Consider the following 57671-nt stretch of genomic DNA (forward strand, 5'->3'; position numbering starts at 1 on the left):
GTGCTGCACTGTGGGAGGACATCGGAAGTGGCTCTCCTCGCCGATCGTCAGGAACACCCGGCATGGTAGCCGTTCCGGCACCGCGCGTCACCGGGCCACCGGCCGTCTCATGCATTGCGCTGACCGAATCCGGCGACGCGGCCAACCATCAGCGAATAGCGCACGTCATGGCAACTGCACCGGTGCGGCAGAGGCAGACATAACACCAGGTAGCGGGTCCACCACCACTCCGACCAGGGACCAAGCAGGGACTGGCATGGTCGACTCGACTCGGTAACACGCTAGGCCCTACGAGTGGCCGGGGGCGCAGTGGACGAACCCGACCTGACCGGCGCGACCGTGTACGAGGCCGCCGACAAGTTCCCCTGGGCTGCGGTCGTTGGTACGCCCTGTCCGACTAGACCACCTACTTTTCAGCCCGTCGACTGCACACTCCGCCCCGCCTTCGTCCCGGCTTCCACGCTGCGCGACATGCCGGCCTAGACCGAAGTGGCGATTAGAACCTCACCGGTCCGGCGTAGAGCGCTCGGCGGAAACGTGGGACATGGACACAGATCGCGCGGAACTCGGCGTAACGCAGCACCCCAATGTGTTCGGCGGTGTCGGCGGCACGCAGGACGAGTTTGGCGAGCAAGGTGCCGGATCTCCGGAACCCAGCCCAGATCGAGTACCTCCAGTGGGTTCACACCGACCCGGAAGCGACAGCCAATTCGTAGAGACCCTGACAGGCACGAAACCACGACCGCTCACCATCTCACGGTGACCGCTCTCTAACCCTGCTCACGTACCCAGACAGGTCGAATGTCAAGCGGTGGCGGCCCTCGACGCTCGTCGCAAGCGCGCCGAAGCCGGGTTGCCGTGGAGCGCAGGAAACCCTAATCGCATGCTCTGCAGCTGAACCGCCATCGTCACAGTTCGGCGGAAGGACCCGAGTAGGTTGGCGACGAGGTCGATACGGTCGACGTGAGCGAACAGGGCTACATTGCCGACTCCTGCTGCATCGGCCACGGCGGGAGAGGCACCCGCTCCGAACCGGGTGTGCCGGTCCGGAGTGGTGTCCGGTCAGGAGCGGTCGAATGCTTCGGCGACCGTGAGACTGTCTTCGTACATGTGGTGCCGGGTGATCAGACCGTCCTCAACAGTGAGGTGCAGCGCGAACGTCATGACGAAACGTTTGCCGGTCGAGGCGACCACCTGCGAGCTTGTGCCCGTCACTGCGGCGTCGATCCCGTCGACCATGATGTGGTCGATGGACACGTGACTCTCGGCGGGTGGGCAGTGCTCGCTGAACGTGTGGAAGTGGTCGGCGACGTCGGCTCGGGTGGACCGGGGCCGGATCCAGGGCACGGCAGGATGGTTCTCGACCGGCCAGTCGACTCGCCAGTCGACGTTCTGTGCGTACAGTTCCGCGATGTGCCCGGGATTTCCCTGTCCGCTTCGGCGCAGAAGTTCTTCCACGACCGCCCTGGTTCCTGCCAGATTTCCTTTGGCTACTCCGGCGGTCGGTGCGTCGCCGAACTGATACTCCTGCCGGATCCGCCCATCTTCGTCCAGTCGGACGAAGATGAATCCGGTCCAGGCGATCTCCCCGCCGCGGGCGGGCACCATGTACGTGGTGAAGCGGATCGCGTCGTGGTGGCCGACGGCGTCCCCCGCGGCTCGGAAGACGAACCCGCTCTGCTCGACTAGTTGCCGGTGGGCCTCGGTGACCCGCGCCTGCAGGGCCGAGTGCCTTCGAAACTCGCCGGCGTCGGTGAACTGAGCCTGTCCTCAGCTCCTACCGGACCGCTGCGACGATCCGACGGTGGCGGTCTCTCACCTCCACTCAAACCACAGCGCCTCACGGCGCACGAAACCAGCGTTGAACGCGTTCGAGACCGCCTTCGACGGCCGCCTGGCCGCCGGACACAAATAATTTCCTTCAACCCGAGTTACACCGTTCGTTTGACAGACCCGATGGATGTCATTTTTTCTCATGGAGAAAGGCAGCGATGTCGCTGCGCGTCGGATAGTTCGGCAAGGGGGACGGTTTTTCCTGCAGGAAGGTGTCGATTACAGCGAAGGCTTTGTCGTTGTTGTCATCGAGGCCGTTCCACATGTGGTGTCCGACGTCGGGCACGAACTGGGTCCGCTCGATGGCGGGATTTTCGGCCAGAATGGTGGTGGCCCATTGCCGGACTTGGGAGGAGCACTGGGCGATCATCAGCATCGCGGGTGTGCCGGAGCGCTGTAGCCGTGTGGCGATCGACGGGGAGTCTTTGATCGTCTGCTGGATCTGCATGCTCGCGGCGGGACTGAAGGAGAAGTTTTCCGTGGAGTCCTCCTCCGGGATGCGGTTGGCGTCGCGGGCGCAGTAGGACGAGGCGGTGTCGCTGCCGAGATCAGCGGCGGTGAACGCGTTGTCGCCTTCGGCTTGCCCCACCAGTGTGGAGCCGGGGCTGAGGAGTCCGAGGCGCATGAGGCCGAACGCGACGGCGTACCTGGGGACGTGGGTGGACCGCGGCCCGCTCATGGCTGGGACAAGATCGCGTGCGCTCGGCTGTCCTTTGTGTCCGGCGAGCTGCGCGGTGGGGCCGTCCATCGGGCCGGGCTCGGCGATGATGGCCTTGTGCATCCGGGTCGCGGCAGGCGGGTCAGCCAGGGCACGGGTGAGGACGCCAGCGCCCGCGGAGAACCCGAGGACATCGACCGGCCCCTTGTCCAGGTGGTCGACGAACGCCGTGAAGTCCTGGACAGACCTGTCGATGTTGTACTGCTCAAGGGGAAGCAGGCCACTCCGGCCACCGCCGGCGTGTTCGTAGGCGTAGACGTCGTAACCGTGTCGCGCCAGGAGTTGCAGGAAGCGGTGGTCGAGCACGGCAATGCTGCGGACCGGCCCGCCGTGGAGGTACACCAGCGGCACGTCGCGCCGAGGGTTGCCGGGGGCGGGCGGGTAGTGGTACACCGCGACCTGACTTCCGGTCGACAACTCCCAGTGCCGCGTTGCCACGAACGGCAAAGCCGCGGGGTACTGCCGATCGGTCGGCACGCTCGGGACGCAGACCGTCCCGGTCAGCACCATGGCGACAAGCACCGGCAGGTAGGGCACGAGCCGACGTGTTCCCGAACGGCGGCGGGCCCGCCAGGTCGCGGCCGCCACCCCGATGGCGAGCGTCACCAGCCACGCCGCGAGGCCGGAGACCGCGCCATCGGTCAGAACGATCAGCGCCAGGAACAGGACGGCCAGCCCGGTGACGGCGGCCAGTGCGAGTCCGGCGCGTCCGGCGGCGCGTGCCAGCCGGGGGATGGTTCGTGACATGCGGGGTCCTTTGTCCGAGTTTCCAAACTTAGTTTCAAAACTAAGTTAGCATATCGGCTAGACTTGCTGCTGTGGCGAGGCCCAGAACCAACGACGACAGCGTGAAAGAGCGACTGGTGGAGGCGGCCACCGAACTGTTCGCGACCCGCCCGCTCGAGTCGATCACCGTCCGCGCGCTCGCCAGCGCGGCGGGAACGGCGACGGCGGCGGTGTACACGCTGTTCGGCAGCAAGGACGCGCTAATCGAGGAGGTGCGCACCAGGGCGGTCGCGGGACTGTTCGACGGCCTGTCCGCGGTGCCGGTCACCGACGATCCGCTCGCGGACCTCTACGCGCTCGCCGCCGCGTACCGGAAGTGGGGACGTACGCACCCGCACCTGTACATGGTGTTGTTCGGCGGGGTGAAGACCTTCGACCCGTCGGGCATGCCCGGGCCGCGCGACCCGATCCGGCTGCTGCTCGACGCGATCGACCGCGCCGTGGCGGCCATCGTCCTCGCTGGTGAAACGAAGTCGATCGCGCTCTCGTTCTGGGCGACCCTGCACGGAGTCGTAACGCTCGAACTGGCCGGAGCGCTCGACACCGCCGTCGGCGAGGTCGCCTTCCACGCGGCGATCCCGGCGGCACTTCGTGGCTGGGCACCAGCCATGCCATCCCCGGGACCACAGGCTCCATGACCTTGGCGAAATGAGTTCCATGATCTTCGACCGGCTCCGCCGCCGGTGGGCTCGAGCAGGCGTTGTTCAGCCAGGACGCCGAGACCCGGCCCGCGCTTCTTGAACGTCGACCACGACACCACGTTCGGTCCGGCGCTCTTGGCCGCTTGCAGGGTGGTTGCTGCCGCACGCAGAGTTGTCCGACGCACCGAAGGTCGCCGCTCACCGAATCCGGGTTATTCCGGATTGCACCCGGCCGTTATGCATCTCCCTGTCCCGATATCGTTGCGGCCAGGGTCGAGATTCCAAGACGACCTGCCGTTGTCGATCCACTCCGCCGCAAGCCAATGACACAGGAATTGTTGGAACGTCGAATCGGACTCGACGAGGTCCTTGGGGGCACCCGCCGCGAGTGCTTTGTCCTTGAATTCACTCCACGCCTGCCAGGCCGTCATGGCGCCGCTCAGACCTGGCGCGAAGGACGCAAACGCCGCGGCCTGCAGTTGACGTGGGGTGTTGATGGCTTCAAGCAATGGGTTGGTGGTGAGCAATGCTACTTGCCGTCCCGTATCCGTCGGAACGATCCTGATCGTGCCGCCCTCGTGCGCGTTCGGATGGCCAGGCGGAAGCCACTCGACCTTCCCGAAGAAGTCCGTCCTTCCGGTCGGCACGACCGGAAGTGCCAGACCGAGGACTTCGAGAGCGTTCACCCCTGGCATTTCGCCCGTGAGGTCGAAAGAGTTGACGGGGTCGCCGTTGACGTAGTCGTAGTTGTTCGCCGAGCCACCGGAGATAGGGTCGGTCTGCAGGAACCGGCCGAGGGCCGGGAGATAAGTGCGAGCGCCCATTTCCAGGGCCTGCTGGCTGCCGACGTGTTCGATCGGGACGGTGTGCTGACCGAGCCATCCGAAGTCCATGCCGCCCTCGGCGGTGGCCGGGATCGGGATGTCGCCGAACGCCCCGGTCACCGGGTCGATGTTCTGGCCGAACGGGTCGTACAGGTGGATGGTGCCGGTGCGGGCGGCGGTGCCGTCCGCGGTGAACAGGATGTCGCCGTGAATGTTGGGATAGGACCAGTTCGTGGCCTTGGCCTGGTCGTAGTTCTTGGTGAGCACCACACCGCCGGGCAGTTTCAGCACTCGTTGCCGCAGGTTCCCGGCACTGTCGAGGACGAGGTCGGGGCCGCCGGAGTCGGCGGCGTAGCCGTAGCGGGTGACCTGTGCGGGTTTGGCACCGTCCTTCACCGTGCGCGCCGTGATGCGGTCGGTGACGTCGCGGGTGTAGGTGACCGAGCGCCCCGCCGCGGTGGCGGTGGACACGTGGCGGCGGGTCGAGTCGTAACCGAGGGTGTCGGTTCCGACCTTGGTCGCGTTGCCGTAGACGTCGTAGGCGAAGGCGAGGGCGGTCCCGCCGCTGGTGGACAGGAGCCGGTCGGCGTTGTCGTAGCAGTAGCCGGTGCTGACCGCGGGCGCGCCACCCTTGCTGTCGGTGAAGCGGGTGCGGTTGGTGTTCGACCCCGCTCTCGGGTTGGGTCCGCAGCCACCGTCGCCGTCGTAGGCGTAGGTCAGCTGGTGGTGCGGCACGGTGGCCGCGACCAGGCGGCCGACCCCGTCGTAGGTGTAGGCGGAACGATAGGAGGTGTTCGGCGCGGCGGTGTCGGTGACGGTGTCATCGGTGATGCGTTGGTCGCGGGACCGGACGACCGTGTCCGTGACCGTGGAACCGGACACGGCCCAGGAGACGGAGGTCAGCGCGCCCGCGTCGTTGTGGTCGATCGCGAGCTTCGAGGTGTTGCCGTAACCCACGTTCCGCAGAACCCCGGCGTCGTACCCGGGCGTCGCGACGGCGATTCCGTCCAGGTCGAGGCGAGTCAGCCGGGACGCGTTGCTCCAGCGGTAGTTCAGGGTCGAGGTGACGCCTTTGACCGTGCTGGTCTCGCTGAGCTTGCGTCCGGCGATGTCGTACTTGCTGGTCGAAACCACGCCGTTCGCGTCGGTGTAGGACACGACCTGCCCGAGCAGGTCGATCACGCTGGTGGTGGATCCGCCGGCGTCGCTGATCTTCTTGACCAGCGGGTCGCCGCCCACCGCGTGGTCGTAGGTGATGGTCCGCAGCTGCTGCCCGTCCATCGCCGGGAACGCCTTCTTGGCAACCCGCCCGCGACTGTCGTAGGTGATACACAGCCACGGCTCACTGTTGACCCGGGTGGCGACAGTCTGACCGGCCGCGTTGTACACCTGCTCGGCCGTGTTGGCCGAGCCGTCCGCGTTCTTGGCCGCGGTGAGAGTCTTCGCCATGCCGCCCTGGTTGACCGCGGCGGATTTCGCGTCACACGGGTTGGCGCGGGTCTCACTCCCGTTGTAGTAGGTGGACGTTCCTCGTTTGCCGGGGTCGGCGAGGTCGCCGCCAGGCAGCGCTTCGGCCAGCCGCCGCAGATATCCGGTGCCAGGCTGTTCGAAAGTGTTGCGCTTGGTCAGGGCGAGTCCGCCGGGATCTGCGGTCGTCGACACCTGCAGCCCGAACACCGGGTCGATTCCGTGCTCCGGATCCGAGTACCCGGCCACCGTCTTCGTCGCCGGTGCGCGTTCGACGCCGCCTCCGGAGCTGCTGTCGGTGATCTTGCTGGTCTCATGCCCGTAGCGGGGTGCCAGGTTCGTACCTGGCACCGTCACCGGTGTCTGGGTCCCGGGTGGGGTCCAGGTGAAGTTCAAGGCCCCGGTGTCACCGGCGCGGTTGTAGTAGTCGACCCGGACCCGGTGCAGGCTGCCCGCCGTCGTGTTCCGGTAGCTGCCTGAGACGGCGGTGCCGGATTTGTCGGTCCAGCTGTCCACCACTAGGAAGTCGTCGATCCACAACCGCACGCCGTCGGTAGCGGTGAAGCCCACCTCGTAAGTACCGGCGGCCGGGAACCGCATCTCACCGGTGAACCGACCGGACCAGCCACCGGTGGTGGCCACGGGCCGTGTGCCGCCCCAGTTACCGACCAGGGAGCCGTCGCCGGTACCGACCCCTGTCTGCCACACGGCGGGCGGCCCGGCCAAGAACGGATTGTCATACAACTCCGCCTGCAGCCCTGCCATGCCCTCGTCATAGCCGAGGCGCCGGTGCGGCACCGTCGCCGCGCACGCCGGCGTCGGAACCTCGCCGGCGAAACACGACGCCGGGGCGGGCCCGTAACTGTCCGTCAATCGGTCGGCGTGATCGTAGACGTTGCTGATGCGCCTACCTTTCCCGTCGGCGCTCGCGACGGCCTTGTCCTTGGCGTTCCATTCCATCTTCGCGGTCACCCCGTCCGCATCGGTCACCGTCAGAGCACGACCGGCGTCGTCGTAGGTCACCGTGCGAGAGCGCTGGAAGTCCTCCACCCCGGACACTCCGACGAACGCTCGCCTGTTGTCGAGGTCGTGGCTGTACGTCCGCCCGGGTCGCGGACCCGCCGCCAGGCGGCCATCGGCGAACGGCGCCAGGATTCGCACCACTCGTGCGCGCGCCGGCTGCCACGGTCGTTCGACGAAGGCGCCGTAGTCGATCACTGTGCGTTCGGTGCCCCAGTTCTCGAGAGACGGTTGCCGTGCCACCCAGTCATAGGCCACACCGTCGCGGAACTCGGCCAGGGGGCCAATGCTGTCCTTGGCTTTCTGGCGCTCCTCGTCATTGCGTGCGTAGTCGAAGGCCTGTTTGGCCCGCAGTGCGTTCGCGTAGTTCATGTCCCAGATGTCTGCGCCCGGATTTTCGATGCGTCCCAGGGAGTCCAGCACGTACCAGAGCCGGGTTTCGGTGCCGTCCCAATACCGGATTCGACACAGCTGCTGCGCTGGGGCCGCGTCCGCGCCTTTCGGACGAGGCACACCGCCGTAACAACGGTCGCTGTTGTCGGTGTTGTAGAACAGCTCGTGCGCCCTGTCGGACACCGGATCCTTGATCTGCGTCAGCCGAGGGATCGAACCGCTGTACAGGTACTGCAAAGCGGCCGGTTTCTTGCTGTCCTGCACCGACGCCACGGTGGCCAGGGTGCCGTCGACGTTGAACACCGACATCGAGCCGGTCTGGGTCACTGAGATCCGGCCGCCCGCGTCGAAGGCGAGCACCCCGTCTTCACCCGCGGGCGGCTGGTAACCGCCGGTGGAGGCTTTGCCCCACGTGTGCTTTCCCCCGGCGTTGTCGGTGAGCACCACCGACCCGTCCAACATCTCGGCCTTGCTGTACCCGCTGCCCGCGAATCCCAGCGTCCAGCCCCCCGGCAACTGCGGCGGATCGGCCGAGTACAGCCATTCCGTCGGCACGATCTTGGGCGGCAGGCTGTGGCTGCGCTGATTGTCCGGGCCTGTGGTGCTCTTGGCCCACAACACCATCTGGGGGCGTTCCTTCGAACGGTGGTACAGCTCGATCTTGATCGGAACCCGCTGGCCCGCGGTCAACGCCACCTCCCGTTCCTGCCTGGGGCCCGGCTGGAGGAAATCGTTGCCGATCGCCGCGGGATTCGGGTTGTCATAGACCAGCTTGTCGCCCACCCACATCTTCGCGCCGTCCGCGTGTCCACCGGCGAAGCGGAAGTCCCCGGTGGCAGGGGCCCGGAAGTGGCCCTCCCAGCGGACGACGAACCAGTCCTTGTTCAACGCGGGCGGCATCGGATCCTCCCGCCACGGGAAGTTCTCCGGCACATCGCTCCACATGTTGCCCCAGTCCAGATTGACCTGAGGTTCGCTTCGCACCATCACCGGAACGTCGTCCGGCGCCCCGGTGTGCCGCGAATCGTTGAAATACGACGCTCGCACCCCTCGCGGCTCACCCTGGCGGGAGTTGTACGCGAACGTCACCCCGGCGGCCCCACCCACCGACTCGAACTTCGGCCCGGCGGCTTCGACATGGACATTGCCGTTGAACAGATTCACTGTCGCGGGCCCCAGCACGTCGGTCGGCGACGGTCCAGGATCACCCACCCGCTGATTGACCGTGAAGTGCCCCACCCATTTCGGCGGCGTCACCGTTTCCGGGCCGCCACCCGGTGTGGCCGTGCCAACCGTCCAGCTGTACTTGCCGCCGTCGTGCAACACATGCAGCGGAACCGTCCACTGCGGAGTGGATAGACATCCCGAATCCACCACACTGCCCGATCGGCCGTCGACCCCAGTCGACACCTTGAAGCAGTACAGGACGCCACTGCCCACCACGGCGACCTGCAATGTCGGCGTCTCGGTGGCGACCACGGCCTGGTCGACCGGACTGACCAGACTCGTCTCCGGCGCCGAACCGCCCCGTGCACGGGGCGCACCCCCGCTCGCCAACGGAGTGAAATCGGCCGCCGACTCCTGCATGACCGGCGCCTGCCCGGGAGTTGCCGCTTTCGCCGAATCATCCCTCGGCGCCAACGGCGGCATCATCGGCAGATCCCGTGGGACCTCGGCCGCCTCCGATCGCGGCGGAGCCACCACGGCCTGCGTCAGTGACGCGCACAACGCGACCAGGACCGCCAGCACGAGCGCTCGCGCGAGTGCCCTTCCCCCAGTAAACATCAGCACCCCAACGAGATCGTCGTCAAACGAGCGGACCGCAACCTGATCAGGGACGGTAGTGACAGTCGATGAAATCGGGATGAAACGATCAGTGACCGCTCAGATGGCTCGCGGCTGACGGATCAGTGGCGCCGGAGCAGGCCACCCATGCCACCACGGGAGGGCCCCTCCTCCCCCGTGACGCCACTCGAGGCCAGCGGCGCAGCCCGCGGCCTTCCCAATCCCTCCGTCGAGCCTTCCCGATCGCGGCACCGAAGAGTCCGTCCGTGATGGACTCGACCTCACCGGGACCGTCTTCCGGACCGCTCAGCGCCTGGGCCGCGACGACGACAGGACACTGGGTCGGCTGGGTGACCTTCGCCCTCGGTACCCCCGGCATGGGCGGCACCCCGCACAAGCAGTGGATCTTGTCGGACGCGTTGCCACAGCGCCCCTGGGCAGGTGATCTTTGCCGGCTCAGGTCATGCGCGGCAGGTCGTCACGAGGTTCGTTAGGCTGGCCTCGGCGGTGGAAGGAGAGGGCAGCGGGTGAACGACTACGAAGGTTCGGTTGGCGGAAGCCTCAGCGCGATGCTCGGCGGGATCGCCCGAACTTTGCAGGCCGAACACGATGTCGAGTCCACACTCGCCGCAATCGTGAAGGCGGCGGCCGACGACATCCCGGGTGCCGATTTCGCCGGAATCTCCCTGGTGGAACCCCGGCGCCGGATTCGCACCGTCGCACCGACCGACAACGTCGTCACCACGATCGACGAGGTGCAATACCGCACCGGTCAGGGACCGTGCCTCGACGCGATCGCCGAACACCACATCTTCCGCACCGGAGATCTCACCACGGAAACCCGCTGGCCAGCGTTCGCCCTTGAGGCCGCCGAGACCGGTGTTCGTTCGATGCTGTCCTTCCGGCTGTTCGTCACGGACAACACACTCGGTTCCCTGAATCTCTACTCCCGCGCTCGCGACGCGTTCACCGACCAAGACAACGATGAAGGCGGGCTCTTCGCGACCCACGCCGCCATCGCCCTTATCGGAGCACAGACCGAAGCCCGCCTGCATGTCGCCGTCGAAAACCGCGACATGATCGGCATGGCCAAGGGCATCCTCATGGAACGTCACGATATCGACGCCCTTCAAGCGTTTCGCCTCCTGGTGGAATCCTCACAGACCACCAATATCAAGCTGTACGAAGTCGCCCAGTGGCTCGTCGAGCACCGTCGCGAACTCTGATTGGAAGCCACGCGCTTATCGTCTGCACGTTCCGGCCCAGCCGGTGTGATGCGTATGGAGACCGGTCCCGTCGGCCGACTGCTTGACCGACGGGACCGCACTCGCACCCGCTGTCTCCAGCGTGTGGCCCGCGCCGATGCCGATATGTCTTTGTACCCCGCATTGTGCTGACAGAACCCGACTGTTGCCGTTTTCTGGCAACGACCAACATAGGGCCGCAGAGCACGCGATGTAACAGCCGCCGCGTGCATCCGCAGCGACTCGATTCTCATCAGCGCCTGTGATATCCGCCTGTGAAGGCCTTCCCCTGATCATCTCTACGAGGACAGGTGGTGACTGATTCCCGCTCTCCCGGCGACAACGCCTCCACACCGCAGACCCCGCACACCGGCCGAGACCGGACCGCCCGCCGAAGTGGACTACAAGGCCCTGTTCGAGCAGGCACAAGCCAAACTGAGCAAACCCGAGAATGCAGGCACCGCTGGTCCGCAAGAACATCGCCCGTGCCCGCCAGCAACCCGGATGCGACACCGGCGGAGGTCGTCCGCACCCTGGAACGGATGTACGTCAGCAGCCTGACGAGCACGGGCGCCGCGGTCGGAGCCACCGCGGCCGCTGGCGCTGTCGGCGGGCGAATTCTTCTCCTCACTCGAGCTGAGCACCGTGTACGTGCTCTCGCTCGCCGAGGTCACGGACTCCGGCTGGACGAGATCGAACGCCGGGCCATGCGACATCCACGGGCCCATGGTGCCAGGTAGCCACAGGTCTCTCCGCTCCGTTCACCAGCCTGGATGCAACTACCATGTGGCATCGCAGCAATCACAGGTCTCCTAGCGGCGGTTACGTCCTCTATGTCCGTTGGTCGCGGAGCGAGCGCTCAGACGTCCGCACATCTCCTCGGTCTCGTTCGGCAACTGGTCGAGCTTGCGTGGATGTCGCGGATCGGCGATGTCGTCGACCCCTGAACCCTGGTGGTCATGTGGCCCGGTCGACAGGACGGGCCGGTGTGACGTGCTGGCAATGAACGATCACGTCGAACCAGTCTCGCGGTGAGCCGCCCGTCATGTGGTGGACGCTGTCGGCGTCGGGGTCGTAGTCGCCTCCGATGACCCTGAACTTCGCAGTGCGAGACAGCCATTCGGCTACCGACTGTGGCCGATCCGCGTCGAGGTCCAGGAGGTAGCCGTCCAGCCCGGTTCCGCCGAGAACCGATTCGATCAGCTCGGGCGCGGAGCCCGGTACGTGGAGAGGGTCGGTTCTCGCATAGGTGGCCAGTTCGCCGTCGTGGAATGTCAGCCCGATTGAGAGGTAAGCGGGTCCAAGCCGCTCCCGCAAGTAGCTGCCCGCGTTGCGGGACACGTCCGAGGGGGTCGGAGGGAAGCCTCGGTAAAGGCCGTTGGAGGTGTGTGAGCTCGATGACCAGAACAAGGTCTTGCGACCGGTGTACCGTTGCCACCACTCGACGTTCTCAGCGAACGACTGCTCGAAGTAGGCCATGTTGAACGGGTCTTCGGGCCGGTCGTCGTGATCGTGCAGCTCGTAGAACTGAACGATCACGCGTGCTGTGTGCAGTGCCCACGTGTGGCCGACGAGACCAGCCGTCACCTCGGCCACCAGGTCGTGCGCCGCGCGAGCGCGTTCGACCCATTCCGTGCGGTTCGCCAGCTTCCGGAAATAGTCGGTGTGCGTCGCGAGATCGCCCTCCGGGCGCAGGTCGGCATAGTACGCCGCCAACACGTCGAGACGTGCGGGAGCGGCTTCGCGGAAGTGATCGAGGACCGTGTCGTACGCCGCTGCCCCGACCGCGTGCGGGCTCACTCCCGCCAGCCGGACCGGATCATCGGGATGGTTTTGGTTGAAGTCACGGACCCATTCGACCAGCCCGAGCATCTCCTCGGTGTCGGCGAAGGCCTCCGCGTCCGCGAGGATCGCCCGAGGGTCACCGGTACCGGCGCGCGCGAACGCGTCGAGCCGCGTAGCGAGTGTCCAGTCCTGGTCGAAAGCGACCACCCGGAATCCGGCCGCACCGACCAAGAGACGGGCGATGCGGTCCTGCATCGTGAATACCTCGTGCGCACCGCGCGTCCCGGCCCCATACCCCACGATCGAGGCCCGCCCGAGCATCCCGGCCAAGGGCCGAAGATCCTCCAACGGTGCCGACGGCCGAGTGGTCGTCAAGGGGTGCGCCACCTCCTCGATCCAGTCGATGACCTCCGCTCGCAGCCTCACCTCGGCCCCCTCTGAGGTGAGGCCCTCGTCGTCATGCGGTCCGACTTTCGAGACCTGCCCGACCGAGGCGACCTTGCCCGACTGCTCACCGATGTTCTCCAAGTCCATGACGATCATCCTGAAACATCAAGCAGAGTCGAGGTCAAGACACAGCTCTCGTTCGGTTGAGCGGCGGGACCGCCGTCATAGGCGTCGGATGGGTACGCCCACGGAGCGCAGTGCGGCCTCTACGAGCAACGTTCAGCCGTCCCCAGTTCTTCGAGGCTCGCCATTCGCGATGGTGATTGATCAAGCCCGTATCGGGTGCGATCGTCCGGCCGGTGCTGCAAGCTCGAAGCGGGTACCCGCGACGGTGCCGAAGCGGCGTTGCGCCTGCTCGCACTGCACCGCGGAGACGTCCACGCCGGTCGCGTCCACTCCCCGTGCGGCCAGTGCCGCGACCGCGTCCCAGCGCCCGCATCCCAGCTCAAGAGCGGAACGCGGGTCGCCGAGCAGTTCGGCCACGGGACCGTGCCCGGGATACCGAGTCCACCCCAAGGCCTGTTCGGGTGGATCGTCGTGGCCGGTGTCGGCCGCGCGCTCGGCGTAGCGGTTCCAGTAGCCCGCGGTCATCGGACGTGGTCACCGATCTCGGCGATACCGGCGAACTTCTCACCGGGGAACCATCGGATCAACGCCGGCGAAAGAGGCTCGGCGGCCTTGCGGGCCGGGACGGAGTGCTGAGCGGAACCAGGGGATTTGTTCACGGTGTGGGAGGGCACACGCGCCACGCTAGCCGCGCCATCTCCGTTTCATTTGTGAAGCGAAGATGAGACTGGGCCGTCTGGATTTGTCGCCGATAGGCTGCATCGGCCACTGGTGTCAGGGGAGGGGAACCGTGCCCTCCGCCCCTTTGCAGGGGGTGGGGGTGACGACCTGTCAGCGGACAGCCCGCATGGCCGCGGTCGTGTCCATAGTGGACGCCCAACGCAGTACTACACGGCATGCGGTGAGTGGCGCCGAAACGAATCCCCGCCTATGAAACAATCAGCGTCGAAAGCTGGCCCCAGGCCGGGTCACAGTCGAGTCCTCCCCGACAGGTTGAGAAACAGCGGGTTTTGACGATGCACAAGCATGCCGCGGCTCAGGCCGGCGCCCAGCACCGCAAGATGTCGGCACAACTGCCGTTTCGGTTGATCGTCACAGGGGGCGGGACGGGTGGGCATATCTATCCAGCGCTGACGACCATTCGTACGCTTCAGGCCAAGCTGGCCGATCAGGGCAAGCCCGTGGAGGTCCTCTGGGTCGGTACCGCGGCCGGTTTGGAGGCTCGCGTCACCGCCGCCGAGGGGATCCCGTTCGAGGCGGTCGCGACGGGCAAGATCAGGCGTGCGCGCAACCCGTTGAAGACTGAAGGTCGAGAACAACACACGATCACGAGCGGCGCCGGCAGGAGCGGCCGCGTCTCGCCGCAGCAGGTGTGCGCGAGCCGCCGCCGCTGCAGTGACGGTCTTTCCGGAACCGGCATCGCCAAGGACGAGAGGTGTCGGCGCCTCGCTGTCGCGAACATCGCGTTGCTTGCCGATCGGGTTGAATCGGTGCGTCGTGGTCCTACGGTCAACGTCACCGGCCCGGCCGTCCCCCTCGCGAGTTCCACGTCGACGTTCTCGACCTCACCTGGTTCGGCTGACGACCTGACCGGGCTGGGAGCTGCGGCCCGCCGGTCATCTCGATAGTCTCGGGTGATGCCATTGTCGAAGGAAGAACGCGAGCAGTTCCTGGCCGAGCCGCGGATCGGGGCGCTGTCCGTGGTCGAGAGCGACGATCGCGCGCCACTGGTCGTGCCGATCTGGTACCACTACACGCCCGGTGGCGAACTGTGGGTGAACACCGCGCCCGGCTCGCGCAAGGCTCGCGCGATCGAGGCGGCTGGGCGGTTCAGCCTGATGGTTCAGCGGACCGAGCCGACGATTCGCTATGTGGCGGTGGAGGGGCCGGTGGTCCGGACCGAGCCGGGCACCCGCGAGCTGTCGAGGCAGATGGCCGCGCGTTATCTGCCCGCGGACAAGGTCGACGGCTTCGTGGAGTTCGAGCTGAGCCAGCTCGGCGAGCATACGGCCATCTACCTCCGCCCCGAGCACTGGATCTCGTCCGACATGGGCTCATTCTGACCAAAGCACCTCCCGGCTGTCCTTGTCCGAGAGAAACGACGCCAGTTCCTCCCCTTCCACGGTGACAGCGGCCGCTCGACCCGAGAGAAGGGGCGGAACGGCGTCACTTCCACCGCGTCGCCGTCGGGCTTCCAGGTCGCCGACACCCGGCCGTCAACCAGCACGACCCGCTCGCCGGCGACCGAAAGCAGTCGGTGCTCGTCGTCGACGATCCGGCCGCGGGTCCGTCGAGTCGGAGAACGTCACCTCGCTGATGCCTGTGAACCTGTCGCGTCTGAGCCGTCGCGTTCGGCGGAGTCCCCGCGAGCGGTTACCGTCCAGCCGAACCGATGCGGATAAGGGCTACTATGACCTGGTCGCCAGTTCACCAAGCGGTCGAACTCCACGACCCGCCGCGGCTTCGAGATCTGCTCGACGCCGGTCACGACGTGGGCGTCACCACCGCCGCCCGCCACATGCGGGCCGCGCACCCAGGGCGCTTCCAGCTCGATCCCGCCGCGCCGTGAAACCGCAGGAGAATTCGGGATTCAGCCGGACCGGCAGGGACAGTCCCGAGTACTGGCATCGCAAGCCAAATTGGCCCCCGTTCGGTATTCTGAACTGGCCCGGCGTCGGGTTGCAGGATCGGTCGGCATCCTGTTGTGGTTCCACCTCCTGCTGTCGACGTGGGTCGGCACTCTGACTTGGCCCCACCTCGTTCGTGTGTGTCGTTGGTCGATCGGTGCGTGCGCCAGTGATGACGGCTTGGTGGCCAAGATCGTGGGATGAGCCCGGCAGCCATCGTGGCGACCGTCCGTGTTGCGTCGAGTCTCGACGGTGAACTGCCGTACCGGACCCGACCCGGCATCTCATAAGAGGCGGATGTCGTGGCGGGAGGAGACGTTCAGCTTGCGGCGGACCTTGACCACATACTCCTCGACCGTGCGGCGGGAAAGGAACAGGGCCTGGGCGATGTCGCGATTGGTGTGGCCGCCTGCCAGAAGGCGGGCGACATCCTGTTCACGCGGGGAGAGTTCGCTGCCGTAGCCGCGCCTCCCCCGGGGTGAGGGGGTGGCCACGCCGGTACTGCGGGTGCGGTGGCGGCAGCGGGCGGCGTCGACCGTGGCCCCCAGGGAGTCGTAGGACTGGGTCAGCGCTTCGAGCACCGTGGCGTCGGTAAGGGTTTCGCCCTCGGCCTGCTCGGCAAGTTGGGTGGCTCGGTAGGACAGGCCCAGGTTCCAGTGCAGGTCGATCGCTTCCCGGTAGAGCCGGTCGGCCTCGTCACGGTCGTCCGCGGCCGCGGCCAGTCGCGCGCGGCAGGCGGTCAGTCCCGCTTGGGCCAGTGGGGCGTCGACGCCTCTCAGACCAAGGGCTGTTTCCGCGACGAGCAGCCGCGCGGCGTCGACATCCCCGACTGCCAGGTAGTAGTCGACGGCCTGGGGCAGGATGTCGCCTGACCACACCCACGCGCCTTTGGACCGCAGCAGCGCCACGCCGCGTCTCACGTGTTCCTCCGCCGCAGCGGGTTTTCCCCGGCTGAGGAGCATTCCCGCCATTCCGCCGGCCGCCGATATGCCCACTGGGAAGACCTGCGCTGTCGGGTACGACCCCGCCGCCTGGAAGGCTTTCTCCGCCCGCACCCACTCACCGCGTGCCGCCGCCAGCCAACCGCGCGTGAGGTGCAGGTCCGTGGTCAGCAACAGGTCCGCGTAGGTTTCGATCAAGCGGTCGATGCGCTGCTCCAGGCCCGACCATCGCCCACTGAGCCAGTCGAGCCGCACCGCCGTGGCCTCGGCGGTGCCGACGACGTATGAGGAGGTGACTCGTTTGGCCAAGGCGATCCCGTCGCGCAGGAACTCGCGTGCTCGGGAATAGTGTCCGATCCACGAGCACGCGTCCGCCAGGTTGCAGTGTGCCCGAGCCAGGTGGTGGATCTCCTCAGGGTCTTGCACATCCGACGGAGATGGCAGTTGCGCGATGCGTTCCCAGGTGCTCGGGTCGCCGATGATGAGCCGCCCGCCGAGCGTCGTGGCCAGCAGTGCGGTGCGCAAGGCTTGGGTGGGCAGGTGGTCGATGATGCCCTCCACCCGGTCGAGCGAGGTCTGATGCTCAGCGACCGACGCCGTCCCCAGGTATGGTCCGGCCATGGCCGCCATGCCGCGCACAGTACGTTCCGGTTGGTCACCAAGCAGGTCGATGGCGTGGGTGATCTCCTCGGCACCGCGATCGACCGACCCGGTCTCACGTTGAAGCAGCAGCCCGAACCACAGATGCACCTGCCCTCGCACATCCGGGGCCAGGCGCGGGTCCGACAGCAGGCTTTCGACTCGCGCGGTAACCGCGCCGCCGGGTAGTCCCGTCAGGGCGTAGTCACACAGCTTGGTCGCCAACCGGTTCGTGGCTTCGGGACTGGTCTCCGCATCGACCAGCACCTCGAACAGCAGGTCGACCGCGGTGGACACGTCTTTCACGTCCTCCGCCGCCTTGGCGGCGAGTTCGCTGTACCGCAACCACTCGCCCTTCAGACCCGCCGCCTTGGCGTGCGCGGACAGGCGAGCGACAGGTGCGTGATCGAGGGCGGACAGCGCGGCTATCGCACGTTCGTGCAGTTCCCGCCGCAGCGGACCGGGAAGCGAAGCATACACCGCGCGCCTGGCGATGTTGTGCCGGAAACCGTACCTGTTGACCGCTTCCTCCACGAGCACACCGGATTCCACCGACGCGATCAGGTGTGCCGCTTTCGCCTCACCCGCCACGGCGCCCAGTACCTCGGGCGTCTCCGGGACGCCCAGCACCGCGGCGGCCTCGGTGATGATCCGCGCGGCGTCAGGCAGGGTTCCCAGCTGCTCCTTGATCGCGTCCGCCACCGCGGGCGGCACGTCGATCCCGTCGAGGACGCGCCGGGCGAGGTCACCTTCGGCGCGCACGTCCCGCACCGGGTCACCCAGCGCCCGCACCGTTTCCTCGACCACGAACGGGATCCCCGCCGTCTCGTGCAGGACGGCCTCGGCGAACCCCCGCGACGTCACGGCGGCCCCCACGAGGGCGTCGATCATGGTGCGCACCTCCGCCGTGCCGAAAGGGCGCAGGAGCAGGTTGACCCCGGTGACTCCGTGTGGGACATGGAAGGCGTGGCCGAGTGGCGCCCCCGACGGCAGGTCCTCGCGGCGGTAGGTCACTACGATCGACAAGTCCGGTGGCGGGTTCGCCATCACGAATCGCAACACCCGGCGGGTCTCTTCGTCCGCCCAGTGCAGATCCTCGAGCACGAGCACGGTCGGCCCCAGTGAACGGAGCAGATCGCGCAGGGCGCGGAAGACTCGGTGCCGCTCGGCGTCGGGATCGCCGAGGGCACGTGGCGCCGGCGGCAGACGGTCGGCGAGTTCGGGCAGATAGTCCCGCAGCGCACCGGTCACCGGACCGGGCTCGCCCAGCCGGGCATCGCACTGGCTGAGGCAGTCGAGGAGCACTCCGTACGGGAACGGCTCGGGCAACGGCAGGCACGAACCCATGACCACACGCGGGGCTCCCTCTCGGGCGGCTGCGGCGGCGAATTCGGAGACCAGTCTGGTCTTGCCCACTCCGGCCTGACCCTCCACGAAAACAGCCGACGGCGGGTTCCTCGCCGCGCCGAGCATCGCGGTGAGGTCCGTGTTCCGGCCGATCATCGGCAGCGAGCGGGATCGGACGGAGAGGGAATTCGCGCAGCCATCAACCATGCTCGCTCCTGTCCGTGATCCGCCCGCAGAGGATCCCGACATGGTAGGTCGGCGGACGCGGGTGCCATAACCCCGCGAGCTACCGCACTTGCGTCCACACAGGATCAGGTACCGATACGGGTCGCGACCACACTTGTTCCCCTGCCTCCCAGGACGAAGGGTGATTCCCCGAGCGGCTTGATGTCACAACCCCGCCCTACGGCCGTTCGAACGCACGATGGAGGAATCGATGCAACAGTGCAGAACGCGATGGATATCAACCCTGTTCACCGTCGCGGTCGCCGCCGCGGCAGTGGTGACGACCGCGGGCGTGGCCGTGGCACAGCAGGCGAAAGCGGCTGTCGTCCAAGCCGATCGGCATTACACCGGGCAGTACATCGTGGTGCTCGGGGGTGGCGCCCGTGCCGCGGCGGACGGCCACGCCGCGACACTCACCCAGCGCTACGGCGGCGAGGTGACCGACACGTACTCGGTCACGCTGAACGGGTTCTCGGTCCGAGACCTTACCGAGCGGCAGGCGCGGCGACTGGCCGCCGACCCGTCGGTCAAGGCAGTACACCAGGACGGCACGACCAGGGCCGCGGGTGAGCAGCCGAGTCCGCCGTCGTGGGGTCTGGACCAGATCGACCAGCGAACCGCCACCCTGGACAAGAAGTACACCTTCCCGAACTCGGGTGAGGGTGTGACCGCCTACGTCATCGATTCCGGGGTGCAGACCCAGCACCCCGAGTTCGAGGGCAGGGCGAGCCACGGCTACGACTTACTCGACAACGATACCGACGCCGGCGACTGCTACTGGCACGGCTCGCACGTGGCGGGGACGATCGCGGGCAAGACCGTCGGTGTGGCGAAGAAGGCCAAGGTCGTGGCCGTGCGCTCACTGGACTGTAAAGGGTCCGGCCCGGACTCGGCCACGGTCAGCGCCATGGAGTGGGTGGCCAAGAACGCCGTCAAGCCCGCGGTGGTGAACATGAGCCTGGGCATGGATGCGCTCGGCGTCGGGGACGAACAGGTCAAGGCCTTGGTGGCCAAGGGGATCGTCGTGGCCGTCTCCGCGGGCAACGACGGCAAGGACGCGTGCGCCGTCAGCCCGGCGCGCGTCCCGGAGGCGCTCACCGTCGGCTGGTTCAACAAGGACCGCACCCGCGGCGGGAACTACGGCCGCTGCATCGACCTCTTCGCACCGGGCGGCAACATCTACTCCAGTGACAACGCCGGATCGTTCCGTACCGCCAGCGGTACGTCCATGGCCTCCCCGCACGTCGCGGGCGGGGCTGCGCTGTATCTGGCCGCGAACCCCGGCGCGACCCCGCAGCAGGTCAGCGACGCGCTGGTGCGCAGCGCGACCCTAGACCTGATCACCAACCCCGGGACGGCCTCGCCGAACAAGCTGCTTTACGTCGGCGACCTGGGTGGCGGCCCGCCGCCCGAGTGCGGGGTCAAGAGCAACGATCAGGATGTGGCCATCCCCGACGCGGACGCCGCGGTGGGCAGCTCTGTGAGCCAGGATTCCTGCGATGGCAAGGCCTCGGCCACGCTGGCGGTGCGAGTGGACATCGACCACGGCTACACCGGAGACCTCGCCATCGACCTGGTCGGGCCGAGCGGGTCGTCCTATCCGCTCAAACGCGCGGGTGGCGTCGGCGAATCCGGCGGCGTGCACCAAAGCTTCACCGTCGACGCCTCGCGCGAGGACGCGAACGGCACGTGGCGGCTCTCGGTGCGCGACATCTACCGGTTCGACGTCGGCACGCTCACGGGCTGGTCGATCACATTCTGACCGAAGTGGACAGACAGCGCCGTCCACTCTCCCTCTCCATCCTCGCCCTCGAAGGAGAACGATGAGATCACCACGCTTCGCCGTAGCACTCACCCTGGCACTGGCCACGGCGACCCTGCCGATCATGCACACCGCGGACGCCGCGCCGACCGACGAGATCAGTATCGCGGCGACCCCGACCGACCAGCTCCGCGCGGGAGACGTGGGAACCCGGATCGTCAACGGGGAACGCACCACCGTCAAGGAATACCCGTTCGTCATCGCCGGTATGCGTGTCGGGGGCGGTGGCCCGCAGGGGCAGTCCTGCACCGCCTCCGTGGTCGGCAAACGCAAGATCCTGACCGCGGCGCACTGCATGGTCGACACTACTGGCGCCAAGAGCTACTTCTACGGCGACGACGACCTGAACACCCCGGGCGACGAGACGTTCCGCACGGCCGTCGCCTCGTACAAGACCCACCCCGGCTACACCGGCTCCGGCGGCTGGCGGACCGGCTACGACGTCGCGGTGGTCACCACCGTCGACGACCTCCCGGTGCCGGAAAGCCAGTGGGCCAAGGTGGCAGGCTCGGGAGACAGCGCGCTGACCCAGCCCGGCAAGTCCGGCACGTCCCTCGGCTACGGCAAGACGTCGGCGGGCGGCGGCTCCGGTGAACTACGCAAGACCACCTTGCCGGTCAACGACCCCAGCGGCTGCCAGGTCTTCGACATCCGGGTCAACGGCGACCTGATGGTGTGCACCGGCTACAACGACGGACGCACCGCCAACTGTTCCGGCGACAGCGGCGGGCCGTTCATCGTCGATGGCGTGATCGTCGGCGTCTCGTCGTGGGGCTCCAGCGCCTGCGACCGCTACAGCATCATGGCGCGCCTGACCAACGCGATGGGTGACTGGGCCCGCACCGAGATCGGCGGAACCCAGCCAGGCGACGGCAAGTTCGGCATGGCCTTGTCGCCGGCCTCCGGCAAGACCGAGGCCGGTAAGCACGTCTCCACCAGCATCACCACCACGGCGGGCGACCAGGGCCCGGAGAAGCTGGACCTGAGCGCGTCCGGCCTGCCCAACGGAACGACGGCCACTTTCCAGCCCTCGACGACTGTCAACTCCGGTGAGGTGGCCAAGCTGACCCTGCAGACCTCGGCGAGCACCCCGGCGGGTACCTACAAGGTCACCATCACGGCCAAGGGCGCTTCTGGTTCCAAGACCGCTGAGTTCACGCTCACGGTCGGTGACGGCGGCACCACCGATGGCCCGAAGCCGTCCACCTCGCCGAACTCCGGCACCGTCCCGCCCGGTGGCTACACCAACGCGACGATCACCGTCACCGGCGGCACGGGTCCCATCCGGCTCAGCGGCGCCGGCCTGCCCTACTCGCCGATGTTCTCACCGCGGACCGTCGTTTCCGGCGGCACTTCGCGAATGACGATCATGGGCCCGTACCAGCGTGGCACCTACAAGGTGACCATCACCGCGACGGACAGCACCGGCAAGACCGGGATTACGGAGTACACCCTCACGGTCCGATGATCCACGGACCGGCGGCTCCATGATCCGGAACCCCGCTCACCGGTAACCGTGGAGCCCGTGACCGCCCAAGCGGCCGCGGGCTCCACGGCCCTGTCCCAGACCCGCAGTGACCACGAAATTCTGGGAGAGGAGGCGTTCGCGGTGATCGGGTCGGCTTCGGTGGACTGCTGGCGGCGCCAGGCGACTACCTCGACGCGCTGGTCGCGAAGGTCCGTGACGGCCACGCCGTCCGTAACAAGGCCGCTCACATCGCCGTCGGTGTCGATCTGGACGGCGTGAAGCACATGCTGGGGATCTGGGTTCAGGCCACCGAAGGTGGCGACGTTCTGGGCCGGGGTCTGCGCCGAGTCACGCAACCGCGGAATCCGGGACGTGCTCATCGTGTGCTGCGACGCCCTCACCGGGTATCCCGAGGCCATCGAGGCGACCTGGTCGCAGACCACCGTGCAGACCTGCACGGTCCACCTGATCCGCGCGGCGATGCGGTTCGCGTCCTACACCGACAGCAGGAAGATCGCCGCCGCACTGCGCCGCCTGGTTGTGCATCGCCGCGAGTACCCGGTGACGGGCACGCAGCACGTCTCGCTGCGACTGTGCCCCCAGCAACGACAACAGCGCCCGGTGATCCGGATCGCACAACCGGGTCTCGGCGCCGGATCAGAACAACGTGTTGTCGGCAGGAGCGTGCGGCAGGCGGGTTTTCGCTTGTCGTAGCAGGTAGTTCCAGCCGGCTTCGATTTGAGCGGGTGGCCAGACTTGTTCGCGTTTGTGGCGGGTTTCGGTCTCGTCGGACCAGGTGGCGGGGCCGCCTGCGGCGGCAGCGAGCAGTTGGGTGCGGCAGGCTCGTTCGAGCAGGACGGCGTACATCACCGCGGTTTGGGGATCAGGCCCGACGGTGACCGCACCGTGGTGAGGGATGAGGATCGCGTCGGCGTCGCCGAGCCGGTGGGCGAGGGCCTGGCCGAGGCCGCCGGTGTCGATGAGCGCACCGGTGTCGGTGAACCGCGGCAGTTGCGGCTGGCAGAACGGGACGGCGTCATGGGAAATCGGCCGCAACGGAGTGTTCAGCGAGGCGAAGGCGGCCAGAGCGGGGGCGTGGGTATGCACGACGCAGGTCACGTCCGGGCGGGCGGCCATGATCTCGGTGTGAATGGGGAATTCCAGGTGCCGCCGTCCGGCGCCGGCCAGCACCGAGCCGGCCCGGTCCACCAGGACGACCTTGAAGGGGTCGATCTCGTCGAATCCCCACCCGGACGCCTTCATCCAGACGCCGTCGCCGTCGGGGTCGCGCACCGAGGCGTGTCCCCAGACCATGTCCGTCAATCCCGCGGCGGCCAGGGCGTGGCCGGCGGCGGCGACGGTGTGCCTTACATCGGTCATGACTGGCCTCCGCTCATCGAAGGGTGCGCGGGGTGGCGTGGTCGAGGAGCACGACGTCGGTACCCGGTGGGGCGAGCTTGGTGAGCAGCTGATGGTGCATCTGCTGGTGGGCGGGAGCGAGTCCGGCCTGGTGGATGGGAACGGCCACGGCCGGGCGGGTCGCCCGCACGTAGTCGACCGCCTCCGACAACCTCATCCACGGTCCGCCTGCCGGGATCAGCACGATGTCGGCGTTCCCGGGCGGCCGATCGAACGAGTCACCCGGGTGGAACAAGGCGTCGTCGAGCAAGTAGCCGAGGTTGCCGCCGCCGGGCAGGTCCGGATGGATCGGGGCGTGTGCGCCACCGGTTACCGTGACGGTGACTCCTTCGGCGTCCAGCGTGTCGCCCGGGGCGACCCGCCGGCGTGGGCAAGCCAGATCCGGAAACCGGTCGTCGGCGTCGGCGCCGTGCACAAGCCGTGCCCGCGGGTTGTGTGCCGCGAGGGCGGAGACGCGGCTGTCGTCGCAGTGATCGGGGTGGGTGTGGGTGAGCACGATCAGATCGAGGTCACGAAGCTCGTCGAAACCGTGGGAGTAGGTGCCGGGGTCGAACAGGATCCGGACCGGCCGGTCGCGGCCGGTGAGTTCGGCGAGCACGCAGGCGTGTCCGTAGTGCGTGAGGTCCACTGAGGTGTCTCCTTCAGGGTCGTCGGCGAGATCAGGGATTGACCACGGTCATCCACATCGGTTCGCCGCGGTTCTGCATCGCCCGCACGGCGGCGTCCGCTTCGCTCAGGACGTATCGCTGGGTGATCAGTTCGTCCGCGACCAGCGCCCCGGTCGTGAGCAGGCGGAGGATTCGCCGTGTGTCGTTGCGAGTGCACGAGCGGGTCCCGGTGAACCGCCAGCAGTTGACCATGAGGGCCGCCGGGGGGAACGGCAGTGGGGTCCGGTTGGCTCCCATGTGCACGAGAGTGCCGCCGTGGCGCAGCGCGGCCATGGCCTGGCCGGTGGCGGGGCCATCGGGCACGTAGTCGATCACAGCGTCCGCGCCACCCGGGATCTCGGTACGGAGACGCTGGGTGAGCTCCCCGGTGGTCGTCCAGTCCGGCGCGAGCTCTTCGAGCGCGACCGCCGTGGTGAGGACGGACCCGGCGAGCTCGCCGACGGCGGCCAGCCGCGCGGCACTGCGGCCGACGAGGACGAGCCTGGACACTCCGTGGTGCGCGGCCAGCTTCACCGTCGCGGTGCCCATCGCCCCGGTGGCCGCGGTGACCACGACGGTGGCGCCGGGTACGAGATCCGCGCAGTTGAGGGCACGCAGGGCATTGGCCAGGTCGTGCACCTTGGCGCCGACGTCGAACCCGACCCGATCGGGCAGCGGGTCGAGCAGCCAGTGCGGCACCCGGACGTATTCGGCCAGCGCTCCGTCGTGGTACTCCTCGTACAGCGGCAACGGCGCGTCGCTGAACGCGGCGTGGCCGATCATCGCCTGCTGCGCGCACATCATGTCGCGGTCGCTGCGGCAGTATTCACAGTCGCGGCAGTTGAGATTGGCGTGGACCCGGACCCGGTCCCCCACCGCGAAGCCGGGAACCTCGGCGCCGATCGCCGCGACAGTGCCGGCCGCCTCGTGCCCGAGCGTGGTCGGCAGATGCTTGAACGCGCCGCCACGCAGCAGCCGCATCATCCCGGGCGCGAGACCGGCGGAGCGAACGGCGACCAGCACGTCGCGAGGCCCCGTTTCCGGCACGGGAATCCGTTCCAGCACTATGTCGGAGCGGTCGCGGTGAGCGCGCGCGGCGAGCATGGTGTTCATCGGCCGCCTCCGACGATCTCGGCCAGCAGTTGCGGCGAATACGGCTCCGCGGTGCGCGCGGTATCGGCGACTTGGGGCAGCTCGCGGTGCGACAGCAGGCGGATGAACACGCCGTCCTGTTCACCGTGACCGGCGTGGGCGACCCCGAGTGGGATCCGCACGGCGTCACCGGGCCCGAGTTCCACGATCCCGCGTTGGGTCAGCAGCACCCGCCGTCCGCTGATCTGATACTGGATTTCGTCGGCGTCGAGCATGCGACGGTAGCGGCGCGGCTGATGTGCCGCCAGGTGCTCGGTGCCGAGCCGGAACTTCTCGGTGGCGTAGAGCCACGCGTGACCGGAATCGGGCCCGCACAGGACGGGGATCCGATCGGTTTCCTCGTGTACGCGGTCCAGCAGTTCCCGCTCGTCGACGGGGAAGACGGCGATGTCGTGGCCGTGCGCGCCCATGCACTGAGTGACCGCTTCGTTGATCGGGGCCGCCGCCCAGCCGGGGAACGGCGGCGTGACGGCACGCGACTCGCCCGTGTGGCCGCCGAGTTCCTCGGCCGGGGCGGGCAGATAGAACAGTAGGTGACTTTCGCCGCGCCCGTAGTTGTCGTGGGCGACGCCGCGCGGGATACGGGAGAACTCACCCGGCCGGTGCTCGATCACGCCGAGCTCGGTCATCAGGGTGCGTTCACCGGCGATCTGGTAGGAGATCTCGTCCACGTCACAGTTGCGGTGGTAGAACGGCTGCCGGTTGTTCATCGTCTGCCATTCGACCCGCGCCTGATCGTTCTCGTAGAGCCCGCGCGGCGGGGCGAAGGGCTGGTCCCGGTACTCCTGCGGGAAGTGCACCACGGCCAGCGGTGGTCGCGGCCGCGGTGGCTTCATCGGCAGCGTCGGTGGATGCGGCGGGGCGAGCAGCAGGTGCTCGTCCCGCCCGACGCTGCGCAGCGGCCGGTCGGAATCCATGACCATGACGTCTTCGACGACGCGCACGGGAACCTCTTTCTCCTGCGGATGCCGGGCTCAGGTGGCCGGCAGTGCTTCGTAGTACCGGGCGGCGCCGGGATGCAGGGGTATCGGGGCCCGGCCCATCGCGACCGGGTCCAGCGGATAGGTGATCGGGCTTCGTTCGGGCGGCAGGTGGCGATACTGCCGTTCGATGACCTGCCTGGTCTCCCCGAGGATCCACGCCACCGCGTAGGCCACGTCCTCGGCGAGCTCGGTGGTGGCCAGCACCAGGAAATCAGAGAAGTCGAGGGTGCGCAGAGCCGGGCAACCGGGGAAGTACCCGGCTTCCACGGTCGCGGCGGGCCACCCGAAATCGTCCTCCAGCGACCGCAGCACGGCGGGCTCGATCTCCAGGAAACGGTATCCGCGCGCCAGCTCCTGCCAAGCGGGCAGCATCACCGCCTCCTGCACGATCATGTCGGCACGTCCGGCCAGCGCGTGCCCGAGGGATTCGAACGGGCGCTCATCCTCGAGGAAGTACCCACCCCAGCCGAGGACGTCGACTCCGGAGCGTTCCAGGACGGCACGCGCGGAAAGGCCGACGTGGTGGACACCGTCGTGAACCGAGGTGGCCACCCGCAGCCGCGGGGCCCGCTCGCGCAGCTGCGCGAAGCTATTCACGCCCAGCCGCTGGTCCACCGCGACGACCAGCCGATCACGCTGTGGGACGACACCGATCGCGCGCAATTGCGGGAAGGAATCGCCCTGGTAGACGCCACGCCCGTCGAGAGCGGCCGTGGCGAACGCCGCCGGGGTGGTCAGGGCGAGGTCCACCGCCCCGGTGCCGACCGCGCGGATCGCGTCGGCGAAACCGCGGCTGTTCCAGATCGCGATCCGGGTGCCCGCACCGGCGCGGTCGGTCAGTTCCTGGCAGATCCAGCCGCAGACGCGGTGCAGGTTCGCCGCGCCCCAGTCACCGCGCAGGTGCAGGGTCAGTGCCCGATCGAGGTGCGGTTCGAGCGGCCGCGCCGCGCTCACCGGTGGCCCCCGTCCGCACCGTCGGTCTCGGCGCGGACGTGGTTGCGGATCGTGCCCAGCCCGTCGACCTCGACGCTGACCAGGTCACCGTCGTTGAGGAACAGCTGCGGCTCACGCCGGTAGCCGACGCCTCCTGGAGTGCCGGTCAGGATCAGGTCACCGGGCGCGAGGGCGGTGAAGGTGGAGATGACCGAGATCAGCCGGGGCACGTCGAAGATCAGCATCGACAGGTCCGATTCCTGGACTTTCCGTCCGTTCAGGACGGTGCGGATACCCGCCCCGGACAGGTCCAGCCCGTCCGGCTCGACCAGGAAAGGACCGACCGGGGTACTGGCGTCCCAGGCTTTGCCCTGCATCCACTGGTGGGTCTTGTACTGGAAGTCCCGCATGGTGACGTCGTTGGCCACGGTGTAGCCGAGCACGTGCGACAACGCGTCGGCCTCGGCGATGCGGCGGCCCGGGCGGCCGATCACCACGACCAGTTCGCCCTCGTAGTCGACCTGCCGCGCCTCGGGAGGAAGCACGATGTCGTCGTACCCGCCCAGCAGGCTGTCGGCGAACTTGGGGAACAACACCGGATACGAGGGCAGCTCCCGCTGCGTCTCGGTGACGTGCGCCCGGTAGTTGAGTCCTACGCAGAACACCTTGGCCGGGCGGGGCACCACCGGCAGCAACCGGACGCTGCCCACCTCGACCGCCGCGCCGTGGTCGCGTTCGGCGTCCCGCAGGACCTCGGGACTGGTTCGCGGACCGATCTCGGTCAGTCCGCGCAGCGGCACCAGTGTGTGCTCGCGGACCTCACCGACCCGGCGGGTGCCACGGTCGTCGTAACTCGCGTAACGCATGGTCAGTTCCCTTCGCTGGTGTGCCGCCACGACGCCAGCTGCCCGCCCCAGAGATTGACCGTACGGGGCGTCGGCTTCCACCGGCGGGGCGTATAGGCGACCCGGTCGTCGTGGAACTTCTCCATCTCGGCCGACAGTTCGATGTGGTTGCCCGCCGGGTCGTCGAAGAAGACGAACAGGTTGTTGCCGGGACCGTGGCGTCCTGGTCCCCAGGTGACGTCGACCGCTTCGTCGGTCAGGCGGTCGCACCAGGTCTTGAAGTCCTCCCACCGGGCGAGGTCGAAGGAGTAGTGGTCGATGTCGCCGCCGCGGCCCACGTCGACCGCGGCGAGGGTGTGGTGGTCGCGATCGCTGCGCAGCCAGGCGAACCCACCGTCGTCGAGCTGATCGGATACGCGGAATCCCACGGTATCGACGAAGAACGCCACCATGGCGGACACGTCATCGGTGCCAAGGGTGATGTGCTGGTACTTGACCGGGCGACGGCCGGTGTCTCCCGCGCCTTCGCCGTGCCGGGCCACCGCGGTGTGGAAGTGCACGGGCGTGCCGTGGGGATCGGCGACGGTGATACCGCGGGCGTCGCCGGGCGCGCCGTCGAGGTAGGACCGGTCGAGTTCGGCCACCGGATGCCCCGCCGTACTCAGTCTCTCGGCGATTCCGTCGATTCCGTTCTCGTCGCGTACCTCGAACCCGTAGTGCGTCAGGCCCTGACCGCCCTCGGTCAGCTCCAAGACATGGTGGCCGGTGCCCCAGCCCAGCCGTACCCGGTCACGTGCCGTCGGCTCGTCCGCTACCAGCCCGAGGATCCGCTGGTAGAAATCCACCGCTGCGGCCAGGTCGGGTACCCGGAGCCCGAGGTGCGAGACCGCCGTCCGGGTCAGGGTGCCCGTCGCGCCTCGTTCGTGCGGCGGCACGCGCTGCGATTCATCCATGATTCAACGCCTTCTCTGTCGGTGTCCGGAGGGTTTCGGCCTCGGGAAGCCAAGACCGGACGCGATGGGTGATCTCGGCGGTGTGCCCGGGAGACCAGTTCGCGGCCACGACGCGATCGGGCCGGATGAGCAGGAACCGGCGCGTGTGCTCTCGGCACTCGGCGGCCAGGGCACCGTCGACGTCGAGCAGGACCCGTCGCGGGGTGCGTGGCATGTGCTCGGTCAGCGTCACTTGCGCCTCGCACGCCCGCAGCGCGCGCCGCAAGGGCTCGACGGCCGCCCATTCGGAACCGGTGGTGTCCACGCCGAGGATGGACCAGCCGGGGCCGAGGACGTCGTCGAGACGTCGCGCGCGGTGCTCATCGGAGTCGAACACCAGCGGCTGCCCGATCGCCACCCCCACCTCGGCCGGACGGTCGGTGGGAGCGATCATGCCCTCGGTGTAGCGCTGAGATGGGCGGTAGCGCATCTGCTGCAGGTAGTCGCGGCCCGCGTCGGTGGCCAGCGCGCGCCGGATCGCCCGGTCCCGGACCGCGGCCAGGCTCGGCGAGGTCGTCATCACCAGTCTGCCGAGGCGTTCGGAGGAGCGGACGCTGGCCAGCGCGTGCGGGTACCGCTCACGCTGGTAGGTGGCCAGGCAGTCTCGGCGCAATCCGCCGGTGAGCACCTCGGCCAGCTTCCAGCTCAGGTTGGCCGCGTCGCGGATGCCCGAGTTGAGTCCCTGACCGGCGAACGGGGGCATCATGTGCGCCGCGTCGCCGAGCAGGAACACCCGCCCGAGCGTCCACCGATCCGCGACCACCGCGTGGAATCGGTAGTTCACCGCCCGCTCGACCTGCTCGGGGGTGATCGTCCGGTACGGGGACAGCAGCCGCCGGATGAGCTCGAAGGAGGGTTCCCGTTCCGGGACGCCCTCGCCGTCGAAAAGGCGGAACTCGTAGCGGCATCGCCCCTCCAGTCCCGGCACGATCACGTGCGGGCGGGCCGGATCACCGTGGTGCATGGCGAATCGTTCGGTATGCGGATCCGCCACCGTGTCCACGACCAGCCACACGTCGGGATAGCTGCGTCCGGTCATCTCCAGGCCGAGCCGCTCTCGCACCGTGGAGCGGCCGCCATCGCAGCCGAGCAGGTACCGCGCGCGGATCACCTTCGGTCCCGCCGCGGTCTCCGCGTGGACAACCACCTGCTCGGAGTCCTGCTCGAACTCGGTGACCCGGCTGCCGAACCGGAGCCGCGCGGCGGAGGAGGCCGCGACCGAGGCGGCCAGCACGCGCTCCAGATCCGGCTGTGCGAACGGGTTCTTGAACGGGTAGCCGAGCCGATAGGGCGCTGGTCCGCGAGCGTGGAACAACTCCGCGCCCGCGCTGTCGTAGTACCGCGTGCCGGTGCCGGGCACGACCACCGACATCACCTGATCGAGGATGCCTGCGCCCTGATAGACGCGCAGTGCCTCGTCATCGATGCTGATCGCCTTCGGATCGGCGCTGGTGCTTTCGTTGCGCTCGAGCACCACCGTCTCGACGCCGTGAGCCGCGAGCAGCGAAGCCACCGTCAGGCCGACCGGCCCGGCACCACAGATGACCACGTCCGTACGTTCGGCTGGTCGCATCGGCTCCCCTGGATTCCGTCGTGGGCGGTCAGTGGCCCCACCTTAAGATCGCAATCCTGTTTTATGAAAGCAGTGTCCTGCCATGCAGGACTATGGCTAATCTCGCACGATGACCACACGACCTGACCCTCGCGATTCCGGAACCCCCTACCGGGACCGCAACTCCACCGCGGACCGGGTGCTCGACATCCTGGGTCTGTTCAGCGCCGAGCGCCCCGTCTGGAGCGGGGCGGACATCGCCGCCAGCCTCGACGTGGCCCGGTCGACCGCCTACCGCTATCTGCAGAGCCTCTCGGCGACCGGGTTCGTCGAAGAGACCCCGGGTGGATTCCGCCTCGGCCCGCGGATCTTCGCGTTGGCCCGGCTCGCTCGCGTCGGCCTTGGCCTGTCCGATCTGGCCGTCCCGGTCATGCGAGGGCTGGCCGAGCACGTGAACGAAACGGTTCTGCTCACTCGCCGGTCCGGGCGTTCGGTGGTCTGCCTGGACCTGGTGGAGGTCTCCCGACCGGTACGGCTGTCCTACGAACGGGGTCACATCCTGCCGATCAACGCCGGCGCCGCGGCCGAAGTGCTGCTCGCCTGGGAGGACCCGGACGAGGTGACAGCGGTGCTGAACCAGGCCCCGCTGGAACGGTTCACCCACAAGACCCTGGTCGATCCCGCCGCCCTGCGCACTCGCCTGGAACGGATCCGCAACCGCGGGATCGCGGTGTCGCTGGGCGAACTCGACGACCACATCCTCGGTGTCGCCGCCCCGATCCGCGGCGCGAACGGCTCGGTTCGCGCCGCCATCAGCATCGCGGCGCTGGCCGCCCGGATTCCGCAAGCCCAGCTACCGGAGGTCGAGGCCGCGGTCGCGGCGGCGGCCGCGGAAGTGACCCGGCGGCTGTGCGTTCGCGACAGCTGATCGGTACGGCATCCTTCAAAGTCCTGCATTTCAGGACGGGACTGTTGCCACACAGGACAGCCGCCCTACAGTCCCGGACGCGTCCCACCGCCGCCGGCCGCGGTCCACCGCCCGGTCCGGCTGACAGGAGAGAAGTCACCATGCGCCTGGCCAATCACGAACACCGCGCGACCCTGGTCGTCGGCCCGCCCTGCGCGGAGCGGGGGCTGGACGTAGCCCGCCTCAGCGGCGACCGTTTCGGCAGCGACCCGGCCGCCCTCTACCCCCGATGGGACGAGTTCACCGCTTGGGCGGCGAACCTCGACCCGGCCGCCGCCACGGCGGACGCCATCCCGCTGGAACGCACCCGGCTGGGCCCTCCCTCGCCGTGGCCGCGCCAGGTGTTCGCCATCGGCTTGAACTACCGTTCGCACGCCGAGGAATCCGGGTTCGACGCACCCACCGGATTACCACCGGTGTTCACCAAGTACCCCTCCAGCTTCACCGGGCCCGACACGACCGTCCCGCTCCCCTCTGGCGGGAACGTGGACTGGGAGATCGAACTCGTCGTGGTGATCGGCCGCGGGGGGCACGGCATCACCGTGGACGCGGCCTGGTCGCACGTCGCCGGCCTCACCGCCGGGCAGGACCTGTCCGAACGTCTCACGCAGCTGCGTGGTCCCGCGCCCCAGTTCGGCCTTGGCAAATCCTTTCCCGGATTCTCGCCACAGGGGCCGTGGCTGGTCACCCCCGACGAGTTCGCCGATCCCGACGACCTCGAGCTGGGCTGCGTCCTCGACGGCGAACAGGTCCAGAAGGGCCGCACCCGAGACCTCATCTTCCCGGTGCCCGCGCTGATTTCCGCGCTGTCGGACACCGTCACCCTCCAGCCGGGCGATGTGGTGTTCACCGGCACACCGGCGGGAGTCGGGGTCGGACGACGGCCGCAGCGCTTCATCCAGCCCGGTCAGCGGTTGCGCGGCTGGGTGGAGGGGATCGGCGAACTGCACCAGGTCTTCCAGGACGCCACCGACCAGCATTAGGAGTCTCCATGGCACTGCACGGACTCGCCTCGGTTTCCCTCGGGGTCCCCAACGTCGCCGAGACACTCGGCTTCTACACCGAATTCGGTCTCGAACCTCGCGGAGACGGGATCTTCGCCACCCGCGACGGCGGCGAGCAACTGCGTGTCTCCCACGCCCCGACCCGCCGGCTGCTGGAGATGACCGTCGCCGCGGACGACCACGACGACCTGGGCGCGATCTCCTCCCGCCTGGCCGCCCTTGACCGGTCGCCGCGTCTCGACGCGGACGCCTTGCGCACCACCGAACCGGTCACCGGAACCCCGGTGACCGTGGCGATCCGGCCGCGCATCGTCGTCGAGCCGCCCGTACCGGGTCCGGTGTACAACGGCCCCGGCCGCATCGACCGCCACGGTCGCGCCCCCGTGCTCGGCCGCACCGACCCCGTCCGGCCCCGCAAGCTCGGGCACGTCGTCCTCGGCAGCACCGATTTGCCAACGACCCGCCGCTTCTTCACCGACGGGCTCGGCTTCAAGATCAGCGACTACATGGGTGACCGGGCCGTGTTCCTGCGCTGCTCGATCGAGCACCACAACGTGCTCGTCATGGCCGCTCCGGTGAACTTCCTGCACCACACCAGCTGGCAGGTCGACGACGTGGACGAAGTCGGCCGAGGCGCGCACGCGATGCTGCGGCACCGTCCCGAACGCCACACCTGGGGCCTGGGTCGCCACTACGCGGGCGCGAACTTCTTCTGGTACCTCAAGGACCCGGCCGGCACGTTCGCCGAGTACTACTCCGACATGGACACCGTTGGGGACGACGAACTGTGGTCCCCGAAAGTCCTCGAAGGACTCCAGGGCCTCTACGCCTGGGGGCCGCCCCCGCCGCCGTCGTTCCTCGAACCGGACGACCTGGCCGAGCTGATGACCGGGGCGCACTCACCGGTGGCCTGAGCGGTTCCGCACCGCATCCCCACATCGCGGCAACGGCCGCGAACACCACGCTCACGCGGTGGGAAGGACCCGAAAGCATGACCGAAGCCATCCCCGTCCTGGTGGCAGGCGGCGGCCCCGTCGGACTGGCCGTCGCGCTGGAACTCGCCCACCAAGGCATCCGGTCCGTGGTCATCGAACCGCGCGAGGAGGTGTCTTGGCTGCGTCCACGAGCCAAGACCACCTCCGCCCGCACCATGGAACTGTTCCGCCGGTGGGGACTGGCCGAGCAGGTCCGGGCGCGGGCGGCGCTCCCGGTCGGCTGGTCCGATCGGGCCGTGTTCACCACCGGGCTCCTGGGCCGCGAGATCACCCACATCGACCACTGCTTCGGGCTGGACCTCACCGGTGACCACCGTGCCGCCGAACCCGGCCAGCAGATCCCGCAACCGGCCGTCGAGCAGGTCCTGCGCGACACGATCAGCGGCTCGCCGCTGGTGACCCTGCGAACCGGATGGCGCGTGGTGGACCTGACCGAGGACGAGCACGGTGTCACCGCCGCCGTGATCGACCCGCACGGCCAGGCACAGCGGATCCGGGCCGAGTTCCTCGTCGGAGCCGACGGCGCGACGAGCACCGTACGCGCGGCCATCGGAGCGCGGTACGAAGGCAGCGCCGACGAGCGACCCAACTACAACATCGTCTTCCGTTCCCCCGGGCTGGCCGACCGGGTGCCCCACGGTCCCGCCGTGCACTACTGGGTACTGCACCCGACCCATCCGGGCATGCTCGGCAGACTCGACCTCGCCGACACCTGGTGGTGCATCGCCCAGAACCTTCCCCAGCAGGCCGGAGACGCCGATCCGCTCGGCGTCGTGCGCGGCCTCGTCGGAGCCGACATCCCCGCCGAGATCCTCGCCACCGACCCATGGAAAGCCAAGCTCCTGCTCGCCGACCGCTACCACAGCGACCGGGTCTTCCTCGCCGGCGACGCCGCGCACCTCAACCCGCCGTGGGGCGGTCATGGCTTCAACACCGGCATCGGCGACGCCGTCAACCTCGGCTGGAAACTCGCCGCCGTGCTGCGCGGCTGGGCACCGCGCTCGCTGCTGCCCAGCTATCAGGACGAACGCAGGCCGATCGCCGCGCGGACCATCGCCGAGGCGGCGCGGAACATGAGCATCCTCGCCCCGGAACTGAGCGACGCCCGGCTCACCGGCACCGACGCGGAATTCGCCGCGGTGCGCGCCCGAGTGGCCGAAGCGGTACACCGCGACAAAAGCGGCGAGTTCCACAGCCTGGACCTGGTACTCGACTACACCTACCAAGGGTCACCGCTGGTGGGCGCCCGATCCGGAGCCCGGCTTCCGCACCACTGGCTCGGCCCCGGCGAGTCACTCTACGACCTCCTCGGACCCGGCTTCACCCTGCTCGGCCCCGCACAGCACCCCCTGATCGGCCCCTTCACCGACGCCGCCGCCGAACACCGGATCCCGCTGCACGTCGTGGCCCGCTCCGGACACCGCCTCACCCTCATCCGGCCCGACCAGCACGTCGCCTGGACCGACACCGAACCCGGAACCCCACGCGAAGTCCTGCGGCGGGCAACCGGATATCCCCGCTGACCGACCACTGGCGCCCACACCCAACGACGAGAGAGGGCACGCCAATGACCGCCACCCGCCCCCCGAAACAACACAGCGGCACCGTACTCGGCCTCGGCTGCCTCGTACTGTTCGTCGACGGCTACGACCTGTTCTCCCTCGGCACCATCGCCCCCAGCCTTCTGCGCGACCCCGCCTGGGGCGCCACCCCCGCGACCCTCGGACTGCTCGGCAGCCTCACCGCGCTCGGCATGCCGTTCGGCTCGATCATCGCCGGCCGGGCCGCGGATCGCCGCGGCCCACGCCTGCCGCTGCTCATCGCCATCACCGGGATCTCAGTGGCCATGCTCGGCGCCGGACTCGCTCCAGGACTCGCCGGACTCGGCATCGCCCGGTTCGTCACCGGAATGGGCGTCGGCGCTCTCGCGCCGCTGGTCGGCACCATGGTCGCCAACGCCGCACCCGCACACCGACGCACCCTTCACCTCGCCGCGGCCATGGGCTCCATCGGCGCCGGCGGCACCCTCTCGGCCCTGCTGGGCCGGCTGCTGCTCCCCCACGCACACTTCCAGGTCGTGTTCCTGCTCGGCGCCCTGCCCATCCTGCTGCTCCCGCTCATCAGAGCCTGGGCACCCGCCCATCCCCCGATCACCTCCGACACCCGGCGGCCACTGCGCCGGCTGTTCACCCCCGCCACCCGCCGCAGCACCATCCTGCTGTGGATCGCGGCCTTCTCCAGCATGACTCTCGTCTACAGCACCACCTCCTGGCTGCCGACCGTCCTGATGAACAACGGCTACGCCCTCACCTCCTCCCTCGAGTTCTCCATCGCCTTCACCGTCGGCGCGAGCATCGGCGGTCTCGCGGTCTCGATCTACGCCGACCGCGGGCACCTACGACTTGTCACCACCGGCACCTTCCTGCTCGCCGCCGCCGCGCTGTTCACCCTCAGCACCCAGCAACCCCGCCCCCTGCTCCTGCTGGTCTCCGCACTGGCGGGACTCGGTGCTCTCGGCGGCCAGAACATGCTCATCGCCTGCCTCAGCGCCCTGTACCCGCCCGCACTGCGCGGCACATCCCTCGGCTACGGCCTCGGAATCGGCAGACTTGGTGCCATCGCCGGCCCCGCGTACCTCGCCCTCGTCACCACCCTCATCGCCTCACCCCGCGCGGGGTTCTACGCCTTCATGGTCCCCGCCCTGATCGGCGCCGCGGCCCTGTACCTGGTGCCAAAGAACTTCGCCACCACCAGCGAACCGACCCGCGATCGTCTCCGGAACGAACCCGAACCCACGACCTCCGACGACAGCCCGATCAGCACCCAGAGCCGCGAATGACCGACCACGCGGACCTGATGACCGATGCGAGCATCACCGGCCCGCTTCAAACGGCGGCGGGATGAGGCCCGTGGGCAGCGTCGCGGGAATCCCCGCGGAACTGACGAGTTTCGTGGGCAGGGGCACCGAGTTCCAGGACGCCGCCAGTGCCCTGAAGTCCGAGCGCCTGGTAACGCTGACCGGACCGGGCGGTGTCGGCAAGAGCAGGCTGGCCGTCCGGCTCGCCCGGGCACCGGGCCCCGGATTCCCCGACGGCGTCACGTATGTGTCGCTGGCGGAGCTGGGTGACCCGGCGCTGCTGGCCGGCACGGTCGCCGGCGCGCTGGAACTGGCCGACCAGTCCGCGCGGCCCCAGCTCGAGGTCCTCCTCGAAGGGCTGCGGACCCGTCGCCTGCTGCTGGTCCTGGACAACTGCGAGCACCTGATCGACGCCTGCGCCGAGCTTGTCGACGCCGTCGTCCGGCACTGCCCCAGTGTCGTCGTGCTGGCGACCAGCAGGCAATCCCTCCAGCTCGCCGGTGAGCTGGTCCTGGTCGTGCCACCGATGCCCGTCCCGGATCCCGGTGTCACCAGCCCGGACCTGACCAGGGTCGACGCGGTGCGCTTGTTCACCGACCGCGCCGCGGCGGTACTGCCCTCGTTCCGGATCACCGAGGCCAACGCCGCCGACGTCGCCCGGCTGTGCCGGCAACTGGACGGCCTGCCGCTGGCGCTCGAGCTCGCCGCCGTCCGCCTGCGCGCGCTCTCGCTCCGGCAAATCATCGAGCGCCTCGACGAACGCTACGCGCTCCTGACCGCCCGCGGCCCCCGATTCGGCCCGGACCGACACGAAACCCTGCGCGCCCTGATCGACTGGAGCCACGAGCTGTGCGGTGAACAGGAACAGCTGCTCTGGGCACGGGTGTCGGTGTTCGCCGACGGCTTCGACCTCGACGCCGCCGAAGCGGTCTGCACCGGCAACGGGATCCCCGCCGAACACACCCTCACCCTCATCGAGGGCCTCCTGGACAAATCCATCCTGCTACGCCAGGAACGCCACGGCGTGGTCTGGTACCGGCTCCTGGAAACGATCCGCCAATACGGACACGAGAAACTCGCCGCCACCGGCGAGTCGGGCCGGATCCGGCACCGCCACCGCGACTGGTACCTCGAACTCACAAGCCGGTGCCAACGAGCCTGGCTCGGTCCAGACCAACTGCGGTGGAGCCAGCGGCTCCACCGCGAGCACGCCAACCTCCGCACAGCACTGGACTACTGCTGCGAAAACCCCGACGACGCCGTCCTCGGCATGCTCATGGCCCTGCAGATCAAAGAATTCTGGCTGATCCGCGCCCTCACCACCGAAGGACGCCGGCACCTGGGCAAACTTCTCCAGGCCGCCCGCCCGGACGCCCCAGGGCGAGCGCTCGCCTTGCTGACCTGCGCGTACCTGGCCCTCATCCAAGGCGACCGGCCCGCCTACGAACGCACCCTCGCCGACGCTGTCGCCGCCGCGGAACGCGAGGACAACACCTCCGCGCGTGCCTACATCCTCCTCGTCCGCGGCTACGACGCCCTGATCACGAACCACATGGCCGAGGCCGCCGACCACTTCGCCCGGTCCGCCGCCCTGCAACGCACCCTCGGTGACCTCAGCGGAGAACTCTGGGCCCGCTTCAACCACGGCGCCACCACCGCGATCTCCGGCCACCCCGATCACGGCCGCCGCATCCTGACCGGCTGCATCGCCGAGTACACAACACGCGGCGAAATCTTCTGGCGATCCTGGGCCTTGTGGTCCCTCGGAGCCGTCGAGTACCTCACCGGCAACCTCGACAGCGCCCTCACCGCCTGCCGAGAAACCCTGCGATTCGAACAACAAGTACAGGACTCATCCATCGTCGCGTTCGTCCTCACCGTCACCGCCGGCATCGCCGCCCGTGACGGACACCACCGGCGCGCTGCCAGACTGTTCGGCTTCGCCACCAGCATGTGGGCGGCCATCGGTGTATCTCCCGCCCGTTATGCCGCCTTCACCGGCCCGATCAACCACGACACCGCCACTGTCGTCGACGCACTCGGCACCGACACCACCACCGCCGAATTCACCGACGGCCGCGCCATGCCTCCGCAGACAGCGATCCAGCTCGCCCTCGCCGACGAGCCCGCCGGTATCTCCCGCCGGACACCCGCCCGCACACCACTCACCAAACGGGAAATCCAAGTCGCCGAACTCGTCGCCCACGGCCTGACCAACCGTCAGATCGCCGACACCCTCCACATCACCCCGCGCACCGCAGGCGCCCACCTCGACCACATCATGACCAAACTCGCCGTCAACAACCGCGTCCAGATCGCCGCCTGGATCACCGATACGACCCATACCCAGTAGAACTCACACGGGCCCTGCCACCGGTCACGCCTGACCCATCAGGTGACGCGGTGGCGGCACCATGTCACGTCAGAGACGACGCCGTCGGTGCCGTCGAATGGGTCGCGAGTGCCGGCGCCCAGGTGCGCGACCGGGTACCGGCGATGACACTGGACGGCAAGCGCTCGTCCGATGCCGCTTCCGTCGACGGGCAGTTCCGATCGCCCACCGATTCGTTTTTCCGATCGCCGCGCCAGTAGCGCCAATACTCCCTGCGCAAACCTCTGAACTGCGCTTTTTCGGTTCTGTCGTTCGGTTCTCGTTCACCTCGACGCCATCGCGGACTGCTGGTATTCCCCTGTCCCGATCCCCTGTGCCGAGGAGGCTGAAACGCGTGAGCCGGATCCAGATCGAGGCGGCGACCAAACGGTTCGGCCCGGTCACCGCCGTCGACGCGGTGAGCCTCGACGTCGCCGACGGTGACTTCCTCGTACTACTCGGGCCGAGTGGCTGCGGGAAGTCCACCCTGCTGCGCGCCGTCGCCGGGCTCGCCCCGCTCGACGGCGGCAGGATTCTGCTCGGCGACGCGGAGATCACCAACACTCCGCCCCGCGAACGCGACCTGGCCATGGTGTTCCAGAGTTACGCGCTCTACCCGCACCTTTCGGTCGAGCGCAACATCGGGTTCCCGTTGCGGGCCCGCCGCCGGCCGCGAGCCGACATCCGGCGCAAGGTCGAGGAGGTCGCCGAGCTGCTCGACCTCGGCACGCTGCTCGACCGCCGCCCGAAAGAACTTTCCGGAGGCCAACGGCAACGAGTCGCGCTCGGCCGAGCACTCGTACGCGACCCCGGGGCCTTCCTGATGGACGAGCCACTGTCCAATCTGGACGCCAAACTGCGGACGGCGACCCGATCCGAACTCACCCAGCTGCACCGCACGCTCGGCTCGACCTTCGTCTACGTCACCCATGATCAGGTGGAGGCGATGACGATGGCCACCCGGATCGCCCTGCTGAACCAAGGACGTCTGGAACAACTGGGCACGCCGGAGCAGGTGTACGACGAACCAGCGTCGGTATTCGTCGCCGGCTTCCTCGGCTCGCCCGCGATGAACCTGCTCGACGCCGAGGTTGTCGGCCGTGGCGGCGAACTCCACGCGGTGGCACCGGGAATCGACGTTCCACTCGGTGTCAGCGGTGCTGCGCCCAGACGGGAGGTCGTGCTCGGCATCCGGCCCGAACACCTTGCCCGCACCACGGACACCGCCGCGCTGCACGCTGTCGTGCGGTTCGTGGAAAACCTCGGCAGCGAAGAGGTCGTCCACTGCACGGCCGGTGACGCGAAGATCTGCCTCCGCGGGCCGCGCCCCCTCGACTTCGCCGCCGGCGACCACGTCGGCCTGACCGTCGCTCCGGAGCGTGTACATCTGTTCGACCGCCACTCCGGCCGACGCCTCGTCTGGCAGCCCCGTCCCGCTCCTCTCGAGGCCACCCCCGTCTGACCCCCCTGACCCAAGGAGCAATTTTCCCATGCAGAAGAACCGTTTCCAGGCCGGTGTCGCGCTGAGCGTGGCCCTGGCACTCGGCGCGGCCGGCTGCGGCCTCGGCGACACCGCATCCACCCAGGCCGCCCCGGTGACGAGAGTGCCGGAGCTTCAGCCCGGGCAGCAGGTGTCGATCGTGTTCGAGAGCTACAACTTCGGCCAAGCGGGCGCCTGGACGGACACGTTCACCGAGCTGATCGCGAAGTTCCAGCAGGCGCACCCGAACATCAAAGTGACCGCGCAGAAGCCACAGGGCACCAGCCCGAACCCGGCCACCGACACCGTGTCGAGCGTCCAAAGCCAGACCGCGGCCGGACACCCTCCGGACGTGGCGCAGCTCGGCTTCAGCGACCTCGACTTCACCGTGGACCAGCTCGGCGCCAAACCGCTCGACGATCTCGTCGGAAAGGAGGCCGTGCAGGCCAACTTCACCGGCACGACCCACGCGTACGCGCCGACCGCCCGCGCGCTCGGCGACTGGGACGGCAAGACCTACGGTGTGCCGTTCGTGTTCTCCACACCGGTGCTCTACTACAACGCCTCCCTGTTCCAGCAGGCCGGCCTCGACCCAGCCAAGCCGCCGTCCACCTGGGACGAGGTGCGGACCGCGGCCGACGCGATCAAGAAGACCACCGGCAAGGGCGGCGTCTATCTGGATTGCCTGACCAAGGAAGCCAAGGACTGGTGCTTCCAGAGTCTCGTCCGCTCGAACGGTGGGCAGGTCCTCGCAGCGGACCGAAAATCGCTCAGCTACGCCGACCAGCCGGCGGTCGATGTCGTGAAGATGGCACAGAACCTCGTCGACACCGGTACCAGCCCGAAACTCGCACAAAAGCAGGGCTATGAGGCCTTCGCACGTGGCGACATCGGCATGATCCTCGAGACCAGTGCGGTGCAGGCGACGTTCGTCAAGGGCGCCAAAGGCAAGTGGGACCTGCGATCGGCACCGATGCCCGCGTTCACCGGAAAACCGGTCGTGCCGACCAACTCCGGTGCCTCGCTGTTCGTCTTCGCCACCGACCCGGCCAAGCAGCGCGCCGGCTGGGAATTGATCAAGTTCCTCACCAGCGAGCAGGCATACGGCACGATCGCGACGAAGATCGGCTACCTGCCGCTGCGCTCCGGGCTCGCCGACGACCCCGCCGGCCTCCGGGACTGGGTCCAGCAGAACCCGCTGGTGAAACCGAACCTAGCGCAACTGAAGAACATGGAGCCGTGGGTCTCCTTCCCTGGCACCAGCTACCTGCAGATCCGGGACGGGATGATGGAGGCGGTCGAGGAAGCCGTGTATCAGGGCGCCGACCCGCGAGCGTCGCTCGACGCGGCGAAAGCGCAGGCCACCCCGCTGCTGCCGGGCGGTGGCAAGTGAGCCGGCCGGAGCTGACCCTGATCCAGCTCAGCGACCCGCACATCCTCGCCGGCCAGAGCGAACGGTTGCACGGGCACATCGCCACGGGCACGGTGCTCGAGTCCGCTTTGGACACGGTGACACGGTCAGGCGCCGAGGTGCACGGGCTCCTGCTCACCGGAGACCTCACCGACGACGGCTCCCCGGCGGCCTACCGCCGGCTGCGGGCCACGGTGGAACGGCTCGGCGTCCCGGTCGTCTACGCGATGGGCAACCACGACGATCGTGCCGCCTTTCGCAGTGAGCTGCTCGGTGAATCGGGTTCCGGACCGTGCCACGCGGTGTACGAGATCGGCGGCGTACGGATCGTCGTACTCGACAGCACCCGGCCAGGCAGACACGACGGGCACTTGGACGAGGGCCAGCTCGAGTGGTTGCGTGCCGAACTGAGCGAACCCGCGCCGCGCGGCACCGTCCTCGTCGTGCACCATCCGCCGTTGCCCTCACCGGTACCGACCGTGCATCTTCTACGCCTGCGGGATGCCGGGCGGCTCGCCGAGAGCATGGCGGGCAGCGATGTCCGGCTGGTGGTCACCGGACACGCGCACCACACCGGATGTGGCGCCCTGGCCGGGATTCCGGTCTGGGTCTCGCCCGCCCTCGCCTACCGCGTCGAGGCGCTACCGCCCCGCGCGCGGCTGGTCGGTTCCGCGGCGAGCGGCCTGAGCCGGATCGACCTGATCGACGGAGCCTTCGTCGCCACAGCGGTCGAACTCGGTGCCGCCGTGACGGTCTACGACGAGGACGAGGCCGCGCGAGTGCGTTTCGTCGCCGAGCACACCTCACAGGTCGGGTGAGCCGCTTGTTCGCGGAGATACCCGTTCCGGCCGCCGCGCTGCCGGTCCCTAGCTCCCCCCGGCCGTCGCTGACCCGCCGGATCGCTCGCGCCGCCCCGCCGTACCTTTACCTCGCGCCCGCGCTCGCGCTGCTGGTGGTGTGGACTTACCGGCCACTGGCGCAGACAGCGCAGCTGTCGTTCCACTCCTGGAACCTTCTGCCCACGACCCCGATCACCCCGGTCGGCTGGGCCAACTACGAACGGCTGCTGGACCTGCCGGAGCTTGGCCAGTCGGTGACCCGCACGGTGGTGGTGATCCTCGGGCTGCTTCCGTTCTCGATCGGTATCCCGGTGCTGGCAGGACTGCTGACGCGCCAGGTACGTGGCCGGGCCCGTGTGGTCTACCAGGCTCTGGTCTTCGCGCCGATGCTCGTCGCACCGGTGGCGAGCGCGGCGGTCTGGCGCTGGCTGCTCGACCCTGGCGGTGGTGCGGTAGACCGGATCTTCGGCATCGACGTCAACTGGCTGCACGAAACCGGGCCTGCGCAACTGTCGATCATCGGAATCACCGGCTGGCATGTGCTCGGTTTCGCGGTGCTGGTCGTGTCGGCCGGTCTCGCCGGCATCAATCCCGATTACGCGGACGCGGCCCAGCTCGACGGTGCGTCGCGCGGGCAGGTCACCCGGTGGATCACGCTGCCGCTCCTGTCCCCCACGCTGGTCTTCCTCGCACTGATGACGGTACTGCTGTCGGCGCAGTGGACGTTCCCTCTCATCGACACCCTCACCCAGGGTGGCCCGGCCGACGCCACGACGAACGTCTACTACCTGTTGTGGGACTACGGATTCCACAGCTACGACGCCGGACTCGGTGCGGCGGCGGGGATGTTGCTGTTCGTCGGGTTCGGCCTGGTCGCGGCCGGGCTGGTGTGGCTGGCCGAACGCCTGACCTTCCATGACGACTAGGAGCCGGTGATGGAGACCGTCGATTCCCGCTGGCGCCAGGTGCGCGGGCACGTAGTGCTCGCCCTGCTGGGCCTCCTCTGCATCTTTCCGATCTACTGGCTGTACGCGACCTCGTTGCGGCGCCCCGGGGACATCTATTCGCTATCGCCACTACCGTGGCCACTCTCGCTGGAGAGTTACACCGACGCGGCCCGCAAGGTCGACGTACTGGGACTCCTGGGAAACACGACGCTCGTCGCACTGCTCACAGCGGCGGGCCAGCTGCTCACCGGCCTTCTGGCGGCCTACGCGTTCGCCGCCTGGCGATTCCGCTTCTCCCGGCTGCTCTACCTGGCCTTCGTGGGCACCTGGCTGGTTCCTTTCCAGGTCACGATGCTGCCCAACTACGTGCTGCTCTCGCAGCTCGGCTTGCTCAACACCCTCGCCGGGGTGGTCATCCCGACGCTCTGCTCGGCGCTGGGGGTTCTCCTGCTGCGCCAGCATCTGGCCGGATTCCCGAAGGAGCTGCTCGAAGCATCCACAATGGACGGCCGCTCGTCGTGGACGACACTGTGGACCGTGGTGGTGCCGAACCTGCGCCCGGCGCTGGCCGCGCTGGGCATCCTGCTGTTCGTCAACGCCTGGAACGAGTACTTCTGGCCCGCGATGGTCTTGCAGCGCAGCAACGCCGTACTTCAGTTGGGACTGCGGAGCTTCATGGGCACAGAGGGCGACGATTGGGGACCGTTGATGGCGCTCGCCGGACTGGCGTGCCTGCCGGTGTTCGCACTGTATCTGGTGCTGCAACGGCACATCGTGAACGCCTTCGTCCGCTCAGGCCTCAAGTAGCCCGCGTGGCCGTTTCGGTGTCCGGAAGTGAGGGAACATCGTCGAGGCACCGCACAAAGGTCTCCCCCAGCGGATTCGGCTCAGCCGCGCGCCACACCGCGTAGAGGTCGACCGTAGGCACCGGCCCGGACAGGCGCACCGGCACCGGCCGCACACCGCCTGGAACCGACCCGACGGACGTGCCCCGGGTCGCCGAGGCGAACCCGACGAGCGCACGGACCGACACGACGATCGCGGTCGCGCCCGGGTCGTCGACCACATGCGCGACGTTCAGTGCGATCCCGCTCTGCTCGGCGGCGCCCAGGATCGCGTCGTACATCGCCGGGCACTGCTCCCGGGCGAACAGTACGCAGCGCTGATGCGCGAGCTCGGCGAACGGCACCTCCTGCCGGCCAGCCCATGCGTGCTCGTGCCCGACTACGGCCACCATGGGCACCCGGAGCAGCCGCCGGAACCGGAACCGCGACGACACCGGGTGTCCGTAGACGAGCGCCACGTCCAGCTCACCGGCCGCCAGCGCCGCGAGCTGAGGGCCAGTCCGCCTCTCCCACAAGGCGACCGTCACATCGGGGTACTCGGTGTTCATTCGCGCCAGGACCGCGGGGAGAACGTGCTGGCCCGCAGGGAAGTTGTAACCGACGTTGACCGTACCCGCCCGGCCCGCGGCCGCTTCCCTGGCACCGTGCGCCGCCTTCTCCAACTGCGCGATGATCAGCTTCGCGTGCTCGCGGAACACATGACCCGCCACGGTCAACCGCACCTCATGTGAGGTCCGCGCCACCAGCTCGACACCTACGGCGCGCTCCAGCCGTTGCAGCTGCTGGCTCAAGGACGGCTGAGCGAGGTGTAACCGCGCCGCGGCCCGCCCGAAATGCAGCTCGTCCGCGAGCGCCAGGAACGATTCGAGATGCCGGAACTCCATAGCGTCCTCCGCCCGGGATACCGCCGTCAGGCTCGCCGACCGCGGCGAACACCCGGTGAACCACACCTGCCAAACGGCAGGCGATCCGATGACCGGCGGCCACACCGGAGGCACACGCTGCCCAGCGGTCGGGGTGACGCTGGCGGACTGAGTCCAGTGCACATCGCTGGGGACACCGACGTCATAGACCTGCGCGCCATCGATCCAGGTCACGGCGCCGTCCGAAGGTAGAAACCGTGCGTCACGGAGTGAGGACGACATCGACTTCGAAGCGCCGAAAGTCGGCCAGCGAGGGGCCGTACGCCGCGGGGTCACTAGCGGGCAAGGTGGTGACCCCGCGCCGCTCACGGCACCAGCACGATCTTGCCGGTGGTACCGCGCTTCTCGAACAGCTCGTGGGCGGCGGGGGCCGCCGATAACGGCAACACCTCGCCTACGACCGGCTTCAGCGCGCCCTCGGCACCCAATCGGAACGCCTCCGCGCGCAACCGAGCGCCGTACGCCGGGTCAACGAATACCCGCGGCCCGAAGCCGGACACCTGCAGGCCGCGCGCGAGGAAGTCGACCGGCGTGAAGGCGGGCAGTTCGGCACTGGCCGACCCGAATACCACCGCGCGGCCGACGCCGATGGCCAGCAGCCCGAACGCGGCCTGGCTGACCGCCCCGCCGACCGGGTCGAACAGCACGTGTACCTGGCCGACCGCGGCCTGAACCTTCTCCGCCCAGCCGTCCTCGGTGTAGTCCACTGCCAGGTCCGCACCGAGCTGCTCGGTCAGGGTGAGCTTGCGCGCACCCCGGGCTGCGGCCACAACCGTCGCGCCAGACCGCTTGGCCAGCTGCACCAGCAGGCTGCCCACCCCGCCGGCCGCGGCCAGCACCAGGACGACCTCGTCGGCTTGGGGCGCGCCCGTCTCGACCACGCCGAGCGCGGTTGTGCCCTGACCTAACAGCGCCAGCGCCTTGTGGTCGTCTAGCTCCTCCGGGATCGGCAACACCGCCGCGGCCGCGAGCACCGCGAGTTCGGCGTACCCACCGCTCGCGACCCCACCGACGACGCGCGTGCCGATCAGCGACTCGTCCACGCCCTCGCCGACAGCGGCGACCGTGCCCGCTACCTCGAAGCCTGGCGCGAACGGCAGCGGCGGCGCGGGGAACCACGGGTGCGCGCCCATCGCGCCGGACCGCATCTGCACCTCGGCATAGCTGATGCCGGCTGCCGACACCCGTACCAGCACCTCGCCCGCACCCGGCGTCGGGTCGGGCACCTCTTCGAGCTTGAGCACCTCGGGCCCGCCCAGCTCGTAAAACCGGATCGCCTTCATCTTCGCGTCCCTCCTCAAACGGTCCACTCTTATTCCGGACCATCGGTCAACTTAAGAATACATACACTACTGACATGGCGGTGGAGCGTGTCGACCCAATGACGAGGCGTCGTGCCGAACGCCAGGACTCGATTCGCAACAGGCAGGCGGTACTGGCGGCGGCGTACAGGCTGATCTGCGACACCGGCGTGGACCACGTGTCGATGCAGGACATCGCGGCGGAGGCGGGCGTCGGCAAGGGAACCCCGTTCCGCCACTTCGGCGACCGCCAAGGCCTGATCGCGGCCCTGTTCGACCAGTTGACCGAGGACTGGCAGCCGGGCGCGCTGACCCGCCTGAGCGCTCCAGACCGCCCGGCGGCGGAACGCGTCCGGAACTTCATAGGCGAACTCTTCGACGTGATCGTGGTGTCCGGTCGTCCGCTGCTGAGAGCGATGGAAGGCGGCCACGCCAACGCCAAGAGCACCGCGAGGTACCTGGCCTGGCACTCCGCGATGACGCCGGTAGTGGCCGAAGCTCGCCCGGACTTGGACGCCCGCTTCATCACCCACGCGGTCCTGACCACCCCGCGCGCGGAGTTCGTGGACATGCTCGTGGACGGTGGCGGCATGACGATGGACGAAGTCCGAGCAGGCCTGCTCGCCATGACCGATGCCCTACTGGAATCCCCGCCTGCCTGATGTCTCCCGGCGTCCCTCCCCGCCCACCACGACAGTTCCACTCGGTTCTCCGCCGTGCCGGTTCGCCGCCGCACCGCCGGTCCGTAGTCCTTCATCGTGGTGGGCGACAAACTCCGCGTTGGACAAGGTCCGGGCCCATGAGCACAAGGACTCGACCGGCATCACCGTCTCCTCATCGAGGAGGACAGCCCGCTCATGGCCCTCTTTCGGCGATCGCGAAAGTCCCGCGGTCCCGGCTCCGGACCAGTGATGGGGCAGAACCCGCCGCCGTGATCACGCGGTCCTTGGCTGTTCACGGCGTACCGCCCGCAGCCTCCCGTATTTCGCAAAAATACTTCCCAGGCCCGCTGAAGTGCCCTGGGCGGCTCGCTCGAACCAGAATTTCACGACCTGAGGTACGACCTGTCGCATAGCCGTCAGCCAGTACCAGCAACTGCCCGCAGCTCGATGATTTCGCGCAGAGTCATGACGCGAGCCTGACCCCCGGTAGCAGGCAGACTATCGAGGCTCGGCCGAATCTGACCGATCATGCCAGATTGTCGCTGCCAACTGCGGCTACCACTCACCAAGACGGTGCCGCTCTTCCCGCGAATCGAACCCAAGGAAGCTTCGGCATAGTCTGCACTCTCCGATGCTCCCAAAAGCTCTATGCCGTAAAAGCTTCGGAGCTCGAGACTTTCTGAGTCCGCATCCATCTCGAAGGACTCACGCGGTGAAGGCTTCTCCATCCAGTACGCCGCCACACCGACTGGAAGTGGCACTGGGTTCGTGCCTCGTGTCCACAAGCGCGCTGGGAGCACTCGCCTTGGTTCTACTCGTCCCCATTCACCCTCGCCGTTGTTTCGCTCTTCATCCGGCGATCCGGCAGACGTGAGACCTTGGTTACGGTCGACTGACCCAACCCGCTCAGAAGCTGGTCGGATACATCTGCTCTGCTGCTTGACGGATTGCCATGACCGTGGGGCGTTGGCTGCCATTGACGTGCCAGGCGAGCGCCGAGGTACAAGGAGGAATGTCCGCGACGTCGAGGAACACGATGCCCGGCCGCGGAAAGAATCTTCTCACCGACGCCGGCAGGAACGCGATGGCCCTGCCCTGCGCCACCGTGGCCAACAGCGACTCGACATCCCGAACGACCGGCCCGTACTTGACCGGAGAGCCATCCGGACGTGGGTCCACGGTCCAAAAGTTTCTCCATGCCGACGGGCATTCGGCAGGATAGTCGATCATCACCCGATCCCGCAGCTCCGCGAGCGACACCTCGCGTCTGCTTGCGAGCGGATCATCCGCCGGCAGGCACACGATACGAGGTTCAGTCGCCAGATGATGCGTCTGAATCTGCTCGGGCGCCGGCGGCCGGCAGAAGACAACGTCCACCTCGCCGGTATAGAGACTTTGGAAATGCTCAGTTACGTTCAGCAGCCGAACCTCGATCTGCAGATCGGGATGCTGCTCCACTGCTTCGGCCAGCACCCGGCGAGTATGCTCCATCGCAGCCTCGGCACCGATCGTGCCCACGACCACTTTCCCCGTCGCCGCTCGGGTGTATTCGGTCGCGACACGGTGAAGAACCTGCGTCGCAGTGACGATCGACTGCGCCTCGGCGAGTAGCGCCTTACCCGCCGCCGTCAACTTCACCGTGCGACTGGTACGGATGATGAGTTCGATTCCGAGACGTTGTTCCAAAGCGTTGAACTGCCGGCTCAACGCCGGCTGGCTCATGAACATCCTCGTGGCCGCTCGACCGAAGTGCAGCTCTTCGGCCAGCACGAGAAAGATGCGTAGCTGGTGCACCGTTGGCGCGGTCCAATGGTCCATCTCTGCCTCATCCCCCAGCGGTCCCGTGCCTGCCGAAGCCGGGCAGGACCCAGAAATCAACTAATCAAGATTCGTCCAGCGACGAGGATATCCGTCAAAAGTCGACGCCAAAGGCCACCTGATCACACCTAGACATCAGAAAAAGAATGGCGCTGAATATCGTCACCGCTCACTGGATACTTCACTTGAACTTCGCGATTTTCGTTCGCAGGTCACTATCCTCGCCGATAGCGCTTGACTCCGTCACGAAAATGCCCTTCTCGGACCCTTCGTACTGCACGAAGGTGAACCTTCTTCCATCCTGGCTGACGATGACGACCGCGGTGTATCCGCTCAGCTCCACTGCCGCCCGGCTTGCCAGGTCCCGCAACCCACCCAAGGGCTGAACCATGCACATGGTCGGGGACCTTCGCGTAGTAGTCCCGCGGTGGTAGCGCCGAACACCCTGACCTGGATGGACATTTCCGGTCACGTGATTGCCGACGCCCTTGAGAGCTACGAAACAACACGAAGTCATCCCCACGTCATCACCGGCCAAAACCGGCCGCACCGTCGGATTTGCCTCGGCGCCGATCAGGTCGGCAACTTCACGATCCGTGACGTCACGTAGAGTACGAACAGAACCAATGCACTGCGGCGAAAATGACAACGGAGACGAAGACAGTGTTCTGCCCCCTCCCCGGCGGTTGGTGCATCGCGTTCCTCTGACGACGTTGAGCGACTTTCATTCCTGTCAAACATGCGCCCCTACGGGACACACACAAGGTATCTGCGACCATCGAAATTCGGTCGATAAAGATGCGGCCCCGGAGACCGTGAAGGGGAGAGTCGCCGGGGCCGCCGCTCGAAACGGCACTATCCAGGGAGATGAGCAGTCGCCGTTTCGAAGTACTCCAGACAGCTAGTCTCCGATCGAAACCGGCCGTCGACACACAGAATATGAATAGCCTTCACTCTCATGTTCGCCACGTTGACTACCCCCAGTGTCCATCAGCTCTCAGCGACGCGGGCCAGATTCCGGTGCACCGAACGTCGTAATTCACAACCTACCTCCACAGCCGGCAAAGGCGTGGAGTTTCCGGGGGACAAACGATGCAAGAGGCCAGCCAACCGATGACGTTTCGGATATCATCACATTGGAGAAGCACCAGAGGGTGTAGTGCAGGATATCGTTCGACCGAGTACACCCGGCTCCCGCAATACTAGAAAGCATGTGCACTTGCGAACGAACCAGCCGGTCGCGGGCCCGTCCTCGCCGCTAGGAGACCAGAGTCAAAGTCACTCGTTCGCTCGCCAGACGGCGAGCGCGGCCTGGCGAACAGCAATGACGACCGGCCGGTTCTCCGCCGAGACATGCCAGGCCAGTGCGGAAGTGCACGGACTCAAGTCGACAACGTCGAGATACTTGATTCCTGGTCGCGGAAAGAAATTCCGAGCCGCCGAGGGTTGAAAACCGATCGTTCCACCCCGCGCGACCAGCGCGAACAGGGACTCGACGTCGGAGACGACGGGTCCATATCGGACGGGCACCCCACTCGGACGCGGATCCGCCGCCCAGAAGTCGCGCCAGACCTTGGGGCATTCAGCCGGAAACGACGCCACGACCCGGTCGTCCAGATCGACGAGCCGCACACTGCCCCTATCGGCCAGCGGATCGTCCGTCGCCACACAAATGACTCGAGGCTCACTGTTGAGGTGAAGCGTCCGGATGTCCTCCGCGGCAGGCGGGCGGCAGAACACCAGATCCGCTTCGCCGGTGCTCAGACTCAGATATTGCTCACCCAGGCCCAGCAGTCGGACGTCAAGTTCGAGGGCGGGGTGACGCCTGCGCACCTCATCGAGGATCGCCACGGTGTGCGCCATCGTCGCCTCCGCGCCGACCGTGCCGATCACTACCCGGCCCGCCAGACCGCGAGTATGCTCCCCTGCCAAACGCTGCAGTCTGCGCACCGCGTGGACCACCATGCGAGCGTCCGGCAGGATGGCGAGACCGGCCGCTGTGATCGAGGTCGATCGGCTCGTACGGGAGACCAGCTCGACACCGAGCCGGCGTTCCAGCGCGCTCAGCTGACGGCTCAGCGCGGGCTGGCTCATGTACAACCGCGCCGCCGCCCGGCCGAAATGCAGCTCTTCGGCGAGTACGAGAAACATTCTTAATTGGTGCACGGTGGGAGCCGATCGATCCCCGACATCACCTGTCATGACCACAGGTTACTCCAATGACCCACCAGACATCTGCGCAACTCAATTGACTGCGCACGTCGGTGACATTCGCACTCCCCAGACTTCGGTCGTCAAGAATAATATCCAGCTTGAGCGTCAGCCGACTGTGGACTTCGGTTCCGTCACCGTTGACAGGGGCACTCGGCGCCAGAGCACGGTCGCCACCAAACCGGCCGTCACGATGAACGCGCCGGCCGCGGCGATGCTCACCGCCGGTCCCACCAACGACGCCAAAGCGCTCGCGGCGAGAACGGCGACCCCGGTCGAGCCGGCCAGCAGCGAGTTGAAGAGCCCCATGCATTGCCCCCGTGAAGTGACCGGGACGAGTCGGCTGAACGTTGCACCGACAACGACCAGATACGCGGTGCACGCTCCGGCCAGCATGAACATCACGGCTGACACGACCAGGCCCGGACGGGCGAGGCACACCAGAAGCGGAAGTCCTCCCGCGGCGGCTAGCGGTCCCATCGACGCGAGCCGCCTTTCGGCGGAGATGAGCCGGCTGCCCAGCAAGTAGGCGCCGAGAGCCATCCCGGCGGGATCAGCGGCCATCAACAGACCCGCCTGCCAGGACTCGCCGCCCATCTCGGCGACATAGGCGGCCGCGAGACCCTCCGGCACCACAGTCACCCCGAGAAGGGAGGCGAGCAAGGCGAGCACCCGTAACCCGGCATGCCCCCAGATGACACGGACTACGTCCCAGCTCGACCCCCAGTAGCCGCGGCGGGTCGCCTCCGGAGGCGACCAAGCGCCCACGTATCGGGCGATGACGGCCGCGGAACCCACACAGCAGATCGCGTACGTCGCCAAGGCCGCCTCGGGCGCGATGCCGCTCAATGCGCCTCCCAGAACGAAGCCCGCGATCTGTGAGATCTGCTGCGTCACAAGCCTCACCGACTGGCCCGTGACCAGCAGGTCTCCCGGAAGGATGTCGGGCAGCATGGCTCCCCGGGCCGCCTTCGCCGGTATCGCCATCAGTTGCAGACCCAGCAGCAATCCGAGCGACAGTGGCAACGGCAGCCCGGGGACGGCCATGAGACCGGCCAGCGCCGCACGCGCCAGATCTCCGATCACCAGCACGGCACGCCGCGAGTAGCGATCGGCGACGCCCGCGATGAGCGGGCCCGCCACCGCGGGCAGGAACGTCAATGCGTAGGTCAGCCCGGCAAGCGACCCCGAACCCGTACGTGCCAGTACGAGCACGGCCATCGCCACCCTCGCGAGTTGTTCACCCGCTGAAGCCACCATCTCGGCGATCCACAGTGCCCGGAAGTCCTCGACCGCCAGCGCGGCCCGCCAGCCGCGGGCTTCACCGTGGTCTGTCAACGCGGGCTCTCACACGAGGGAAGCCCGGCCATACATCGCAACCCTGCCTCGTATCCGGAAAGCTGTCACCAGACTGACACGACCGGGAGCCAGAATTTGTCACGACGTAACGAACAGCGGTCGTCACAGCTCATAGTTGAAGACGTAGGTGTGTTCACCCTCGGGCGAACGCTTGATGTCCATCATCGCCTTGAGCCCGTTCAGGTCGCCACCGGCCGAGTCCGCGACCACCTCGATGATCGCGAGTCCACCTCCGGCATTCCCGTACGCGGAGTGGCGCAGTACGAAGTCACCCTCTCGATCATCGATTTTGGCCCGCACTCGCTCCATTCCAACATACGAGACCGAGCCATTGTGAGCCAGCACTTGAAGCAGGTTCGCTTCGCTGACACCTTGAATTCCTCCTTGGAAGGTCTTGGTGTTCCGTACGCGCAGAAGGCGAACGCCTTCTCGCTCGTCGTATACGTCCTCGTCCCAGCTGTCCAGGTCGAATCGGCCGGTCACTTCTTTCATGAACTCTCATCATTTCCGTGAGCGCGGGGCGCTACTGAGGCAGTGCGCGATCCACCATCGGGGGAACGGCGTTACTTTGCCGTCAAGCCTTCTCGACAGGCAAGACCGGCGCAATGCAATTAGAGTTGCGATCCATATCCTGATGGTTATCCAGCGGGCTCCCTGCTACCCAGCGAAACGAATCGTTCACCCGCACATGGGACTTCGGCCCCGGTCACGAGTTGCGCGCGGTCGAACGTCGTCGGAACATGACTATTCCGCCTCGGACTGGAATGGGTTCGCCCCACGAACGGAGATCTAAACAACAAAAAGGAATCAGGATGAGCCTGGCAAGGGCATTCGGCGTAACGTGGCGGATTCCGGCGGAGTTGACGACCTTCGTCGGCAGGAACGCCGAACTTTTCAAGCTGACGGAGACCCGCCGGAATGGCCCGGTGGTGACGTTGACCGGGCCGGGAGGGGACGGGAAGTCCCGCCTAGCGGCGTGTTTCTCCTGCACCATCAGGAGCCCTCCCTGCACTTGAGCAGGACGAACAGATGGCGGGACGCATCGAGAAGATCACCACGCAGTTCGTCGGTCCGGTCCCAGGCCGCGTGCACGAAGGCTGCCCGCAGGCAGTCGAGGATCACCGGATCCTCGGTCGCCAGCAGTTGCTCCAGGCTGATCGCCGTGCCGGCGAGCCGTCCCAGCAACATCCGCACGTCGGCCGGACCGGACGCGACAGTGAGCACTACCACGAGTTCCTGTAGTTGCTTGTGCAAGAGTGAGAGACCGTCCAGCGGCAGCTTGCCGCCGATCCGGTTCATTTCGCCGTCCTTCCGCGCCGCGGCTCTCGGGTGGCACGTGGGGAGTGACGGGCAGGCCGTCTGCTCATGACGGCAACGGCGCTCGGATCACGCGTCCATCGACCAAACGTGGAGGTCTTCAGCCGATCGCATGCGGACCATTTCACCAGACAGTCACACCTAAGCTCACGACACAGTCAGAGACCGAGTTGGCACTGAGTGCGTCGTCCGGATCGGCTCGTCGTATACCAACCGATTCATCCGGACACTTCACGAACAGCGAACGCTGTCGACGCACCGATTCAACACCCTGTGCGCCGCCAGGACATGGAAGGACCCCAGATTCAGCCATGCCTCTTCCATGCGGATCCATAACCGGGCGCACATCCATGCACGTCTCGCCGCGGTCATGATCTGATCGGAATATTCGATCTCGTGAAGCCAAGCCCCTGCTTCGGTTTCGATCCTGGTAGGCGGGCAACCACTCCATTACCTGCCCAGCGCCTCACACGGCCGACAAGCGAAGTGTTACGTTTGCGTCAAGAGCATTGAACCGGCAGGCCGGTCAACCAGCTGCACTGTTCCAGACAAGGCTTTCACCACTCCGGCAGAGGATCTGCTCGACGGCAGCGCCGTAGAATTCACGCGCGCCTCCCCTGCAGGCGAAGTTCGAGACCGGCCACGATGTCATGCCATCTGCTTGAAACCACCACGAAGACCGCGTTCGCCATGGTCTGGCGAGCTTCATGGCCGTCACCAGCTCGGACACCCGGACGCCTTATAAGGGTTCGCCCGCGCCCCAGTCCTTCCACGCAGGTAGCGGGGCAGGATGCGAACGACTGAACGGGACGTGGTAACCCCCGAGAAGCACTCTGGGTGCTACCGCAGATCAAACCCGGCAACACCCAGATGCGCTGGATCCGAGAATCACTCCTGGACGGCCGCGGCTTCTGGTTCGCACCAGCATTTGAGCCCGTCACCCGGTCAGGTACCCGCCGCTGGCGTCGACATCGGTTCCGGTCACAGCGCTCGACTGGGGTGAGCTGAGCCACATCACCGCGGTCGCCATCTCCTCCGGTCGCACGATGCGCTTGATCGGAGAGCCCTGCGCGATCTGTTCGTAGGTTCACCCTGATGTTCTTGTCCGCGTACTCGAGAGCCGCGACCTTCGTCAGGGATGCGACCCGATGTCGCTCGCGTTGTACGGCGCGATGGTGGCGAATCCGACCTCCGTTGAGATGGACGCGGTGTTGACGATGACCCCGCCGCCTTGCGCAAGCATGCGCGGGATTTCGTATTTTATTCCCAGGAAGACACCGGCGGTGTTGGTACGCCAGACGTTCTCCAGATCGGCCAGGGTGTGTTCGGCGAGCGGGGCCGCCTTCGGACTTTCGATCCCCGCGTTGGCTACGGCGTTGTCCAACCGGCCCTATCGGCGAACACAGCCCTCGACGAGCGCGCGCACTTCGGCTTCGTTGCGGACGTCCGCTCGATGAAACGTCGCGCCACCGCCGCTGACGCGGATACCATGCGCGACCTCCCGGCCGAGCTATTCGCGACGGCCGCAGAAGTACCCCTTCGCGCCCTTCACCGACATCGCGCTTGCCGTGGCGGCGCCGATATCCGACGTAGCTTCGGTGATCAACACGATCTTACCGTCGAACCGCCCCCTCCGCGGTGATGCAGCGGAAGCTGCGCCGACCGGGCCAAGGGTGCCGGCGGCGAGCCCCAGCGCGCCCGCGGCGAGTACACGACGTCGTGATGTGAATCCGTCACTCATGGCTCAGTCCTGTTCCAGGCGATCGGGGATCCGCGCGAGCGGGTAGTGCCGCCAGAAGTACTGGTCCGCCGCGTGCTGGTCCCCGGCGAAGTTGACGGCCTCGGCGATCTTCCGATCACGGATGCGGTAGGCCAGCGCCCACGTGATGTCCAGACCGGCCGGAGTGGTGCTCCACCCACGATGGAGGTCGACCACCCAATCGCCGTCCGCGGCCAGATACAGGATTTCGGCCCGAAAACCGGATCGTCCGAGCTGCTCGAAGAAGGCGATCACCTCGTCCGGACCCGTCTTCACTCCCGCGAGCGGGTGATGCCCTGGAATCGTCCATCGGATGTCGGCCGCGAAGAACCGCCTCAGCGCGTCAAGATCACCAGTACCGTAGGCTTGGTAGTATCGGCGGACCAGGGTCACGTTCGGGTGTTCACGCGCCCGTTCCGGCGCGGCGGAGGCCGTCCCACCGGTCAGCGATCCAGCCAGGAGCGCGGCGACCCCTATACCGCCCGCGCGCAGGACTGACGCCCTGTCGAGAGGTGTGCTTCGGTTTTCCACAGTCTGTTCCTTCCGGAGTGGCACTTCCCCAAGGCAAGCACCAGTACTCCAGAAGGTCCAATACTCGCCTTCATACGTTTGGGACATCGCAGGAGAACCAGGTGCGGGCTCAGCTCCACGCGGATGACCGTGTGCGGCTGGGACGCCGTGAGTCGCTACCGAGCGTGAGCCGAAGCCGGCGTGAAGTCGTCGCACCTGTTCCCCGACGGTCTGCCATTCGTCACCCTTCGGAGCGCGCCAGGATCACCTCCGTCCGCGGCACGGCATGTTCTGGGGACAATGCTGCATTCTCTCGGCCGATCACGTTCTGAAATACCGGAGGGGCTCGACGAGCGCGCACCCCTCTTCCGCACGACCACGACCGGACGGCGGATGTTGATCCTGCTGGACGACGCGGAGACCTACACCCAGGTGGCTCCGCTGCTACCCGGCCCTGGAAAATCAGTCATCATCACGAGCAAGAACAAGTTACGGGGCCTTGCCGTGGCCTACAGTGGAGAACGCATCGCGATGGACGTGCTCATGCATGACGAAGCGATGGAACTCTTCGGAAAATTCGTGGACTCCGAACGCGTCGAGACGGAACGGGCTGACATGGCCTCCATTGTCGGGTATTGCGGATACCTTCCGCTGTCTTTGGCCACCATCGCGGAATACGTCAGAGATAACGCGACCATGCGGCAATTCGTCCAGAGGCTGGCTCCAGGTGTCCGGCCTCGATGAAGGCCTCTGCCGCAGCCGGTCTGCCGAATCGTCGTTACGCAGCCCACCCGTCGGCTGAACACGCGGGTGATGGGCAGGAGTGCGTCCCGTCCATCACCCGCGCTTCCGCCTGAGTCAGACGGGTTCTTCAGACGCTGGACGACGTAAGCACCAATGCACCCCTTCGCCACAAAGGACGGCACCACAACCGTCACCCTCGTGTCCAGTGTGAGCATCTCGATTAAAGACTCGCGCCCTCCGCGACCTTCAGGATCATCGCGCCCATATTCCGATCACAGCGACTTCTATCGAAGCTCAGTACTCACGGTTCCGCATCTTACACCCCCCATCTTGACTACGCACCCGCGCAATGTAAACGCGCGAAGTCACTCGACGAGTTTTGCCGACGCCATACCGTCGCGCAAGAAGATGACAATGCGAAAAGGCGATCGGCAATACCGTTCGAGCTATAGACGCTCGCCGCGTCAGGGATCCTCGCCAGGTCCAGGCTGAAGAAGTTCCACATCGTGCTGATTTGCGACCTGCGTCTGAGGTAGGGCGGTGGTCGCCGGAATCCGGCGACTGCGGACGCCGGTGTGACAGTCGAGCGGCCGACGCCGCGAGCGTCACCAGTGCGGCCACCCTGACGCGAACGAACACGCGGTGTGCCCCCTGGCCAGGGAAACAGAGGAAAGACACCCACCCTCAAGGCTTCTCGCCATACGCTGGACGTACAGATCACCGATCAAAGGAGGCACGAGATGGACATCG

Annotated in this window: 49 protein-coding genes and 2 pseudogenes (1 of these 51 running past the window's edge); 24 read left to right on the forward strand and 27 right to left on the reverse strand. The window is 67.5% G+C overall.

Annotated features, from left to right (window positions below):
• Window positions 1-496: 496 nt before the first annotated feature.
• Both ACM6LU_RS32725 and ACM6LU_RS32730 read right to left on the reverse strand, forming a co-directional pair.
• Window positions 497-634, reverse strand: a complete 138-nt coding sequence (locus ACM6LU_RS32725; RefSeq protein WP_414941684.1) for a hypothetical protein — start codon at window positions 632-634, stop codon at window positions 497-499.
• A gap of 428 nt (window positions 635-1062) precedes the next feature.
• Window positions 1063-1458: a nuclear transport factor 2 family protein gene (locus ACM6LU_RS32730; protein WP_414941783.1), complete on the reverse strand. Its 396-nt coding sequence runs from the start codon at window positions 1456-1458 to the stop codon at window positions 1063-1065.
• Between ACM6LU_RS32730 and ACM6LU_RS32735 the strand changes: the two genes are divergently transcribed.
• Window positions 1414-1689 (forward strand): hypothetical protein, encoded by a 276-nt coding sequence (locus tag ACM6LU_RS32735; RefSeq protein ID WP_414941785.1) that lies wholly within the window; start codon window positions 1414-1416, stop codon window positions 1687-1689. The genes ACM6LU_RS32730 and ACM6LU_RS32735 overlap by 45 nt on opposite strands.
• 274 nt (window positions 1690-1963) lie before the next feature.
• Here ACM6LU_RS32735 and ACM6LU_RS32740 read toward each other — a convergent pair whose 3' ends face one another.
• Entirely contained in the window at window positions 1964-3298 is a 1335-nt protein-coding gene (locus ACM6LU_RS32740; RefSeq protein WP_414941685.1) for an alpha/beta hydrolase, read from the reverse strand.
• Window positions 3299-3369: 71 nt separating this feature from the next.
• On the opposite strand from ACM6LU_RS32740, the gene ACM6LU_RS32745 reads away from it, so the two are divergent.
• A complete protein-coding gene (locus tag ACM6LU_RS32745) occupies window positions 3370-3975 on the forward strand; it encodes a TetR/AcrR family transcriptional regulator (protein WP_414941686.1) in 606 nt (201 codons plus the stop codon).
• A 215-nt stretch (window positions 3976-4190) separates the two neighbouring features.
• Here ACM6LU_RS32745 and ACM6LU_RS32750 read toward each other — a convergent pair whose 3' ends face one another.
• Window positions 4191-9467, reverse strand: coding sequence for a DUF2599 domain-containing protein (locus ACM6LU_RS32750; RefSeq protein ID WP_414941687.1), 5277 nt, complete (start codon window positions 9465-9467; stop codon window positions 4191-4193).
• Window positions 9468-9994: 527 nt separating this feature from the next.
• Between ACM6LU_RS32750 and ACM6LU_RS32755 the strand changes: the two genes are divergently transcribed.
• Entirely contained in the window at window positions 9995-10693 is a 699-nt protein-coding gene (locus ACM6LU_RS32755) for a GAF and ANTAR domain-containing protein (RefSeq protein ID WP_414941688.1), read from the forward strand.
• 975 nt (window positions 10694-11668) lie between these two features.
• Here ACM6LU_RS32755 and ACM6LU_RS32760 read toward each other — a convergent pair.
• From ACM6LU_RS32760 to ACM6LU_RS32770, 3 genes are all read right to left on the reverse strand, one after another.
• On the reverse strand, window positions 11669-13030 hold the full coding sequence (locus ACM6LU_RS32760) for an erythromycin esterase family protein (protein ID WP_414941690.1): 1362 nt from the start codon (window positions 13028-13030) through the stop codon (window positions 11669-11671).
• A gap of 180 nt (window positions 13031-13210) precedes the next feature.
• Window positions 13211-13534 (reverse strand): hypothetical protein, encoded by a 324-nt coding sequence (locus tag ACM6LU_RS32765; RefSeq protein WP_414941691.1) that lies wholly within the window; start codon window positions 13532-13534, stop codon window positions 13211-13213.
• On the reverse strand, window positions 13531-13683 hold the full coding sequence (locus ACM6LU_RS32770) for a hypothetical protein (protein ID WP_414941693.1): 153 nt from the start codon (window positions 13681-13683) through the stop codon (window positions 13531-13533). Before ACM6LU_RS32770 ends, ACM6LU_RS32765 begins: the two co-directional genes overlap by 4 nt.
• A gap of 342 nt (window positions 13684-14025) precedes the next feature.
• On the opposite strand from ACM6LU_RS32770, the gene ACM6LU_RS32775 reads away from it, so the two are divergent.
• From ACM6LU_RS32775 to ACM6LU_RS32785, 3 genes are all read left to right on the forward strand, one after another.
• The gene (locus tag ACM6LU_RS32775; RefSeq protein ID WP_414941694.1) at window positions 14026-14637 is read left to right on the forward strand and encodes a glycosyltransferase; all 612 of its coding nucleotides are present in this window, start codon (window positions 14026-14028) and stop codon (window positions 14635-14637) included.
• 9 nt (window positions 14638-14646) lie between these two features.
• Window positions 14647-15072 carry a pyridoxamine 5'-phosphate oxidase family protein gene (locus ACM6LU_RS32780; RefSeq protein WP_414941695.1) on the forward strand — a complete coding sequence of 142 codons (426 nt, stop codon included), beginning with the start codon at window positions 14647-14649 and terminating at the stop codon, window positions 15070-15072.
• Between the two features lie 347 nt (window positions 15073-15419).
• Complete coding sequence (locus ACM6LU_RS32785) at window positions 15420-15578, forward strand: hypothetical protein (protein WP_414941696.1); 159 nt, start codon at window positions 15420-15422, stop codon at window positions 15576-15578.
• Window positions 15579-15920: 342 nt separating this feature from the next.
• On the opposite strand, the gene ACM6LU_RS32790 is transcribed toward ACM6LU_RS32785, so the two are convergent.
• Window positions 15921-18770 (reverse strand): ATP-binding protein, encoded by a 2850-nt coding sequence (locus ACM6LU_RS32790; RefSeq protein WP_414941697.1) that lies wholly within the window; start codon window positions 18768-18770, stop codon window positions 15921-15923.
• A 229-nt stretch (window positions 18771-18999) separates the two neighbouring features.
• Between ACM6LU_RS32790 and ACM6LU_RS32795 the strand changes: the two genes are divergently transcribed.
• The 3 genes and pseudogenes from ACM6LU_RS32795 to ACM6LU_RS32805 all read left to right on the forward strand — a co-directional run.
• Complete coding sequence (locus tag ACM6LU_RS32795; protein WP_414941698.1) at window positions 19000-20550, forward strand: S8 family serine peptidase; 1551 nt, start codon at window positions 19000-19002, stop codon at window positions 20548-20550.
• Between the two features lie 61 nt (window positions 20551-20611).
• Window positions 20612-22078 carry a trypsin-like serine protease gene (locus ACM6LU_RS32800; RefSeq protein WP_414941699.1) on the forward strand — a complete coding sequence of 489 codons (1467 nt, stop codon included), beginning with the start codon at window positions 20612-20614 and terminating at the stop codon, window positions 22076-22078.
• Window positions 22079-22254: 176 nt separating this feature from the next.
• Window positions 22255-22609: pseudogene (locus ACM6LU_RS32805) on the forward strand (transposase); the annotation flags it as partial.
• Between the two features lie 126 nt (window positions 22610-22735).
• Here ACM6LU_RS32805 and ACM6LU_RS32810 read toward each other — a convergent pair.
• The 8 genes from ACM6LU_RS32810 to ACM6LU_RS32845 are packed head-to-tail and all read right to left on the reverse strand — an operon-like array spanning window position 22736 to window position 30622.
• Entirely contained in the window at window positions 22736-23458 is a 723-nt protein-coding gene (locus ACM6LU_RS32810) for a class II aldolase/adducin family protein (protein ID WP_414941701.1), read from the reverse strand.
• A gap of 13 nt (window positions 23459-23471) precedes the next feature.
• Window positions 23472-24125: an MBL fold metallo-hydrolase gene (locus tag ACM6LU_RS32815; protein ID WP_414941702.1), complete on the reverse strand. Its 654-nt coding sequence runs from the start codon at window positions 24123-24125 to the stop codon at window positions 23472-23474.
• Window positions 24126-24156: 31 nt separating this feature from the next.
• The gene (locus ACM6LU_RS32820) at window positions 24157-25257 is read right to left on the reverse strand and encodes a zinc-dependent alcohol dehydrogenase (RefSeq protein ID WP_414941703.1); all 1101 of its coding nucleotides are present in this window, start codon (window positions 25255-25257) and stop codon (window positions 24157-24159) included.
• Window positions 25254-26240 (reverse strand): hypothetical protein, encoded by a 987-nt coding sequence (locus tag ACM6LU_RS32825; protein ID WP_414941704.1) that lies wholly within the window; start codon window positions 26238-26240, stop codon window positions 25254-25256. The genes ACM6LU_RS32820 and ACM6LU_RS32825 overlap by 4 nt, the downstream gene beginning before the upstream one ends.
• 30 nt (window positions 26241-26270) lie before the next feature.
• Window positions 26271-27233, reverse strand: a complete 963-nt coding sequence (locus ACM6LU_RS32830; protein ID WP_414941705.1) for a TAXI family TRAP transporter solute-binding subunit — start codon at window positions 27231-27233, stop codon at window positions 26271-26273.
• Window positions 27230-28078 carry a fumarylacetoacetate hydrolase family protein gene (locus tag ACM6LU_RS32835; protein ID WP_414941706.1) on the reverse strand — a complete coding sequence of 283 codons (849 nt, stop codon included), beginning with the start codon at window positions 28076-28078 and terminating at the stop codon, window positions 27230-27232. Before ACM6LU_RS32835 ends, ACM6LU_RS32830 begins: the two co-directional genes overlap by 4 nt.
• 2 nt (window positions 28079-28080) lie before the next feature.
• Window positions 28081-29010: a VOC family protein gene (locus ACM6LU_RS32840; RefSeq protein WP_414941707.1), complete on the reverse strand. Its 930-nt coding sequence runs from the start codon at window positions 29008-29010 to the stop codon at window positions 28081-28083.
• Window positions 29003-30622: a bifunctional 3-(3-hydroxy-phenyl)propionate/3-hydroxycinnamic acid hydroxylase gene (locus ACM6LU_RS32845; RefSeq protein WP_414941708.1), complete on the reverse strand. Its 1620-nt coding sequence runs from the start codon at window positions 30620-30622 to the stop codon at window positions 29003-29005. The genes ACM6LU_RS32840 and ACM6LU_RS32845 overlap by 8 nt, the downstream gene beginning before the upstream one ends.
• A 109-nt stretch (window positions 30623-30731) precedes the next feature.
• Here ACM6LU_RS32845 and ACM6LU_RS32850 point away from each other — a divergent pair, with 109 nt between their 5' ends.
• The 11 genes from ACM6LU_RS32850 (at window position 30732) to ACM6LU_RS32900 (ending at window position 44279) form a co-directional block, all read left to right on the forward strand.
• Window positions 30732-31529, forward strand: a complete 798-nt coding sequence (locus ACM6LU_RS32850) for an IclR family transcriptional regulator (RefSeq protein WP_414941709.1) — start codon at window positions 30732-30734, stop codon at window positions 31527-31529.
• Window positions 31530-31669: 140 nt separating this feature from the next.
• The gene (locus ACM6LU_RS32855; protein WP_414941710.1) at window positions 31670-32551 is read left to right on the forward strand and encodes a fumarylacetoacetate hydrolase family protein; all 882 of its coding nucleotides are present in this window, start codon (window positions 31670-31672) and stop codon (window positions 32549-32551) included.
• Between the two features lie 8 nt (window positions 32552-32559).
• Window positions 32560-33486 (forward strand): VOC family protein, encoded by a 927-nt coding sequence (locus ACM6LU_RS32860; RefSeq protein WP_414941711.1) that lies wholly within the window; start codon window positions 32560-32562, stop codon window positions 33484-33486.
• Between the two features lie 77 nt (window positions 33487-33563).
• Complete coding sequence (locus ACM6LU_RS32865) at window positions 33564-35090, forward strand: FAD-dependent monooxygenase (protein WP_414941712.1); 1527 nt, start codon at window positions 33564-33566, stop codon at window positions 35088-35090.
• A 44-nt stretch (window positions 35091-35134) separates the two neighbouring features.
• Window positions 35135-36406 (forward strand): MFS transporter, encoded by a 1272-nt coding sequence (locus ACM6LU_RS32870; RefSeq protein WP_414941713.1) that lies wholly within the window; start codon window positions 35135-35137, stop codon window positions 36404-36406.
• 70 nt (window positions 36407-36476) lie between these two features.
• The gene (locus tag ACM6LU_RS32875) at window positions 36477-38777 is read left to right on the forward strand and encodes an ATP-binding protein (RefSeq protein ID WP_414941714.1); all 2301 of its coding nucleotides are present in this window, start codon (window positions 36477-36479) and stop codon (window positions 38775-38777) included.
• A 373-nt stretch (window positions 38778-39150) separates the two neighbouring features.
• Entirely contained in the window at window positions 39151-40257 is a 1107-nt protein-coding gene (locus ACM6LU_RS32880) for an ABC transporter ATP-binding protein (protein WP_414941715.1), read from the forward strand.
• A gap of 28 nt (window positions 40258-40285) precedes the next feature.
• Window positions 40286-41668 carry an ABC transporter substrate-binding protein gene (locus ACM6LU_RS32885; RefSeq protein WP_414941716.1) on the forward strand — a complete coding sequence of 461 codons (1383 nt, stop codon included), beginning with the start codon at window positions 40286-40288 and terminating at the stop codon, window positions 41666-41668.
• On the forward strand, window positions 41665-42504 hold the full coding sequence (locus ACM6LU_RS32890) for a metallophosphoesterase family protein (protein ID WP_414941717.1): 840 nt from the start codon (window positions 41665-41667) through the stop codon (window positions 42502-42504). Before ACM6LU_RS32885 ends, ACM6LU_RS32890 begins: the two co-directional genes overlap by 4 nt.
• Window positions 42501-43451 carry a carbohydrate ABC transporter permease gene (locus ACM6LU_RS32895; RefSeq protein ID WP_414941718.1) on the forward strand — a complete coding sequence of 317 codons (951 nt, stop codon included), beginning with the start codon at window positions 42501-42503 and terminating at the stop codon, window positions 43449-43451. Before ACM6LU_RS32890 ends, ACM6LU_RS32895 begins: the two co-directional genes overlap by 4 nt.
• A 9-nt stretch (window positions 43452-43460) precedes the next feature.
• Window positions 43461-44279 carry a carbohydrate ABC transporter permease gene (locus ACM6LU_RS32900; RefSeq protein ID WP_414941719.1) on the forward strand — a complete coding sequence of 273 codons (819 nt, stop codon included), beginning with the start codon at window positions 43461-43463 and terminating at the stop codon, window positions 44277-44279.
• On the opposite strand, the gene ACM6LU_RS32905 is transcribed toward ACM6LU_RS32900, so the two are convergent.
• Together ACM6LU_RS32905 and ACM6LU_RS32910 are read right to left on the reverse strand one after the other, a co-directional pair.
• Entirely contained in the window at window positions 44272-45414 is a 1143-nt protein-coding gene (locus ACM6LU_RS32905) for a LysR family transcriptional regulator (RefSeq protein ID WP_414941720.1), read from the reverse strand. The two genes, ACM6LU_RS32900 and ACM6LU_RS32905, sit on opposite strands and share 8 nt — an antisense overlap.
• A 131-nt stretch (window positions 45415-45545) precedes the next feature.
• On the reverse strand, window positions 45546-46523 hold the full coding sequence (locus ACM6LU_RS32910) for a quinone oxidoreductase family protein (protein WP_414941721.1): 978 nt from the start codon (window positions 46521-46523) through the stop codon (window positions 45546-45548).
• A gap of 74 nt (window positions 46524-46597) precedes the next feature.
• On the opposite strand from ACM6LU_RS32910, the gene ACM6LU_RS32915 reads away from it, so the two are divergent.
• A complete protein-coding gene (locus ACM6LU_RS32915; RefSeq protein WP_414941722.1) occupies window positions 46598-47203 on the forward strand; it encodes a TetR/AcrR family transcriptional regulator in 606 nt (201 codons plus the stop codon).
• Window positions 47204-48109: 906 nt separating this feature from the next.
• On the opposite strand, the gene ACM6LU_RS32920 is transcribed toward ACM6LU_RS32915, so the two are convergent.
• Window positions 48110-49021 (reverse strand): LysR family transcriptional regulator, encoded by a 912-nt coding sequence (locus ACM6LU_RS32920; protein ID WP_414941723.1) that lies wholly within the window; start codon window positions 49019-49021, stop codon window positions 48110-48112.
• Window positions 49022-49202: 181 nt separating this feature from the next.
• Window positions 49203-49418, reverse strand: a complete 216-nt coding sequence (locus tag ACM6LU_RS32925) for a hypothetical protein (RefSeq protein WP_414941724.1) — start codon at window positions 49416-49418, stop codon at window positions 49203-49205.
• Between the two features lie 57 nt (window positions 49419-49475).
• Between ACM6LU_RS32925 and ACM6LU_RS32930 the strand changes: the two genes are divergently transcribed.
• Window positions 49476-49631 (forward strand): hypothetical protein, encoded by a 156-nt coding sequence (locus ACM6LU_RS32930; protein ID WP_414941725.1) that lies wholly within the window; start codon window positions 49476-49478, stop codon window positions 49629-49631.
• 668 nt (window positions 49632-50299) lie between these two features.
• Here the strand turns inward: ACM6LU_RS32930 and ACM6LU_RS32935 are convergent.
• The 7 genes and pseudogenes from ACM6LU_RS32935 to ACM6LU_RS32965 form a co-directional block, all read right to left on the reverse strand.
• Complete coding sequence (locus ACM6LU_RS32935) at window positions 50300-51223, reverse strand: LysR family transcriptional regulator (protein WP_414941726.1); 924 nt, start codon at window positions 51221-51223, stop codon at window positions 50300-50302.
• A gap of 117 nt (window positions 51224-51340) precedes the next feature.
• A complete protein-coding gene (locus tag ACM6LU_RS32940; RefSeq protein WP_414941727.1) occupies window positions 51341-52570 on the reverse strand; it encodes an MFS transporter in 1230 nt (409 codons plus the stop codon).
• Between the two features lie 123 nt (window positions 52571-52693).
• Window positions 52694-53083 (reverse strand): DUF3224 domain-containing protein, encoded by a 390-nt coding sequence (locus tag ACM6LU_RS32945; protein ID WP_414941728.1) that lies wholly within the window; start codon window positions 53081-53083, stop codon window positions 52694-52696.
• 501 nt (window positions 53084-53584) lie between these two features.
• Window positions 53585-53890 (reverse strand): hypothetical protein, encoded by a 306-nt coding sequence (locus tag ACM6LU_RS32950; protein WP_414941729.1) that lies wholly within the window; start codon window positions 53888-53890, stop codon window positions 53585-53587.
• Window positions 53891-54845: 955 nt separating this feature from the next.
• Window positions 54846-55292: pseudogene (locus tag ACM6LU_RS32955) on the reverse strand (SDR family NAD(P)-dependent oxidoreductase).
• Window positions 55293-55418: 126 nt separating this feature from the next.
• Window positions 55419-55649, reverse strand: a complete 231-nt coding sequence (locus ACM6LU_RS32960; protein ID WP_414941730.1) for a hypothetical protein — start codon at window positions 55647-55649, stop codon at window positions 55419-55421.
• Between the two features lie 3 nt (window positions 55650-55652).
• The gene (locus ACM6LU_RS32965; protein WP_414941731.1) at window positions 55653-56198 is read right to left on the reverse strand and encodes a nuclear transport factor 2 family protein; all 546 of its coding nucleotides are present in this window, start codon (window positions 56196-56198) and stop codon (window positions 55653-55655) included.
• A gap of 180 nt (window positions 56199-56378) precedes the next feature.
• Here ACM6LU_RS32965 and ACM6LU_RS32970 point away from each other — a divergent pair, with 180 nt between their 5' ends.
• Together ACM6LU_RS32970 and ACM6LU_RS32975 are read left to right on the forward strand one after the other, a co-directional pair.
• Window positions 56379-56921: an NB-ARC domain-containing protein gene (locus ACM6LU_RS32970; protein WP_414941732.1), complete on the forward strand. Its 543-nt coding sequence runs from the start codon at window positions 56379-56381 to the stop codon at window positions 56919-56921.
• Window positions 56922-57661: 740 nt separating this feature from the next.
• A protein-coding gene (locus ACM6LU_RS32975; RefSeq protein ID WP_414941733.1) for a LysR family transcriptional regulator crosses the window boundary here: on the forward strand, window positions 57662-57671 show its beginning. The gene runs 884 nt beyond the window's last position; the window shows 10 of its 894 coding nt (coding positions 1-10); its start codon is at window positions 57662-57664; its stop codon lies off the right edge, out of view.

Origin of the sequence: Amycolatopsis sp. cmx-11-51, from assembly GCF_047608665.1 — a bacterium.
Taxonomy (GTDB): domain Bacteria; phylum Actinomycetota; class Actinomycetes; order Mycobacteriales; family Pseudonocardiaceae; genus Amycolatopsis.

Bases quoted from the DNA above. Each gene is read 5' to 3' on its own strand.
- ACM6LU_RS32855 (WP_414941710.1), top strand. From the start codon at position 31,670: ATGCGCCTGGCCAATCACGAACACCGCGCGACCCTGGTCGTCGGCCCG.
- ACM6LU_RS32750 (WP_414941687.1), bottom strand. From the start codon at position 9,467: ATGTTTACTGGGGGAAGGGCACTCGCGCGAGCGCTCGTGCTGGCGGTC.
- ACM6LU_RS32870 (WP_414941713.1), top strand. From the start codon at position 35,135: ATGACCGCCACCCGCCCCCCGAAACAACACAGCGGCACCGTACTCGGC.
- ACM6LU_RS32945 (WP_414941728.1), bottom strand. From the start codon at position 53,083: ATGAAAGAAGTGACCGGCCGATTCGACCTGGACAGCTGGGACGAGGAC.
- ACM6LU_RS32845 (WP_414941708.1), bottom strand. From the start codon at position 30,622: ATGCGACCAGCCGAACGTACGGACGTGGTCATCTGTGGTGCCGGGCCG.
- ACM6LU_RS32740 (WP_414941685.1), bottom strand. From the start codon at position 3,298: ATGTCACGAACCATCCCCCGGCTGGCACGCGCCGCCGGACGCGCCGGA.
- ACM6LU_RS32820 (WP_414941703.1), bottom strand. From the start codon at position 25,257: ATGAACACCATGCTCGCCGCGCGCGCTCACCGCGACCGCTCCGACATA.
- ACM6LU_RS32920 (WP_414941723.1), bottom strand. From the start codon at position 49,021: ATGGACCATTGGACCGCGCCAACGGTGCACCAGCTACGCATCTTTCTC.
- ACM6LU_RS32795 (WP_414941698.1), top strand. From the start codon at position 19,000: ATGCAACAGTGCAGAACGCGATGGATATCAACCCTGTTCACCGTCGCG.
- ACM6LU_RS32810 (WP_414941701.1), bottom strand. From the start codon at position 23,458: ATGACCGATGTAAGGCACACCGTCGCCGCCGCCGGCCACGCCCTGGCC.
- ACM6LU_RS32930 (WP_414941725.1), top strand. From the start codon at position 49,476: ATGGACATTTCCGGTCACGTGATTGCCGACGCCCTTGAGAGCTACGAA.
- ACM6LU_RS32840 (WP_414941707.1), bottom strand. From the start codon at position 29,010: ATGGATGAATCGCAGCGCGTGCCGCCGCACGAACGAGGCGCGACGGGC.
- ACM6LU_RS32860 (WP_414941711.1), top strand. From the start codon at position 32,560: ATGGCACTGCACGGACTCGCCTCGGTTTCCCTCGGGGTCCCCAACGTC.
- ACM6LU_RS32780 (WP_414941695.1), top strand. From the start codon at position 14,647: ATGCCATTGTCGAAGGAAGAACGCGAGCAGTTCCTGGCCGAGCCGCGG.
- ACM6LU_RS32790 (WP_414941697.1), bottom strand. From the start codon at position 18,770: ATGGTTGATGGCTGCGCGAATTCCCTCTCCGTCCGATCCCGCTCGCTG.
- ACM6LU_RS32915 (WP_414941722.1), top strand. From the start codon at position 46,598: ATGGCGGTGGAGCGTGTCGACCCAATGACGAGGCGTCGTGCCGAACGC.
- ACM6LU_RS32775 (WP_414941694.1), top strand. From the start codon at position 14,026: ATGCACAAGCATGCCGCGGCTCAGGCCGGCGCCCAGCACCGCAAGATG.
- ACM6LU_RS32765 (WP_414941691.1), bottom strand. From the start codon at position 13,534: ATGACCGCGGGCTACTGGAACCGCTACGCCGAGCGCGCGGCCGACACC.
- ACM6LU_RS32760 (WP_414941690.1), bottom strand. From the start codon at position 13,030: ATGGACTTGGAGAACATCGGTGAGCAGTCGGGCAAGGTCGCCTCGGTC.
- ACM6LU_RS32935 (WP_414941726.1), bottom strand. From the start codon at position 51,223: ATGACAGGTGATGTCGGGGATCGATCGGCTCCCACCGTGCACCAATTA.
- ACM6LU_RS32925 (WP_414941724.1), bottom strand. From the start codon at position 49,418: ATGTGCATGGTTCAGCCCTTGGGTGGGTTGCGGGACCTGGCAAGCCGG.
- ACM6LU_RS32850 (WP_414941709.1), top strand. From the start codon at position 30,732: ATGACCACACGACCTGACCCTCGCGATTCCGGAACCCCCTACCGGGAC.
- ACM6LU_RS32800 (WP_414941699.1), top strand. From the start codon at position 20,612: ATGAGATCACCACGCTTCGCCGTAGCACTCACCCTGGCACTGGCCACG.
- ACM6LU_RS32910 (WP_414941721.1), bottom strand. From the start codon at position 46,523: ATGAAGGCGATCCGGTTTTACGAGCTGGGCGGGCCCGAGGTGCTCAAG.
- ACM6LU_RS32885 (WP_414941716.1), top strand. From the start codon at position 40,286: ATGCAGAAGAACCGTTTCCAGGCCGGTGTCGCGCTGAGCGTGGCCCTG.
- ACM6LU_RS32865 (WP_414941712.1), top strand. From the start codon at position 33,564: ATGACCGAAGCCATCCCCGTCCTGGTGGCAGGCGGCGGCCCCGTCGGA.
- ACM6LU_RS32900 (WP_414941719.1), top strand. From the start codon at position 43,461: ATGGAGACCGTCGATTCCCGCTGGCGCCAGGTGCGCGGGCACGTAGTG.
- ACM6LU_RS32835 (WP_414941706.1), bottom strand. From the start codon at position 28,078: ATGCGTTACGCGAGTTACGACGACCGTGGCACCCGCCGGGTCGGTGAG.
- ACM6LU_RS32950 (WP_414941729.1), bottom strand. From the start codon at position 53,890: ATGAACCGGATCGGCGGCAAGCTGCCGCTGGACGGTCTCTCACTCTTG.
- ACM6LU_RS32960 (WP_414941730.1), bottom strand. From the start codon at position 55,649: ATGAGTGACGGATTCACATCACGACGTCGTGTACTCGCCGCGGGCGCG.
- ACM6LU_RS32785 (WP_414941696.1), top strand. From the start codon at position 15,420: ATGACCTGGTCGCCAGTTCACCAAGCGGTCGAACTCCACGACCCGCCG.